The sequence below is a fragment of the Amycolatopsis sp. NBC_01480 genome, from assembly GCF_036227205.1.
Taxonomy (GTDB): Bacteria; Actinomycetota; Actinomycetes; order Mycobacteriales; family Pseudonocardiaceae; genus Amycolatopsis.
Map to the genome: position 1 here is coordinate 55981 of NZ_CP109442.1, position 56132 is coordinate 112112.

At 70.1% G+C, this 56132-nt stretch carries 53 protein-coding genes, 2 tRNA genes and 5 pseudogenes (1 of these 60 running past the window's edge); 32 read left to right on the forward strand and 28 right to left on the reverse strand.

What is annotated here, in order from left to right:
* The 7 genes in view from OG371_RS00285 to tcuA are tightly spaced (at most 50 nt apart) and all read left to right on the forward strand, a layout consistent with a single transcriptional unit that may run on beyond the window.
* On the forward strand, positions 1-461 hold the final stretch of the coding sequence (locus OG371_RS00285) for an MFS transporter (protein WP_329064281.1). 841 nt of this gene lie to the left of the window's left edge; the window shows 461 of its 1302 coding nt (coding positions 842-1302); its start codon lies beyond the left edge, outside the window; its stop codon occupies positions 459-461.
* Positions 458-1447 (forward strand): Ldh family oxidoreductase, encoded by a 990-nt coding sequence (locus OG371_RS00290; RefSeq protein ID WP_329064283.1) that lies wholly within the window; start codon positions 458-460, stop codon positions 1445-1447. The genes OG371_RS00285 and OG371_RS00290 overlap by 4 nt, the downstream gene beginning before the upstream one ends.
* The gene (locus OG371_RS00295) at positions 1440-1913 is read left to right on the forward strand and encodes a PaaI family thioesterase (RefSeq protein ID WP_329064285.1); all 474 of its coding nucleotides are present in this window, start codon (positions 1440-1442) and stop codon (positions 1911-1913) included. Before OG371_RS00290 ends, OG371_RS00295 begins: the two co-directional genes overlap by 8 nt.
* A 10-nt stretch (positions 1914-1923) precedes the next feature.
* Positions 1924-2946 (forward strand): LLM class flavin-dependent oxidoreductase, encoded by a 1023-nt coding sequence (locus tag OG371_RS00300; RefSeq protein WP_329064288.1) that lies wholly within the window; start codon positions 1924-1926, stop codon positions 2944-2946.
* Positions 2943-4559 carry an AMP-binding protein gene (locus OG371_RS00305; RefSeq protein ID WP_329064290.1) on the forward strand — a complete coding sequence of 539 codons (1617 nt, stop codon included), beginning with the start codon at positions 2943-2945 and terminating at the stop codon, positions 4557-4559. The genes OG371_RS00300 and OG371_RS00305 overlap by 4 nt, the downstream gene beginning before the upstream one ends.
* Positions 4552-5481, forward strand: a complete 930-nt coding sequence (locus OG371_RS00310; protein WP_329064291.1) for a pyruvate carboxyltransferase — start codon at positions 4552-4554, stop codon at positions 5479-5481. The genes OG371_RS00305 and OG371_RS00310 overlap by 8 nt, the downstream gene beginning before the upstream one ends.
* Positions 5482-5531: 50 nt before the next feature.
* Positions 5532-6980 (forward strand): FAD-dependent tricarballylate dehydrogenase TcuA, encoded by a 1449-nt coding sequence (tcuA, locus tag OG371_RS00315; RefSeq protein ID WP_329064292.1) that lies wholly within the window; start codon positions 5532-5534, stop codon positions 6978-6980.
* Positions 6981-7047: 67 nt separating this feature from the next.
* Here the strand turns inward: tcuA and OG371_RS47300 are convergent.
* Both OG371_RS47300 and OG371_RS47305 read right to left on the reverse strand, forming a co-directional pair.
* Positions 7048-7848, reverse strand: a pseudogene (locus tag OG371_RS47300) (MmgE/PrpD family protein); the annotation flags it as partial.
* Positions 7832-8323, reverse strand: a pseudogene (locus tag OG371_RS47305) (MmgE/PrpD family protein); the annotation flags it as partial. The pseudogenes OG371_RS47305 and OG371_RS47300, both read right to left, overlap by 17 nt.
* A 37-nt stretch (positions 8324-8360) precedes the next feature.
* Between OG371_RS47305 and OG371_RS00320 the strand changes: the two are divergent.
* Positions 8361-8975 (forward strand): NIPSNAP family protein, encoded by a 615-nt coding sequence (locus OG371_RS00320; RefSeq protein ID WP_329064293.1) that lies wholly within the window; start codon positions 8361-8363, stop codon positions 8973-8975.
* Between the two features lie 300 nt (positions 8976-9275).
* Here the strand turns inward: OG371_RS00320 and OG371_RS00325 are convergent.
* Both OG371_RS00325 and OG371_RS00330 read right to left on the reverse strand, forming a co-directional pair.
* Positions 9276-9488: pseudogene (locus tag OG371_RS00325) on the reverse strand (IS3 family transposase); the annotation flags it as partial.
* Positions 9489-10041: 553 nt separating this feature from the next.
* Positions 10042-11130 (reverse strand): hypothetical protein, encoded by a 1089-nt coding sequence (locus OG371_RS00330; RefSeq protein WP_329064296.1) that lies wholly within the window; start codon positions 11128-11130, stop codon positions 10042-10044.
* Between the two features lie 1246 nt (positions 11131-12376).
* On the opposite strand from OG371_RS00330, the gene OG371_RS00335 reads away from it, so the two are divergent.
* Positions 12377-12859 (forward strand): hypothetical protein, encoded by a 483-nt coding sequence (locus OG371_RS00335; RefSeq protein WP_329064298.1) that lies wholly within the window; start codon positions 12377-12379, stop codon positions 12857-12859.
* Between the two features lie 28 nt (positions 12860-12887).
* Here the strand turns inward: OG371_RS00335 and OG371_RS00340 are convergent, their stop codons facing one another.
* Positions 12888-15620, reverse strand: a complete 2733-nt coding sequence (locus tag OG371_RS00340; RefSeq protein WP_329064300.1) for an AfsR/SARP family transcriptional regulator — start codon at positions 15618-15620, stop codon at positions 12888-12890.
* A 341-nt stretch (positions 15621-15961) separates the two neighbouring features.
* Between OG371_RS00340 and OG371_RS00345 the strand changes: the two genes are divergently transcribed.
* Positions 15962-16104, forward strand: a tRNA-OTHER gene (locus OG371_RS00345).
* 102 nt (positions 16105-16206) lie between these two features.
* Positions 16207-17208 carry a tyrosine-type recombinase/integrase gene (locus OG371_RS00350; RefSeq protein ID WP_329064302.1) on the forward strand — a complete coding sequence of 334 codons (1002 nt, stop codon included), beginning with the start codon at positions 16207-16209 and terminating at the stop codon, positions 17206-17208.
* A 330-nt stretch (positions 17209-17538) separates the two neighbouring features.
* Here the strand turns inward: OG371_RS00350 and OG371_RS00355 are convergent, their stop codons facing one another.
* Positions 17539-17967 (reverse strand): IS630 family transposase, encoded by a 429-nt coding sequence (locus OG371_RS00355; protein ID WP_329072857.1) that lies wholly within the window; start codon positions 17965-17967, stop codon positions 17539-17541.
* Here OG371_RS00355 and OG371_RS00360 point away from each other — a divergent pair.
* Together OG371_RS00360 and OG371_RS00365 are read left to right on the forward strand one after the other, a co-directional pair.
* Positions 17903-18748 carry an alkylmercury lyase family protein gene (locus OG371_RS00360; RefSeq protein ID WP_329064304.1) on the forward strand — a complete coding sequence of 282 codons (846 nt, stop codon included), beginning with the start codon at positions 17903-17905 and terminating at the stop codon, positions 18746-18748. The genes OG371_RS00355 and OG371_RS00360 overlap by 65 nt on opposite strands.
* Positions 18749-18831: 83 nt before the next feature.
* A pseudogene (locus OG371_RS00365) lies at positions 18832-19354 on the forward strand (phosphoenolpyruvate carboxykinase domain-containing protein); the annotation flags it as partial.
* 238 nt (positions 19355-19592) lie between these two features.
* Here the strand turns inward: OG371_RS00365 and OG371_RS00370 are convergent.
* The 6 genes from OG371_RS00370 to OG371_RS00395 all read right to left on the reverse strand — a co-directional run bounded on the left by OG371_RS00370 (position 19593) and on the right by OG371_RS00395 (position 23085).
* Positions 19593-19967, reverse strand: a complete 375-nt coding sequence (locus tag OG371_RS00370) for an STAS domain-containing protein (RefSeq protein WP_329064306.1) — start codon at positions 19965-19967, stop codon at positions 19593-19595.
* Between the two features lie 171 nt (positions 19968-20138).
* Entirely contained in the window at positions 20139-20411 is a 273-nt protein-coding gene (locus tag OG371_RS00375; protein ID WP_442876136.1) for a 2Fe-2S iron-sulfur cluster-binding protein, read from the reverse strand.
* A gap of 165 nt (positions 20412-20576) precedes the next feature.
* Positions 20577-21083, reverse strand: coding sequence for a DUF4383 domain-containing protein (locus OG371_RS00380; protein WP_329064310.1), 507 nt, complete (start codon positions 21081-21083; stop codon positions 20577-20579).
* 111 nt (positions 21084-21194) lie between these two features.
* The gene (locus OG371_RS00385; RefSeq protein WP_329064312.1) at positions 21195-21662 is read right to left on the reverse strand and encodes an SRPBCC family protein; all 468 of its coding nucleotides are present in this window, start codon (positions 21660-21662) and stop codon (positions 21195-21197) included.
* Between the two features lie 597 nt (positions 21663-22259).
* Positions 22260-22481 (reverse strand): SDR family oxidoreductase, encoded by a 222-nt coding sequence (locus tag OG371_RS00390; RefSeq protein ID WP_329064313.1) that lies wholly within the window; start codon positions 22479-22481, stop codon positions 22260-22262.
* Positions 22411-23085: an SDR family oxidoreductase gene (locus OG371_RS00395; RefSeq protein ID WP_329064315.1), complete on the reverse strand. Its 675-nt coding sequence runs from the start codon at positions 23083-23085 to the stop codon at positions 22411-22413. The genes OG371_RS00390 and OG371_RS00395 overlap by 71 nt, the downstream gene beginning before the upstream one ends.
* A 484-nt stretch (positions 23086-23569) precedes the next feature.
* Between OG371_RS00395 and OG371_RS00400 the strand changes: the two are divergent.
* Positions 23570-23986, forward strand: a pseudogene (locus OG371_RS00400) (glycosyltransferase family 1 protein); the annotation flags it as partial.
* A gap of 27 nt (positions 23987-24013) precedes the next feature.
* On the opposite strand, the gene OG371_RS00405 reads toward OG371_RS00400, so the two are convergent.
* Together OG371_RS00405 and OG371_RS00410 are read right to left on the reverse strand one after the other, a co-directional pair.
* Positions 24014-25135, reverse strand: a complete 1122-nt coding sequence (locus tag OG371_RS00405) for a carboxylate-amine ligase (RefSeq protein ID WP_329064317.1) — start codon at positions 25133-25135, stop codon at positions 24014-24016.
* Positions 25136-25140: 5 nt separating this feature from the next.
* Positions 25141-26115 (reverse strand): TIGR03557 family F420-dependent LLM class oxidoreductase, encoded by a 975-nt coding sequence (locus OG371_RS00410; RefSeq protein ID WP_329064319.1) that lies wholly within the window; start codon positions 26113-26115, stop codon positions 25141-25143.
* 563 nt (positions 26116-26678) lie between these two features.
* Between OG371_RS00410 and OG371_RS00415 the strand changes: the two genes are divergently transcribed.
* Both OG371_RS00415 and OG371_RS00420 read left to right on the forward strand, forming a co-directional pair.
* Positions 26679-26891 carry a hypothetical protein gene (locus tag OG371_RS00415; protein ID WP_329064321.1) on the forward strand — a complete coding sequence of 71 codons (213 nt, stop codon included), beginning with the start codon at positions 26679-26681 and terminating at the stop codon, positions 26889-26891.
* A gap of 476 nt (positions 26892-27367) precedes the next feature.
* Positions 27368-27631 carry a helix-turn-helix domain-containing protein gene (locus tag OG371_RS00420; RefSeq protein WP_329064322.1) on the forward strand — a complete coding sequence of 88 codons (264 nt, stop codon included), beginning with the start codon at positions 27368-27370 and terminating at the stop codon, positions 27629-27631.
* A 288-nt stretch (positions 27632-27919) separates the two neighbouring features.
* Here OG371_RS00420 and OG371_RS00425 read toward each other — a convergent pair whose 3' ends face one another.
* Complete coding sequence (locus tag OG371_RS00425; RefSeq protein ID WP_329064324.1) at positions 27920-28423, reverse strand: sensor histidine kinase; 504 nt, start codon at positions 28421-28423, stop codon at positions 27920-27922.
* 12 nt (positions 28424-28435) lie between these two features.
* Here OG371_RS00425 and OG371_RS00430 point away from each other — a divergent pair, with 12 nt between their 5' ends.
* The 3 genes from OG371_RS00430 (at position 28436) to OG371_RS00440 (ending at position 31022) form a co-directional block, all read left to right on the forward strand.
* Positions 28436-28717 carry a hypothetical protein gene (locus OG371_RS00430; RefSeq protein ID WP_329072859.1) on the forward strand — a complete coding sequence of 94 codons (282 nt, stop codon included), beginning with the start codon at positions 28436-28438 and terminating at the stop codon, positions 28715-28717.
* Between the two features lie 491 nt (positions 28718-29208).
* On the forward strand, positions 29209-30357 hold the full coding sequence (locus OG371_RS00435; protein WP_329064326.1) for a sensor histidine kinase: 1149 nt from the start codon (positions 29209-29211) through the stop codon (positions 30355-30357).
* Complete coding sequence (locus OG371_RS00440; protein WP_329064328.1) at positions 30324-31022, forward strand: response regulator transcription factor; 699 nt, start codon at positions 30324-30326, stop codon at positions 31020-31022. Before OG371_RS00435 ends, OG371_RS00440 begins: the two co-directional genes overlap by 34 nt.
* Here OG371_RS00440 and OG371_RS00445 read toward each other — a convergent pair.
* From OG371_RS00445 to OG371_RS00465, 5 genes are all read right to left on the reverse strand, one after another.
* A complete protein-coding gene (locus OG371_RS00445; protein WP_329064330.1) occupies positions 31013-31855 on the reverse strand; it encodes a CPBP family intramembrane glutamic endopeptidase in 843 nt (280 codons plus the stop codon). The two genes, OG371_RS00440 and OG371_RS00445, sit on opposite strands and share 10 nt — an antisense overlap.
* Positions 31856-31938: 83 nt before the next feature.
* The gene (locus OG371_RS00450) at positions 31939-32607 is read right to left on the reverse strand and encodes a hypothetical protein (protein WP_329064332.1); all 669 of its coding nucleotides are present in this window, start codon (positions 32605-32607) and stop codon (positions 31939-31941) included.
* Between the two features lie 196 nt (positions 32608-32803).
* A complete protein-coding gene (locus tag OG371_RS00455; protein ID WP_329064334.1) occupies positions 32804-33193 on the reverse strand; it encodes a hypothetical protein in 390 nt (129 codons plus the stop codon).
* Positions 33194-33629: 436 nt separating this feature from the next.
* On the reverse strand, positions 33630-34586 hold the full coding sequence (locus OG371_RS00460; RefSeq protein WP_329064336.1) for a PDZ domain-containing protein: 957 nt from the start codon (positions 34584-34586) through the stop codon (positions 33630-33632).
* Between the two features lie 212 nt (positions 34587-34798).
* Positions 34799-34872 (reverse strand) — tRNA-Ile (locus tag OG371_RS00465).
* A 161-nt stretch (positions 34873-35033) separates the two neighbouring features.
* Between OG371_RS00465 and lexA the strand changes: the two genes are divergently transcribed.
* Together lexA and OG371_RS00475 are read left to right on the forward strand one after the other, a co-directional pair.
* A complete protein-coding gene (gene lexA, locus OG371_RS00470; RefSeq protein ID WP_329064338.1) occupies positions 35034-35690 on the forward strand; it encodes a transcriptional repressor LexA in 657 nt (218 codons plus the stop codon).
* A 27-nt stretch (positions 35691-35717) separates the two neighbouring features.
* Positions 35718-36632: an alpha/beta hydrolase fold domain-containing protein gene (locus OG371_RS00475; RefSeq protein WP_329064340.1), complete on the forward strand. Its 915-nt coding sequence runs from the start codon at positions 35718-35720 to the stop codon at positions 36630-36632.
* 19 nt (positions 36633-36651) lie between these two features.
* Here OG371_RS00475 and OG371_RS00480 read toward each other — a convergent pair whose 3' ends face one another.
* Positions 36652-37236, reverse strand: coding sequence for a TetR/AcrR family transcriptional regulator (locus OG371_RS00480; RefSeq protein ID WP_329064342.1), 585 nt, complete (start codon positions 37234-37236; stop codon positions 36652-36654).
* A gap of 121 nt (positions 37237-37357) precedes the next feature.
* Between OG371_RS00480 and OG371_RS00485 the strand changes: the two genes are divergently transcribed.
* From OG371_RS00485 to OG371_RS00505, 5 genes are all read left to right on the forward strand, one after another.
* Positions 37358-38296 carry an alpha/beta hydrolase gene (locus tag OG371_RS00485; protein ID WP_329064344.1) on the forward strand — a complete coding sequence of 313 codons (939 nt, stop codon included), beginning with the start codon at positions 37358-37360 and terminating at the stop codon, positions 38294-38296.
* A gap of 28 nt (positions 38297-38324) precedes the next feature.
* The gene (locus OG371_RS00490) at positions 38325-38792 is read left to right on the forward strand and encodes a cupin domain-containing protein (RefSeq protein WP_329064345.1); all 468 of its coding nucleotides are present in this window, start codon (positions 38325-38327) and stop codon (positions 38790-38792) included.
* Between the two features lie 63 nt (positions 38793-38855).
* Positions 38856-39905 (forward strand): amidohydrolase family protein, encoded by a 1050-nt coding sequence (locus OG371_RS00495; protein WP_329064346.1) that lies wholly within the window; start codon positions 38856-38858, stop codon positions 39903-39905.
* A 180-nt stretch (positions 39906-40085) separates the two neighbouring features.
* Complete coding sequence (locus tag OG371_RS00500) at positions 40086-40982, forward strand: NAD(P)H-binding protein (protein ID WP_329064348.1); 897 nt, start codon at positions 40086-40088, stop codon at positions 40980-40982.
* Between the two features lie 43 nt (positions 40983-41025).
* A complete protein-coding gene (locus OG371_RS00505; RefSeq protein ID WP_329064350.1) occupies positions 41026-41925 on the forward strand; it encodes an NmrA family NAD(P)-binding protein in 900 nt (299 codons plus the stop codon).
* Here the strand turns inward: OG371_RS00505 and OG371_RS00510 are convergent, their stop codons facing one another.
* Positions 41926-42492, reverse strand: coding sequence for a TetR/AcrR family transcriptional regulator (locus OG371_RS00510; protein ID WP_329064352.1), 567 nt, complete (start codon positions 42490-42492; stop codon positions 41926-41928).
* Between the two features lie 124 nt (positions 42493-42616).
* Here OG371_RS00510 and OG371_RS00515 point away from each other — a divergent pair, with 124 nt between their 5' ends.
* From OG371_RS00515 to OG371_RS00525, 3 genes are all read left to right on the forward strand, one after another.
* A complete protein-coding gene (locus OG371_RS00515; RefSeq protein WP_329064354.1) occupies positions 42617-43762 on the forward strand; it encodes a serine hydrolase domain-containing protein in 1146 nt (381 codons plus the stop codon).
* 99 nt (positions 43763-43861) lie between these two features.
* Positions 43862-45673 (forward strand): APC family permease, encoded by a 1812-nt coding sequence (locus OG371_RS00520; RefSeq protein ID WP_329064356.1) that lies wholly within the window; start codon positions 43862-43864, stop codon positions 45671-45673.
* A gap of 234 nt (positions 45674-45907) precedes the next feature.
* Positions 45908-46399 carry a MarR family winged helix-turn-helix transcriptional regulator gene (locus OG371_RS00525; protein ID WP_329064358.1) on the forward strand — a complete coding sequence of 164 codons (492 nt, stop codon included), beginning with the start codon at positions 45908-45910 and terminating at the stop codon, positions 46397-46399.
* 72 nt (positions 46400-46471) lie between these two features.
* Here the strand turns inward: OG371_RS00525 and OG371_RS00530 are convergent, their stop codons facing one another.
* The 4 genes from OG371_RS00530 to OG371_RS00545 form a co-directional block, all read right to left on the reverse strand.
* The gene (locus OG371_RS00530) at positions 46472-48232 is read right to left on the reverse strand and encodes a chloride channel protein (protein WP_329064360.1); all 1761 of its coding nucleotides are present in this window, start codon (positions 48230-48232) and stop codon (positions 46472-46474) included.
* 62 nt (positions 48233-48294) lie between these two features.
* The gene (locus OG371_RS00535) at positions 48295-48477 is read right to left on the reverse strand and encodes a hypothetical protein (RefSeq protein WP_329064362.1); all 183 of its coding nucleotides are present in this window, start codon (positions 48475-48477) and stop codon (positions 48295-48297) included.
* 28 nt (positions 48478-48505) lie between these two features.
* Positions 48506-49090 carry a nuclear transport factor 2 family protein gene (locus tag OG371_RS00540; protein ID WP_329064364.1) on the reverse strand — a complete coding sequence of 195 codons (585 nt, stop codon included), beginning with the start codon at positions 49088-49090 and terminating at the stop codon, positions 48506-48508.
* A 27-nt stretch (positions 49091-49117) separates the two neighbouring features.
* On the reverse strand, positions 49118-50185 hold the full coding sequence (locus OG371_RS00545; RefSeq protein WP_329064366.1) for an amidohydrolase family protein: 1068 nt from the start codon (positions 50183-50185) through the stop codon (positions 49118-49120).
* 88 nt (positions 50186-50273) lie between these two features.
* Between OG371_RS00545 and OG371_RS00550 the strand changes: the two genes are divergently transcribed.
* A complete protein-coding gene (locus OG371_RS00550) occupies positions 50274-50891 on the forward strand; it encodes a TetR/AcrR family transcriptional regulator (RefSeq protein ID WP_329064368.1) in 618 nt (205 codons plus the stop codon).
* Positions 50892-50964: 73 nt separating this feature from the next.
* Positions 50965-51312, forward strand: coding sequence for a VOC family protein (locus tag OG371_RS00555; RefSeq protein WP_329064370.1), 348 nt, complete (start codon positions 50965-50967; stop codon positions 51310-51312).
* A gap of 7 nt (positions 51313-51319) precedes the next feature.
* Here the strand turns inward: OG371_RS00555 and OG371_RS00560 are convergent, their stop codons facing one another.
* Entirely contained in the window at positions 51320-52288 is a 969-nt protein-coding gene (locus OG371_RS00560) for an Lrp/AsnC family transcriptional regulator (RefSeq protein ID WP_329064372.1), read from the reverse strand.
* 110 nt (positions 52289-52398) lie between these two features.
* Here OG371_RS00560 and OG371_RS00565 point away from each other — a divergent pair, with 110 nt between their 5' ends.
* Entirely contained in the window at positions 52399-53811 is a 1413-nt protein-coding gene (locus tag OG371_RS00565) for a carboxylesterase/lipase family protein (protein ID WP_329064374.1), read from the forward strand.
* 123 nt (positions 53812-53934) lie between these two features.
* On the opposite strand, the gene OG371_RS00570 is transcribed toward OG371_RS00565, so the two are convergent.
* Positions 53935-56085: a hypothetical protein gene (locus OG371_RS00570; protein ID WP_329064376.1), complete on the reverse strand. Its 2151-nt coding sequence runs from the start codon at positions 56083-56085 to the stop codon at positions 53935-53937.
* Positions 56086-56132: the final 47 nt, after the last annotated feature.

Here is a 56132-nt window from a genome sequence, read left to right on the forward strand (position 1 = left end):
TCGTGCTCGCGGGCGGCCGCGCCGCGGACTGGCAAGGCCGTCCGAAAGTGCTGCTGGCGTCCTCGCTAGCGGTGCTCGTCGTGAGCTACCCGTTGTTCGCCGCGCTGGCCAGCGCCCCTCCCCTGTGGCTGATCATCGTGTGCACGGTGGCGCTGTCGGCCGGCCCGGCGTTCTACTCGGGCGTCGCACCGGTCACCTACGTCCAGCTCGTTCCGGTGCGCCGGCGCGGCAGCCTCGTCGGCATCTCCTACAACGTGACTGTCGGCATCCTCGGCGGTTCGGCGGTGTTCATCTGCCAGGCGCTGGTCGAGCTGACCGGCGACCGCCGCTCCCCCGCGTACCTGCTGCTGGCCGCGGCCTCCGCCAGCGCGCTCGCCGCGTTCGCGCTCACCCGCCGCGCGGCCCGCACCCGCGCGGCTTCCTCGTCCGCCCTTCCCCTGACCGCGGAGTCCGGCTCATGACCACCTTGCCCCTGAACGACGCCCACCGCCTCGTCCTGGCCGCCACGACCCAGGCCGGGCACACCCCGGACGAGGCCGCCGTCATCGCCGAACACCTGCTCGACTGCGAACTGCGCGGGCTGACGTTCGGCGGGCTCGCCCGCGCACTGTCCATTGTGGAAAGGATGCGCGCCGCCGCCGGGGCTCCGCAGCCGATCCGGGTGCTCGAGGAGACCCCGGTTTCGGCCACCCTCGACGGCGGCGACCAGGTGGGTTACCTCGTCGGCATGCGGGCGCTGGACCTGGCGGTGGAAAAGGCCCGCGCGCACGGAATGGCCGTCGTCGGCGCCCGCAACACCTGGTACACCGGTATGTTCTCCTACTACCTGGAGAAGGCCGCCGCCGCCGGGCTCGCCGGTATGATCGCGGGCAGCGGGCCCGCCGTCGTCGCCCCGCAGGGCGGCACCGAGGGCAGGTTCGGCACCAACCCGATCGCGTTCGGATTCCCCGCTTCGCCGACGCCGGTCATCTGGGACATCGGCACCTCCGCGGTGATGTACGGCGACGTGGTGCTGAAAGCGCGGCTCGGCGAGCAACTCGAGGAGGACCAGGCGTTCGACGCTTCCGGGGCGCCCACCCTCGACGCGGCAGCGGCCCTGGGCGGCGCGTTCGGCGTGTGGGGCGGGCACAAGGGTTCCGGGCTGGCCATGGTGGTGCAGCTGCTCGGCATGATGAGCGGCGCGGCCGCGGCCCCGCCGGGCATCTCCGACTGCGGGTTCTTCGTGCTGCTGGTCGATCCGGCCACGCTCACCGACCCGGACGACTACCGCCGCCGCGTCAGCGAGTACGCCGCGTCGATCCGGGCGACCCGGCCCGTGGAAGGGGGCCCCGCCGTCCGCGTGCCGTTCGACCGGTCCGCCGCTTGCCGCGAAGAGGCGTTGCGGCGCGGCACGATCGACGTTCCGGACACGGTGGTCGCGGCCCTGCGGAAGACCGCGAATGAGTGACCGCGCGGGCGACTTCCGGATCGGCCCGTCGTCGTCGGGACGGCTGCTGTGCGGCGGCTGCGCCCCGGACGACCGGTGCCGCCTCGGCATCGAGGTCGCGCACGCCGGGGAAGTCGCGACGACGTTCGACGTCGTCTGCCCTCGGCACTGGTGCGGTGGTCCCGAGGTCGCCCACGGCGGCTGGACCGCGGCGGTGTTCGACGACGTGCTGAACACAGTCGCCCTGCGCCGCGAAGCCCGGCTGGTCACGAAATCGCTCCATATCTCCTACCACCGCCCGGTTCCGGTCGAACGGCCGCTGACGGTGACGGCGCGGATCGACAGTCACGCGGGCCGTCGCTGGGACGTCTCCGCACAGATGACCCTCGCGCACGGCACCGTCGCATTGGCCGCCGCCAGCGCGGAACTCCGCACCCGGCGGCCTGATCACTTCGCCAGGCATCAGGCCTGGCTGGCACACGATTAAGGAGGACCTGATGGTCGAATTCTTCACCGGGCTGCAGCCCCTCGAAGCGGGCGAAACCACCCCGGACGCCCTGCTCGCGCGAGTCCGGGAGCTGGACCGTTCCGAGGTGATCGACCGCGTTCTGGTCGGGTATTCCTCGACCTGGCCGCACAATCACGCGACCGCGCCGTTCGCCCTCGCGCTCACCGAGAAGTTCTCGCCGATCGTCGCGCACCGCCCGGGCGTCATGCCGCCGGCGGCCGCCGCGCGCTACTTCGCCACGCTCGACGTGCTAGCCCGCGGGAGGCTCGCGATCAACGTGGTCGTCGGCGGTTCCGACAAGGACCTGCGCCGCGAATCCGACGATCTCCCCAAGGCCGAGCGCTACCGGCGCGCGGTCGAATACCTCGACGTCGTCCGGCGCACCTGGACCTCGCCCGAACAGTTCGATCACCACGGCGAGTACTACACGGCCGAGGCGGTGAAGATCCTGACCAAGCCGGTGCAGGGACAGGTGCCGATCTTCATGGGCGGCGAGAGCGACGACGCGGTCGACTTCGGTGCCCGCCACGCCGACCTGTACATGCTGTGGGGCGAGCCGTTCGCGGGCACGAAGGAACGCATCGACCGCATCCGCGCCGCCGCCGAGCGGTACGGCCGGAAGATGCGGTTCTCCTTGAGCCTGCGCCTGTTCCTCGGCGACACCGACGACGACGCCTGGGCCCAAGCTCGCGCGGCGGAGCGGCAGATCGCCGAAGCCTCCGGGAAGTTCCTGCGCTCGTCGTCCACCGACACCTCGGTCGGCAGGCAGCGGGCGCTCGCGCTGACCGACGAGGAACTGCACGACGACTGCTTCTGGACCGGGCTGACCAAACTGCTGGGCGGTTTCGCCAACTCGCAGGCACTGGTCGGCACCCAGGAGCGCATCCTGAACACGTTGGGCCCCTATCGTGACCTCGGGGTCGACGCGTTCCTCGTGACCACCGGCGCCGAAGCGGCCTGGGACCCGGCCCTGGAGGGATTCCTCGCCCGGGCGAAGAAGGAGCTGGCATGACGCGTTCGGTCCCTCGATCCGAAGACCTCGAGGCGGAGACCGTCAGCGGGCTGATCGCCGAGCGGGCACGGCAGCACCCGGACCAACCCGCGCTCGTGGTCGACGGAGCCGAGCTGACCTACGGCGAGCTGGACCTGGCGGTCTCGCAGGTCGCACGCGGTCTGCTCGCCACCGGCGCCGCGCCGGGCGACTCGGTCGGCATTCTCCTGCCCAACCGCGCCGAATATCTGCTCGCCTGGTTCGGCGCCGCCCGCGCCGGGCTCGTCGAGGTCCCGGTCAACACCGCCTACAAAGGACAGTTCCTCGACCACGCGCTGCGCAGCACCGACGTCCGGATCCTGGTCACCGAGCCCGCGCTGCTCGGCCTCGTCGCCGACCTCCCGGAACTGCCGGACGCGCTGACCACCGTCGTCGTGCTCGACGAAGCCGCGCCCGGCCGCACGCCGCCGGGAGTGCGGGTGCTGGGCTGGCCCGAATTGCTCGCCTCCGGCGACCCAACCCGCGAGCTTCCCGCAGTCGGCCCGGCTGATCCGGTCGCGGTCATGCTCACCTCGGGCACCACCGGACGCAGCAAGGGAGTCGTCTACCCGAACCGCATGCAGGTCGTCGCGGCCAAGGAATGCACGCAGCAGATGGGCACCACCGCCGATGAGCGGCTGTACACCTGCCTTCCGCTGTTTCACGGCGCGGCCCAGGTCAACATCACCCTGCACGGGCTGTTCGCCGGTGCCACCGTGGTGCTCGGCCGCCGGTTCTCCGCGAGCCGGTTCTGGGACGAGATCCGGGCCGGCGGAGTAACCCAGTTCAACGCGCTCGGCTCGATCCTGCCGGTGCTGCTGGCCCAGCCCCCGTCCGAACGCGACCGCGACCACCGGGTCAAGCGAGTGTTCGCCGCGCCCGCTCCGCCGCAGGTGCTGGAGCCGTTCGAGGAACGGTTCGGAATCCACCTCGTGGAAGGCTACGGGCTCACCGAAATCAAGAACGTCCTCTACAACCCGTTGGCCGCGCGCAAGATCGGCTCGATCGGCGTGGCCACGGCGTCGTCGATCCTCGAAGTCCACGACGAGTCCGGGAACCGCGCGGCGCCCGGGCAAGCCGGGGAGATCGTGTACCGGCCGCGCGAGGCGAACATCATGTTCTCCGGCTACCGCGGCGAACCCGAGGCCACCCTCGCGACGATGAACGACCTCTGGTGGCACACCGGCGACCTCGGCTACACCGACGAGGACGGGTACTTCTACTTCATCGACCGCAAGAAGGACGCCCTGCGCCGGCGCGGCGAGAACATCTCCTCGCACGAGGTCGAATCGGTCCTGCTCGCCTACCCGGGCGTGGTCGCGGCGGCGGCGGTCGCCACGCCGTCGGAGCTGGGCGAGGACGAGGTCCTCGCCGTGCTGCAGCTGGAATCCGGGCGGAGGCCGGACTTCGCGGAGCTGTTCGCGCACTGCGACCGGGCCCTGCCGCACTTCATGGTCCCCCGCTACTACCGCGCGCTCGACCAGTTGCCCGTCACCCCGACCGGCAAGGTCCGCAAGACCGACCTGCGCGGCCAAGGCCGGGGCGAGGCGTGGGACGCACAGGCCGCCGGACTCGCCCCGACCCGCCATGTCTGAGCGGAAGGCGGTGCGCATCCGCGAAATCGCGCCACGCCTGACGTTCCAGGACCACATTGTGCCGACCGAGGTCAAGGTCGAGCTTGTGCAGCGGCTCGTCGACGCCGGGGTCCGCGCGTTCGAGCTGTCTTCGTTCGTGCGTCCCGACCTGATCAAGGGACTCGCCGACGCCGAGGAAGTTTTCGCGGCTGTGCTTCGCACCCCAGGCCTGCATCTCGGCTGCTGCGTCGGCAACGTCCGAGGCCTGGCCCGCGCGGTCGACGCGGGCGCGGACAGCGCGTCGTTCCTTCTTTCGGCAGACGAAGATTTCGCCCGCGCCAACATCGGACACTCCACAATAGACTCTCTGACCGAACTCCAACGCCTGGCCGCTTACGCCGCCGACCACCGCATCCAGCTCGGCACCTACGTGATCTTCGCCTGGGGCGGCCCGACCGGACCCGCCCGCGGCGCGGACGAACTGGAACCGCTGGCCCGCCGGCTTCTCGACCTCGGCGTGGACCGGTGGATTCTCGCCGACTCGTCCGGTTACGCGGCCCCGCCGCAGATCCGCAACCTCGTTTCCGCCGCACTCGCGCACATACCGGCGGAAAACCTCACCGTGCAGATCCACGACGCCCGCGGCATGGGCCTGGCCGCCCTGCTGCCCCTGCTCGACCTCGGCGTGCGAAACATCGACACCGCGCTCGCCGGCAGCGGCGGGCACCCGGCCATGCCGGGCGCGCAGGGCGGTGGGATCTGCACCGAGGACGCCGTCCAGCTGCTCGAATTGTCCGATGTGGACACCGGCATCGACCTGCCGCGCCTGATCGCGGCCGCGAACTGGCTCGTGGACGAATTAGGCGTGCCCGGCAAAGGTTCCGTCCGGCGCACCGGACCGGTGCCGGACCGCCCCGGGCAGCCGCTCGCCTTCCGCTGGTGAACCGGGATCTTCTCCCGCAACCGATCATCGCAACCGGTCAAGGAGGACCAGTGCCGAACATTGTCGTCGCCGGAGCGGGCCTGACGGGGCTCGCCGCCGCGATCTCCGCCCGCGAAGCCGGAGCGGACGTCGTCCTGCTGGAGAAGGGCAGCCGTGCCGACGTAGGCGGGAACGCCGCGTTTTCCGGCGGGCTGTTCCTGTTCTGCTACGACGGCGCGGAAGACCTCACCTCGATCACCCAGGATTTCGAACCCGGCATGCACGCCGAGGAAATCGTCGCACCGCCCTACACCCGCGAGGCCTACGCAGCCGAACTGACGGCGATGAGCGACGGCCAGGCCGACCCGAAACTGGTGGCAGCGCTCGCGGAACGCTCGCTGGACACCGTGCGGTGGCTGTCTGAGAAAGGAGTGCGCTTCACCTTCAACCGGACAGTCGGCGCACAGGTACGGGACGGCGTGCTGCACATCCCGCCCGGGCAGATCCTGACCAGCACGGGCGAAGGGATGTCGCGCGGGTTCGAGGTGATCAAGCCGCTGTTGCGGTACGCCGAGCAGATCGTCGTCGAACTGCGCTGGTCCACCCCGCTCGTCGACGTCGTCCGCGAAGGCGAGCGAGTCACCGGCGCGCGGACCCCCGATGGAGTGCTTCCGGCGGACGCGGTGGTGATCGCCAGCGGCGGATTCCAGGCCAGCCGCGAGTCGCGGCTCCGGCATCTGGGTCCGCAATGGGAGGAGGTGAAACTGCGCGGCACCCGCCAGGCGACCGGCGACGGGATCGCGGCGGCGTTGCGGGCCGGGGCCGGTCCGGCCGGAGTGTGGTCGAGCTGTCACTCCGCCGCCGTGGACCCGACCATGCCCGCCCCGGAGCGCAGCGAGGCGTCGCCACCGTTCCCACTGCACGGGTTCTGGCTCGGGGTGCTCGTCAACCGGGACGGCGAGCGGTTCGTCGACGAGGGGCCCGGCCCGTGGGTGAAGAACTATTCGAAGATGGGCAAGGCGATCATGGGCCAGCCCGGCCGCGAAGCGTACGAGATCTTCGACCAGCGTACTGCGGCGCGCGTGGCGGACGAGTTCGCCGGGGCCGCGGTCCCGGTCAGCGCGCCGACGCTGCCCGCGCTCGCCGAGTGCATCGGCGTGCCCGCCGAGGCGCTGGTCCGCGCGGTAGAGGAATTCAACCGCGCCTGCCGGGAAGACGGGAGCACGCACGGTATCGAGCCGGCCAAATCGCACTGGGCCGTCCCGCTGGACCGGCCGCCGTTCGTCGCCTACCACGCGGTGGCCGGGCTGACGTTCACGTTCGGCGGCGTGCAAATCGACCCCGACGGACGCGCTTTGGCTTCCGACGGCGCGCCCGTGCCCGGGCTGTACGCGGCGGGCGAGGCCACTGGCGGCCTGTTCTACGGCGACTATCCCGGCGGCGCCGCACTGATGCGGGCGGCGGTGTTCGGCCGTTCGGCAGGCCGCACTGCCGTGACCGAGGCTCTTCAGCGCGGCTGAAGAGCGCGCAGCAGGCCGGACGCGGACGGAGTCCGGTCGAGCCGATCGACGACACGAGGATCGCCTCGCTGCCAGCCCGGCCGTAAACCCGGTCCGCGGCCGCATGAAACCGCCGGACCATCTCGGCGACGGTCATCGACGGGAAGGTGTCCTGTTCGGCGACGAGCACTCGTCCGTCGTCGAGCAGGACACGCACCCAGGACCCGTTGCGGGCCGGAAATCGCGCCGTCAGCCCGGGGTCCGCGACCAGCCGGGAGTGGGCAGCGAGCCATTTCGCCTGGGGATCGGCCGGGTTTCGCCAGTTCCGGTCGAGAATTCCGCCGGACGCCAGCACCGACGCCACGCTGAACTGCACGCTCAGCTGCGCGGCCACGACATCGGAGATCGGCCCGCTGTTGTCGCAGCCGGGATACCGGACTGCCCGCTCAGCGAGCCCGATGCGGACGGATTCGACGCGGGCCGGATCGGGACGGTGCCGCCGCCCGATCTCCTCGGCGAGCTGGCAGGGCCCCTGCACGTAGATGCAGGCTGGCACGGGCTTGTGCACGATGTCGCGGATCGCGAAGCCAGGTCCGCCGGCGAGCCGGTGCGCCCGGTCCCGGGCGCCGAAAGCAGCGAGCAGTCCCGCCTCCCCGTCGACCGCCCCGCCGGACGCGGTCAACCCGGCGGCCGCCAGCAAAGCCGACTCGACTCCGGTCCGCGCAGCCATCGCCGAATGCAGCACATGCTCCTGCGTGGCGGCCCGCGCCCAGTGGTTGAGGCCGCACGCCGCGTTGGCCGCCATGCCGAGCGCTGCCCGGGTCGCGGCCTCGTCGAGAGCGAGCAGGTGGGCGCACGCGGGCGCCAGCCGCGACGGGGCCGAGCACACCGGTGGGCCGGAAGGTCGCGGCCACTTCGGACGTGCTCATCGCCGAGCCGACGCGGCACATCACCTCGTAACCGACCACCGCCGCGGGCAGCACACGCCCGCCGGACACCTCGTGCTGCCCGGCCAAGGCCAGCAGCGCGGGGAAGATCACCATGCCGGGATGCGACGAACTCTCGACGTGCGTGTCGGTCCGGCCAGTCGCCGCCGCGGGCATGCTGTCGAGGTACGCCGCCGTCGGGGCGGGCGCGCTGGCCGCGGCACCGAGGACGAGCGCGGTGCCAGCGTGCGGTTTTCCCAGTGCGCACAAGGCAATGCGGCTCTCGTCGGAAGGCACCAGAGCCGCGGACAGGAAGTCCGTCAGACACAGCTTGGCTTTGTCGAGGACGTCCACCGGCACCAGTGATGTGGTGGTCCCCACGCAGACATCCGCAAGTTCTCCCGCAAGGTCGTCGCCCATGGTTGATAGCATAAGCATGCTTACGCTTGAAACGCATGCTTATGGAGGTTCCGCGATGCTCTACGAACTGACCCATCTCGCGCTGAAGCTCTACACGGTCCCCAAAGCACTGCCCGCCCTGGAGGATTACGCCACGAACGCGGCGGCGCGCGGCAGGCTGCTCGGCTGCTGGGAGACCGAACACGGAGAGATCGTCGGCCGTGTGCTGCTGCTCCGGGAATTCGAGGACGCGGGCGCACTCGCCGAAGAACGGCAACGGATCCTCACCAGCGCCAATCCGTTCGGGGTCGGCGAGCACCTGGATTCGTTCACCGTCAGCAGCTACGCGCCGTTCCCGTTCCTCCCGCTCGTGCAGACCGGACACTTCGGCGATGTCTATGAATTCCGCACCTACGAACTCAAAGTCGGCGGCCTGCCGCCCACGATGGCCGGCTGGGAGGCCGCGCTTCCCGAACGCACCAAGCTTTTTCCGCTCACCACAGCGATGTACGGCCTGGACGGAATCCCGCGCATCACGCACATCTGGCCGTTCCCCAGCCTCGACGGCCGCCTCGCCATCCGCCGCGAGTCCTACGAGCGGGGAATCTGGCCGCCGGAGAACGGTCCGGAGAACATCGCCCGGGCGACTTCGAGCATCGCCATCCCGACGGCTTTCTCACCGCTGCACTGAACGGCCGGCGGGCGCGGTTCGCGGTCTCGAGGTGCTTCGGCCGCGGGCCGGTCCGCTGGGCCTCGACGCTGACCGGCACCAGGAACACGCCACCTTCCTGATCGAACAGGATTGCTCATCGCCGACTCCCTTCTCGTGGTCGCGCTGTCTCTCGGAAGGGCCGCGAGTTCCCGAGAAAGAAGGAGGCATTGCTGGGCATGGCCGAGGAGAGGCGCTGAGCGCACGAGGCCCCGGCCCGACGTGCGGCGTGGAGATCAGCGTCGGCGACGACGTGGTGACTGTCCTCCGGGACGCCGCCATGAAGAAGCCGTCACAGAAAACGCGCGCGTCCTCCAGTGACCCGAACCGCTCAGGGAAGTCGTGCATATATTTCAGGTTTTTGAACTGAGCCTCTGAATACGGGTTGTCATTCGAGGTGCGCGGGCGGGAATAGGACCGGATGACACCGAGATCGACAAGCAGTTCCGACACCGGTTCCGACACCATCGCGCCACCACAGTCAGCGTGGATGGTATGCGGCTGACTGCCATTGCGATTCATGGCGTCATCGAGGAAATCCTTAGCAACGACCGCGTCCTCCGCGGCGGCGTGCCCCTTCGTGACCGTCGCCCGGCACCTGCCGAGCCGGTGAGCTCGTGGTCACGGCACACCTGGATCGAGTGGTGCCACGGCCGCCGTCCAGAGGGAAGCGGCCGTGGCACATCCCCCTCCAGCCGGCCGCCTCCCTCACCCTTTGCCCTTCCGTCTGAAAGCCGGTGCCATGACCCACGACCCGCCGGCGCCGCGGCATTCCGCCCTTAACTGTCCCGTGCACTGCAAGATCGGTGGCGCGAAGACGGCGCCGCGTTCGACCTTGGCGCGACGCTACGGCGGGGCGATCAGCTTCACCTGCTGCAGAGCGCACCGCCGCGCGAGCCTACTGGTGAAAGTGCACGTCACCGGTGCAAGACGGCACGAACACCCTTGCCGTGGGCGGAGCGCAGCTGGCCAGTATTCCGCGGGAGCGGACGATTCCGGACGGGTGAAAATCCAGCCTGCCAGCGCGGGTCCCTACGGTGAACTGGCGTCAGCGCGCGCCGCCCTCCAGATCGAGCAGCTGGCGATCGGACGACTGGAAGATCAGCACGTTGTTGATGTTCACCGTCCACTCGTTGACGAACTTGTCCGGATGGAAGTAGGACAGCCGGGTCTCCTGCATCCTCGCGGCGAGCATGTCGCTGGCGACGCCGGTGAACGCCGGCTGGCCGGGCCACACCTCGAGCGGTACCTCGTCCGCCAGGACCAGCCCGGGCCGCAACGACACGATCAGCGTGGGCGACACGGGAAAGTCCGACCGGACAAGCACTTCCACTTCGAATCCGGGCGGCCGGGCCGGCATTTCGTACTCTGATGGCCGGAGCTGCGCCTGCGCGAGCTTGGCGGCGACCACGGCCGCGGCACCGGGCTGCTCTGGCGCGGCCGGCGACGGCCGGCCCGGAGCCGGCTTGATCTCGCCGAAGGCGACCGTCAACGGGCCGAACCGCAGCGGCCCGGGCGCGGTCGGCCGGACGACCACCTGTGCGGTCCTGGCCAGCCGCTCGTCGTCTTCGTATCCCGCGGGCAGGAGCAGGTCCACGTCGGTTTCCGGCCCGAGGTCCTGACCGAGCCCGCGCGCGAGGGCCTCGGATTCGGCAAGCAGGTTGAGAGAAAGGTCCACCACGCCGTCGACCGCGTCGACGAGGTCGCTGCCCAGCTCGTCAATCCGCTCCTCGCGCCGGCCCCTCAGCCCCAGGCGGCTCGACCGGGGGAGCTGGTTCCGGGCCTTCTCATAGGCTTTGGGGCCAAAGAGCGGAAGCGCCTCGGTCAGCGCCCGGAACGCCGCATCGTTCAACGCGCTCAGCGCCGCGGGGACGGCGTCGGGACGGCCAGCGGAGAGGGAGCACAGCGCCACGTACCGCTCGGCCACCGCGATCTGCAGCGGGGACTTGGCTGAAGCGGCCGCGGCGGCCTCGCGGAACAAGTCACGCGCGCGGGTCAGCTCGGCGGCCCGCGAGTTCGGCTCTGGCGCCGTGCTCGCGTCGCGCAGCGCCCGCTGCCCTGCACCCAACGCGATCGTGTATCGCTGGTCTAGCAACTCTTCGAGCTGACGGCCGATCCCGGCCAGCTGCTCGCTCACGCGATCTTCGCTGGCCACCACTGCGCCCAGAAGCTCCGAGGCCAGCCCGCTGAGCTCGTCGTTCCCGGTCAGCGCCCGGATCAGCTGGGAAGCGCCGTACTTCGCGGCGATCGTGGCGATCGCTGTCAGTGGCTCCATTGTCTCACCTTAAGCCCATGACAGTCCGGGCCAACCCGGCCTAAAACCTACGACCAGAACCCCGCCGCCGATGATACGGAAGCACACGCGTCCACGGCGAGCGGAGCACCCCGATCAAGCAGATCGCGCGGTGGGGCCGGACGACGGCCTGGGAAGAGTTTCGCCCCGCCACGACCCTCAGCTCGGTTGCTCTGAAGAGCCCGAGGCAAGGAACCACCGTAGTCGCCACAGCCGCTTCAGGACCGTGATCAGTTCCAGCGCGGCGCTGAGCGTGTCCACCACCCGGCGCGGCCGGGCAGCTGGCAGCGATCAGCTGGGTTACGTGGCCGCCAGAACGCAGCGGGTGCAGCAGCAGCTGCATCCCCCAGCCCTCACAACGGGCCACTTCCGCTCGGACAGCGGGCACGGCTCCCCGGGCGCCGCGCAAGGCGCGGCCATGACTCAGCGAGAAACGGAGAAACGCCATCAGGATCGCCCGGCAGATCCGGGACCGTCCTCCCGCACCGATGCCCGCGTGATCGGGGCACGGTGCGCGCCACCCGCGGAACGGCCGCGGGTGCGCTCACGCACCCGATCTGCCTGCCGGGGGCGCGACGCCTCCATCGTGACAACGCCCGGATCGAGGACTCCCGGCCATCACCCAGAACCTGTCCTTCCCGCACAGACAACCAGCCGGCGATCGGGCCTTGTCCCGCCGGCACCGTACTCGGCCGCCAACTCGCGGCCACACCCCGCTCCGTCGCCCTGCACCGCAACCCGTCCAGCACGGGACCGGGTGACCCCGGCCCAAGCACTCGCCACGACCAGCATGGTGTCCCATCAAGCCGACGACGACCGATCCCTTTTAGCCAGGCCAAATCCACCCGACTTTCGCCGAGGGCAAACAAACGGCGCGAGGTTCAGTAGAATCGACTCCGCCCTGACGACAACACGTGGACCGAGCAGGGAGCGCGGTCACCCGAGTCCGGTGCCCTCCGCAATGAGGGCTTGGTCCCGCGAATTTCCAGCTCTGCGCAGCCGATTGCGTTTTCCCACAAGGAATCCGCAAGCCCCCCGTCGCAGGCTGGGCCGACGCGGCGACCGCCGCGTGGAGAGGTGGGACAGTCGCATGATCAGGAAAGTTCTCGCGACCCTGGGGGTAGCGGGCACGGCGCTACTGGGAGTGGTGGCGCCAGCCACGGCGCAGACGCAGGCCGCGCCGGACTGCCAGTACACCGGCGGCTACGGCACAATTGTGAAGACCGCGCCCGTGACGGCGCTGACGGGCGGCACCCGGGTCGCCACCGTCGAACTGTGCCGCGACAGCGCCTACAACTACTGGGCGTTCGCGATCTACAGCAGCCCTATGACAGCCAGTGAGTACGCGCAGGCTTACCTGCAGACCTACCGCGACGGGTCGTGGGTCAGCGACGTCACGTGCGACGACAAAGCCGGTGGCGGCAACGGCCACGTGGCGTACACCCAGACCCGGTGCTGGACGGCGAAGGTGAACGGGGTCAGCGGGCACTACACATTCCGCGCCCGGTCGGACAAGTTCAGCAGCCACACCAACAACCTGCTGGCCTCCGGCTCTACCGTCACCGCCCGCTGACGGACCGATCTCGCCCGGGCCGCCGGAGTCACCGCTCCGGCGGCCCGGACCGGTCCAGGGCCGCCAAGTCCCGCCGGATCCTCTTGGCGTCGTCGTGACGACCCTGGTCCCGGTACTGTTCCGCCGCCTGCTGCCACACGGAGCGGGCCGAGTCGCCCCGCCCCAGCGCTCGGTACGAGTTCCCGAGGGCGGCCAGGGTGTCGGCCTCCTGGTATGCCTCGCCCAGACCGCGGAACAGGTGTACCGCCTGCTCGTAGTGCTCGACCGCGGTTGCCGGCCGGCCGGCATGGTGGGCGATGTAGCCCAGACTGTCCAGGGTGTGGGCCTCGGCTTCGGGGTCGTCGAGGGCCCGGTGCAAGGCCAGCGCCGCCTCACAGTGCGCCCGGGCCTGTTCGTAGTCGCCGAACCGGGCGCTGTACCAGCCGACCTGGTTGAGCGAACGCGCTTCCCAGACCGCGTCGCCGATCACGCGGTGCAGTCGCAGCGCGTGCTTCGCGTGCTTCACCGCCTTCGCGTCGCCTTGCTGCTGTTCCCACGCCCGCGCCAACTCGAAGTGCGCGCGGGCCTGGTTGAGGTCGTCCCCGTGGCGTTCGGCGAGTGCGACGGCCCGATCCAGGTGCTCGATGGCTTTGTCGTGCCGCTGCAGGTTCGTGTAGGCGCGGCCCAGGAACCGGTGGGTGCGGCTGGCGATCGAGCGATCGCCGAGGTGCTCGGCGGCGGCCAGACCGGCCAGCCACACCGCGAGCCGCTTGTGGATGTGCCCGCGGCGTTGCTGGTACGTCGTCAACGTCCACGCGAGGTTCCACGTCGCCCGGTGCCACCCGCGTGCGGCGGTTGTCCCCTGCGCCGCGATCAGGCAAGCGTGCTCGGTGTCGAACCAAGCCAGCGCCGCCGCCGCGTCCGGCAGGGCCAAGGGTTCGACCTCGGACGGGTCGAGTGCGACGCCAGGGCGATGGGGATTCAGCCACTGGTCGGCGCCGTGGGCGGTGTGCAGCAGGAAGTCCACCACCCGGCGCACCGCGGCGTCGCGGACGTCCTCGGGCAGCTCGTGCGCGAGGTCGGCGGCGTGGCGGCGGACGAGGTCGTGCATCCGGTACCGTCCCGTGGCGTCCTCGACCACCAGCGACGCTCCGGTCAGTCGGGCCAGGGCCGCCGCCGCAGCGCCCGGGGATAGCCCTGTGAGGCAGGCGGCCGCTGGCAAGCCGATGTCGGGGCCGGGCGCGATGCCGAGCAACGCGAACGCCGTGACCTCCGCCGGGGCAAAGGAGCGGTATGACCACGAGAGCACTGCCGGCAGGCTCGCGCTCGGGTCGTCGTCGGCGAGCGCGGCCAGTCCGCGGTCGGCCAGTTCGTCGGCCAGGACGGCCAGCGGTAGCCCGGGGCGAGTGCAGGCGTTGGCCGCGGTCAACGCCAGGGCCAGCGGAAACCCGCCGCACAGGGCGATCAGCTGGTCCACGGCCGGCATTTCGGCCGCCACCCGCGCGGCCCCGAGCCGGTCGATGAGCAGGGCGCGGGCCTCGGCGCCGGACAGCGCGTCCAGTGGCAGGTGCCGGGCGGCGTGCCGGGCGAGCAGCCCCGGCAGCTGGTTGCGGCTGGTCACCAGGACCGTGCACGTGCCACCGCCCGGCAGCAACGGCCGGACCTGGCCGGTGTCGAGGGCGTTGTCCAGCATCAGCAGCAAGCGCTTGCCCGCGACCAGGCTGCGGAACAGCGCCGCCCGGCTGTGCGTGGCGGCTGGCATGCGGCGCGGTTCGACGCCCAGGTCTTCGAGGAAGCCGCGGACGACCTCGGCCGGGTCCAGCGGCTCCTCGTCGGGCGCGAACCCGCGCAGGTCGACGAACAGCTGCCCGTCGGGGAACCGACCGGCGTTGCGGGCAGCCCAGCGCAGCGCCAGCCAGGTCTTGCCGATGCCGCCGGCCCCGGCGATCGCGGTGACGGCTCCGGCGGTGTCGAGCTCGGCGAGTTCGCGGTCGCGGCCGACGAAAGACGCGGGGGTGGCGGGCAGCTGGCGGAGCACCGCCGCCGGTCGGGGCGTGGGGTCCGGCGCGGCCAGCAGGCGCCGGTGGATGCCCTGGAGGGCGTCGCCGGGTTCGGTGCCCAGTTCGTCGATCAGCCGGGCGCGGACGCGGCGGTAGTGGTCGAGCGCGTCGGGGCCTCGGCCGGCCTGGTCGAGGGCGAGCAGGTATTGGCCGGCGACGCGCTCGTCGAGCGGGTGCTCGGCGGCCCGCGCGGCGAGCTCCGGCACCAGCTCCCGGCCGTGGCCCAGGCGCAACCGGACCTCGGCCAGTTCGTGTTCGGCGGCCAGCCGCTCCCGCCCGAGCCGTTCGCGCTCGGTTTCGGCCCAGCCCCCGGTCAGGCCAGCCAGGGCTTCGCCGCGCCAGAGCGCGAGTGCTTCGGTCAGGAGCCGCGCAGCCTCGGCGTCGCCGGTCTCGCCGCGGCCACGGGCGGCGAGCTCCCGGAAGAGGCGCAGGTCGACGTCGACGGTCGGGCTCGTCTCCAGGACGTGACCGCCGGTCCGTCGTGTGAGGCTCACGCCGGCGCCGGAGAGGGCTTGCCGCAGCCGGGAGACATAGCTGTGCACGGCGGCCCGGGCTCGCGGCGGCGGCTCGGCGCCCCACACCCGCTCGGCTAACCGCTCCAGCGGCACCAGCCGGTCCGCGTCGACGGCGAGGGCAGCGAAGACACACCGCTGCCTAGCCGGTCCGAGGTCCAGGAACCGGCCGTCGCCGTCCGCGCTCACCTCACCCAGCAGCCGCAACACAACCCCACCCCCTCCAACCAGGGCAATGCGGACACCGGCAAGCAAAGCACACGCCGGCTGGCCACGATGGCGTTCGACAGAGAAGAGGCCCGGCTTCCGACAGGTAGGGCGGGCTGAGCGCACGAGGGGGAGGATGCGGCCAAGCCCGCGCGGCCAAGCCCGCGCGGTCGAGCGTAGCGGCCCGAAGCCGCATTCCGGGTGAGCGTCGTCCCACGCTGTCTCGCCCTGCGGCGCAGTCGGCGGCACAGGCTGCGGTCGTACAGGTCCACCGAGCCGGAGATCATGCCGCCTCCGTGCAGGTCGACCGTTGCCGGCCCCGCCGTGTCAGGGTCGCATCCCCGCGGGGTGTACCAGCGGAGCGGCACCTGCGCTCCGTCGTAGGAATGAGCGGTGTGTCGCGCGCGGATCACGTCGTCGAGGACCGGCAGTTGCGAGCTCCCGCTCCAGGAGCGGAGGGTCGCAGGTTCAAATCCTGTCATCCCGACGGCAAGGGCTGGACCTGCGGGTTCAGCCCTTTTTCGTGCCGCCGGACGCGGCCCGGGAGCTAGCACAGCGCTCAGTGACACTTCGCTTTGAGAGTGAGCACATGAGGACGCAGCCAGCCGCAACCCCCGCCCCAGCCTGGGCACAGGCCCTCATCGACGAGTGGTCGATGACACTGGAATCCGAGAACAAGAGCCCCAAGACGATCCGGTGCTACACCGACGTCGCCCGGAAGTTCCACGGATGGCTCGCCGAGCCCATCGCACCACCCGAGGTCGTCGATCGTCGGGCGTGGCTCGACCGCCTACCTGCTTCACCGACGGCCCCCGAGCACTACCGTGACGGGCACGTCAAGGCCTGGATCGCGTATCGCCTGGCGACGACCAGCCCCGGCAACGCCAACAACAACTACCGGGCGCTACAGACCTACTTCAAGTGGCTCCTCGATGAGGATGAGATCGAAACACACCCCATGGCGAGGATGAAGCCGCCGCATGTCCCCGACCAACCGGCGCCCATCACGTCAGTCGATTTCATCAAGAAGGTGCTCGCCGGATGCGCAGGCAAGGATTTCGTCAACAGGCGCGACGAGGCGATCATCCGACTGATCTGGGATACCGGCGGTCGTCTCTCTGAGATCGCGAACATCGACATGGAACGCGACCTTGACCTGCAACGGCGGGTGGTGAACGTTCTGGGCAAGGGCGGGAAGTGGCGAGCCCTTCCGTTCACTCCACTCACCGGCAAGGCCATCGCCCGCTACGTCCGCGTCCGATCTCGGCACCCCCATGCCGATATGACCACGCGACTGTGGCTCGGCGAGTATCGACGTCGCACTCCATTGTCGGATAACGGCATCAAGATCATGCTGCGACGCCGGGGCCGCGCTGCCGGCGCGCAGGAAGAACTTGGCCGCGACCTCCACGCACACCTTGGCCGTCACTTCCAATCGCATCACTTCCTGAAGGCCGGCGGCAGCGAGGGCGACCTGATGCTGCTGAACGGCTGGACCACCCCGCAGATGGCGCGCCGATACGGGAAGAGCGCCGCAACCGACCGGGCACACGAGGCTGCGCAGCGTATTCGCGTCGGCGAACTGCTGTAGCAGCCTGCTGCAGCTGTCACGCAAATTGGAAGGTAGCCCGCAAACTAGGCTTGCTCCTTTGAAGTGTCACTCCGACTTGTCCACCTCCAAAGGAGCAAGTCGTCCGGGAACCTCGTCCCTGGAGCATTCCCATTGCCGCGGCCAAGGTCGCAGCAAAGCCCTGGTTGCAAATCCGCGCAGACCTAGTGTCTCGTAAATCTGAGGGGTTTACTTGGCGTTGTTGTCGACAAGCTTCTTGATGTTGGTCTGTACGAGCCTGACCTTGGCCAAGATCTCTTCGGCCGTGGCGGTCCAGGCGAAGGGCGCGGCGGTGGCGTTCCAGTGCGCGATCTAGTCGCGGATCTGGGCGATGAGGACCTTCACCGAGCTGAACGTGCCTCGCCGGATGGACTGGCGAGTGATGATCCCGAACCACGTCTCGATCTGGTTGATCCACGAGGAACCCTTGGGAGTGAAATGAAACCGCACCCGAGGGTTGGCCTCCAGCCAGGCCATCACCTCCGGCGTGGTGTGCGTCGAGAGGTTGTCCAGCACGACATGGACATCCTTGCCCTGGTGGGGTTTCACTGCTTTCTTGAGGAACGCCAGAAAATACGCGCCATCACGGGCCGGCGTGCACTCGCCCAGAACTTCACCGGTGCCCACGTTCAACGCGGCGAACAGGTTCGTAATACCATGCCGAACGTAGTCGTGGGTGCGCTGCTCGGTCGCCTCGAACGTGATCGGCAGCAGCGGCTGGGTGCGGTCCAGGGCTTGGATTTGCGTTTTCTCCTGCCGCCTCTACCGCGACGCCGACAACCACGTCTCGGGCGCCCCGACAGTCGGTGCCCTGCGCCGCGAGCTCCTGGACCACGCCGAGACCGCGGCCTGCTGCCCGCCCGTCGGCGACCGGGCCCGGCCGCCGACGTCCTTGCCGGACTGGCGTGCCCGCACCACCCCGACCGACCCCGCCGAACGGGCCATCCACCAAGCCATCCTGCGCAGCTTCGCCACCACCGGCGCCCCGCCACCGCCGACCCTGCTGGATCAGACCGCCGCGGCGTTCAGGACCTCAGCAGGCGTGGTGCTGCAACGCCTGCACGAACGCGACGTCATCCGACTCGACTCCGCCGCCCGGATCCGGGCGGCGTACCCCTTCTCCGCCGTCCCCGCCGGGCACCGCGTCCAGCTCGCCGGAGGCCCCACCGTCGAGGCGATGTGCGTGATCGACGCTCTCGGCATCCCGGCCATGCTCGAGACCGACGTCGTCATCACAACCACCGCGCCCGGCGGCGACCACACCATCACCGTGACCGTCACCGGTGGCCAGGCAACGTGGGATCCGCCGACAGCGGTGGCCTTCCTCAGTGCGCAGGCCGGCGACGGCCCGTCAGCCGATACCTGCTGCAACTACCTCAACGCCTTCCCCGATCACAACGCCGGCCAGGCGTGGACCGTCGCCCACCCCGACGTCCCCGGCGAACTCGTCACGCCCGGGCAAGCCGAACAACTCGGGCGGCACATCTTCGAACAGGCGCTCGCTGTCGATAACAAGCCCTGACGACACCGACGCTGTGGACTGCCCCGCGCAGCGAAGGCGACGTGCTGGACGGCGAAGCGGGTGTCAGCAGCGGTCGGCGTCAGAGCTACGGTTCCGGCTACGGCGACAACTCGTTGCTGGGCAAGAAAAGCTACGCGCTGCGGATCGCGTCGGTCATGGCCCATGACGAAGGCTGGCTCGGCGAGCACATGCTCGTCCTCAAACTCACCTCTCCGGCGGGCGCGGTCCACTACCTCGCCGCCGCGTTCCCCAGCGCCTGCGGCAAAACGAACCTCGGCATGCTGCAACCGACCCTGCCCGGCTGGAAAGCTGAAACCCTCGGCGACGACATCGCGTGGATGCGCTTCGGGCCCGACGGCGGCCTCTACGCCGCGAACCCCGAATTCGGGTTCTTCGGCGTCGCCCCCGGCACCGGCTACCGCACCAACCCGGTCGCCATGGACATGGTCGAAAAGGGCAACACGATCTTCACCGACGTCGCGCTCACCGACACGGGCGACGTCTGGTGGGAGGGCATGACTGACCAGACGTCGGAACACCTCACCGACTGGCAGGGCCACGACTGGCACCCCCGGCGCAGCCGGGCCCGCGGCGCACCCCAACTCCGGCGTGCTGTCCGGCGACGCCACCACCTGTCTGAATTCCAGCGGCATCCGCGACGTCGTCCTCACCGACACCCTCCCCGTCCCGGCCGAGAAGCACGTCACCCAGCTCAGCGTCCAGTCCACCGCACCTCTGCTGGCCCGCGCCATCAACGAAATCTTCACTGACGGATCAGTCACCAGCCTCTTCACCACCGGCACGTGACCGACCGACGCGGCGGCCGTCAGCGCATTGAGCCGGTTTATGAAGGTGCGCCTGAAACGGGCCGAGCCAGCACGGCCAGCAGCAGGGCACCAAGATCGTCACTGTCGGCGAGCATGTCCAGGGTGCCGGTGGCCCGCAGGACGTAGCGGGCCTGGCCGCTGGCATGCAGAACGCGGTAGGACGTGCCGTAGTCGATTGCGGTGGCGTAGCCGGTGAGCAGCGCGTGCATTCCGGCGATGCTCAGGGCGGTGACGTCGTGAAGGTTGATTACGAGCGTATCGGGACGCTCGAGGAGGATCACCTCGGTGATCAGCAGTTGCAGGTCGATGGCCGCGGCACCCAGCACGCAGCCCGCCACGTCCACCCGCATGTCCGTATCGCTGTCGTGGTGGATAGCCACGGAGAAAGTCACCGCTGCGGCCCCCTGCCACTCGAAGACTGCGCGGCGGGGCCCGGGCCGACAATCGAAGGGCCAAGGCTACTCCCGTCGATCTCGAAGGGGGGCGGTCGGTGTGCGCCGTCTCGCCGCCGAGCCCGCCGCGTCCGCTGCGGCAGCACCAACGCGAGAAGGATGAAACTTCGGTCACGGTGACCTCGTGGTGGAGGCGTGATAAGTCCACGACGAGCCGGGGGCTGCGGGAGTGGGAGACGCAGGGTAGATCAGGTCGGTGCGGTCGCGTCGGGCGTGGGGAAGGATGTCGTCGCGATGGTCGGGGGTGCCGTTCAGGACGTGGAGTTCGCAGGTGCCGCAGAATCCTTGTTCGCAGGAGGAGGGTGCGGTGGGCACGACGTCGCGGATCACGGCGAGGAGGCTGCGGTCGGCCGGGACCGTCAGCACCCGGCCGCTGCCCGCCAGCTCGACCTCGAACCCCGAACCGCGGCGCGAGCAACAGAGCGGTGGTGATCCCGGCGATTCCCGCGCCGATCACGGTGACCTCGGCCCGGTGCGCACCGGTCAGGGGCGGGTACGAGGGTACGGCGGGGACGGTGCTGAGCCAGAGGGACTGTTCCGCGGTGGTGGTCATCGGCGGCTGTCGGGGGCGGAAGGGCCGGCCACCCGGGTGGCGCGCGCGGTGACCAGGCCGAGCACGATCATGGCGGCGGCGAGGCCGAGGTGCAGCCAGTCGTCCGCGGTGTTGAGCGGCACGAAGTTCGCGGCCGAGTCGTGGTCGATCACCAGGCCGTAGATCCACAACACCAGGTAGATCACGCCGCCGCCGACCAGGAAGCCACGGGCTGAGCCGGGGGTGCGGGCCAGTGCCAGGCCGGCGATGCCGAAGAGCAGGTGCACGATGTTGTGCAGGACCGACACCGTGAACAGTCCGAGCAGCATCGCCATCGAGTGGTGCCCGGCGAAACTGAGCTGGTCGAAGTTCGTGGTGAGCCCGGGGATGAATCCGGCTATGCCGACGACCAGGAACACCACGCCGAATACGCCCGCGACGGGTTGCGCCGGAGTGCGGCTGACGCCGCCGGGAGTGACGTCCTGAGCGGAACGGCCGGCCTGGGGATCAAGCGGGGTAGCCATGACGACGACCTCTCTTCCATCGTGACTGCTTCTGGTTGTGGAAACGGGCCAGGCGGCACCAGGCGACCGGGTGCGCTGCCGCCATCCGTTCGTGCGACAGGCGAATCCGTCCTAGTGCTGGGCAGGCCGGTCGACGTCGCCGCGCCACGCCCCGGTCTCCTGGCCGCCGCGATCCTCGATGAACGCCTTGAACCGCTCCATGTCGCCCTTGACCTTGCGGTCGAGGACGCCGGTCTTGTCCGCGACGTTCTCCCCGAATCCCTCCGGGTCGATCTCGATCTGCGCGGTCACCCTGGTGGTGGTGTCGTCTATGCGGTGGAACGTGATCACCCCGGCGTGGGTGGGCCCGGCGTCCGACGTCCAGGCGACGCGCTCGTCCGGATGCTGCTCGGTGATCGTCGCGTCGAACTCCCTGATCACCCCCGCGACCTTGACCTTCCAATGGGTGTGGGTGGCGTCGGTCTGCTTGATCTCCTCGACGCCGTCCATGAACCGCGGGAACGACTCGAACTGGGTCCACTGGTTGTAGGCGGTGGAGACGGTGACCTTCACGTCAACGGACTCGGTGATGGTGCTCATCGGGAAACCCCTCCTAATGCCGCGAGAATGCGTCGTCCAGTTGCGGACGGTTCGGGCATACCCGTCCGCCTCGGGCCTAAACGGTGCCTACAGCGGCCGGTATCCAGGGCGCGCCAAGCCGATTCCGGGTCGCGCCGCGCGAAAGTTCGGCTACGACGCGAACGGGTATCCAGACCGCGACCGCGAATATCGCGGGAAGCGCGTCCGACGCGCAGCAGTTCCTGTCCGCTGTCGCATCGCGCACCGCGCCCGGGCCTTTCACCGGCGGCGGTGGTGTTGGTCAACTACTCAGCAGTGAGCGAAGCCCGGCTGAGCACCGAAAACCTGAACCCGGCCGGAGGACGGACCTCGATGGCCCCGGCTCTTCCTCGCGCTCCGAGTACACGACCGGCCTGATCGACGCACAAGGCGGCTGGGGCGCAGTCAAGGCACTGCGCGGCTACTTCGACCTCTTCGGCGCGGCGAACCCGTTCAGCCAGAACCAGCTCGGCGCCACCCTGATGGACGGCCGGTACCTCAATGCCCTGGCGCGGTACTCACCCGGCATGCGGATGACCGCCGAACCATCGCTTACGCCGGTGCCGATCAGCCCGGTCCTCAGGGGCGCCGCCAGCTGTCGTCCGGGAAGGCGGTGCCGGCTTGCGCGCCCATTTGGGTGAGGCCGCCGTCGACCAGGAGCGAAGCGCCGGTGATGTAGCCCGCCGCCGGAGTGGCGAGGAAAGCGATCGCCGCCGCCACCTCGGGGGCGTCACCGGTCCGGCCGAGCGGAATGCCCGGCCGGTGCTGCTCGCGCGGGTCGGCGTCGGTCTGCCCCGTCATCGGGGTGGAGATCTCCCCCCGGTGCGACCGAATTCACGGTGATGGCGTACTCGGCCAACTCCAGTGCCAGGACTTTGGTGAGGGCACCCGCACCGGCCTTCGCGGCGCAGTACGGCGCGGCACCGACCCGCGGCACGTGCTCGTGCACGCTGGTCACCGTGATGATCCGGCCGCCGCGTCCCGCGTCGATCATGTGCCGGGCGGCGCGCTGGCAGCACAGGAACACACCGTGCAGATCAACATCGACGACTTCGCGCCAGCGGTCGAAGTCCAGGTCCATGACGCGTTCGGCGGTACCCGTCCCGGCACAGTTCACCAACACGTCGATGCCGTTCAGCTCCTCGGCGAGCTCGTCGATCACGTCCACCGCCCCGGGCAGGTTCGTGAGGTCGAGTTTGCGGAGGTGGGTCACGGCCCCGGATTCCCGTGCCTCGGCGGCAGTGGCCTCGGCACCTTCGGAGTCGGCATGGTAAGTGATGCCGACGTCGAGCCCGCCTCCCGCGAGCGCGACTGCCACGGCGCGGCCGATTCCCGAGTCGGCTCCGGTGACGACAGCGGTTCGCGGGCCGTCGAGGTCTCCCGGCAGTGGGGCGGGGTTCGCCATGATCTGCTCCTTCCCTTCCGGCTTCCCGGCTACCCTGACAACGCACCGGTAAACAGCTGTGCGGCCAGGGCTCGCACCGCCGGGCCGACCTCGCTACTGTCGGCCGGCCGCGGGTGTCGCCGCCTGCAACGCCGGCCAACACGGCGACTTCGCCGGCCCGGTGCACTGACCCGGTTACCTGGGTGTCCGCCGGCTTTCCGGAACCACACCCTGCCGAACCGGCGGCCCGGATTCCTCGACGAAGCCGGCTGATCCCGCTGGAGATCTTCGTGCCCGAAGCCGGCGTGGTGCACCAGCGATCACCACTACCGCGATGCGCTTGTGCCGTCCCCTGCGGGCCAAGCGCAGGCGAACGCAGAGAGGCAAAGAGCCTTCCCGGCTCCGCCCGCAGTAGCTCGGCATCGTCGTCCGGCTCGATCCGAGGAACGGGAATACCCGCTGGGGAGCCACGTTTAACGTCGTTTTCCGCGGCTATCTGTTGACCATGCGCATTCTGCTCTGGCACGTCCACGGTTCGTGGACCGACGCCTTCGTTCGCGGCGGCCACCGGTACTTTCTGCCGGTGTCGCGCGAAGGCGGCTCCGGGGGTCTCGGCTTGGCGGGGCGCGACTGGCCTTCGGCCGCGGAAGTACCGCTCGACCGGCTCGCCGACGCGGAACCGGACGTGGTGGTCTTGCAACGCCCCGAAGAGCTGGAGACCGTCCGGGCCCAGCTCGGAGACAGCGTGCCCACCGTCTACGTGGAACACAACGCGCCTCGTGAAGGCGCGGCCACGAGCCGTCATCCGCTGGCCGGGCAGGACACCATTCCGATCGCGCACGTCACGCATTTCAACGCGCTGATGTGGGATTGCGGCCGCGCGTCGACCGTCGTCATCCCCCACGGCATTCCGGATCCCGGCGCCGGCCGGTGACCTCCTTGCTCTCCGTTATTCTTGGGCTGGGTCGACGGCAAGCAGACCGACTACGTCATGCAAGTTCCGGCGGCGGTCGAACGCGGCCCGTTGTCGCCGGGCACCGCCACCGTTCTCCCGAAGCCTGGCGAAGCCTCGTTCGACGAACTCGTCGTCGCCGTACTCCTTGAGCGCCGGTTTGATCAGCTCGACAGTCTCCGCCCACTGGTCCGCCACCGGCGTGAGACAGCCGGTCTTCGGATGCAGGATCCGCCCGGTGAACCCGTCACGGGCAGCGCGCCACAGGTTCGCGCGCAACGCCTCCGACGACAGTGCCGGAGCGGGGTGCCCGTCGCTGATCTCCTCGAGCGCGGTACGGACGAGCCCGCGGACGACGACGGCGAGCAAGGCCGCTTCGTCGACCTGTGCGGCGACGTCGCCGATCCGGAATTCGAGGGTGGGCTGGTCGTCGGAGAGCCGGATGTCCCAATACACCATGCCGCGATCGATGATCGCACCCGACCGGAGCATCGTGTCCACTGCGGACTCGTAGTGGTCCACCGAGCCGAAAACGGGTGGCGGCCCGGCCGAGGGCCAACGCGACCAGAGCGGGTAACGCCAACTGCAGTAGCCGCTGTCGCTGCCGTCCGCGAACACGGAGTTCGCTGTGACCGTGAGCAGCAAGGGCAGCCACGGTCGGAGATGGTCGCTGAGCCGCACCCCCGTCTCCTTGTCCGGTATGGCCACGTGGACGTGACAACCACACGTGGCCGCCACCCGTGCGGTGGCCCCGAATTCCGCCGCGGCGCGCTGATAGCGCGGATTCGGCGTGATCTCCGGCGAACGATTCTCGGCGAACACGGGACAGCCGACGGGCAACAGCCTCAGCTGACGACCAGCCGCAGTGCGGGCAAGTCGCCCTCGAAGCTCGCCGAGCTGGCCGGCCACCTCGTCGACGGTCAAGCAGACACCCGTGGCCGACTCGACCTGGCACCGCGTCAGTTCCTGCTGGAGTTCGCCGTCCGGCGAATCGGTGCGCTCCGCCACGACCGGGCCCTGCCTCGACAACCGACCGTCCGCATCGACCAGCAGGAACTCCTCCTCGACGCCCAAGGTCAGCCGGGCCGGGCCGTCACGGCGGCTGGTCTCGGCACTCACCGGGTTCAGTTCCCCCATTCCTGCCGGAGGGCGGGAAGCAGTTCGGCTTCGGCGAACTCGAGGAACCCGTCCTGGTGCTCACCGCCGATCTGGACCAGAGCCACATCGGTGAACCCGGCGTCCGCGAACTCACGCAGGCTTTTCAGGATCGGACCGACCTCCGGCCCACACGGGATGGACTGGCTGACATCGCTTTCGGTGACGAACTGGGTGGCGCCGGCGAAACCGCTCGGGCCAGGCAACTCGGCGTTCACCTTCCAGCCACCGCCGAACCAGCGGAACTGCTCGTGCGCACGCCGCGAAGCGGCCGCGCTGTCCCGGTCCCACGACACCGGAAGCTGCCCGATCTTCCTGTCCCCCGCTCCCCCGCCGGCCTTGTCCCATTCCCGGCACAACGAAGCTTTCGGCTCGACCGCCACCATCGCATCGGCCAACGGCGCGAACCGGGTGACCGACTGAGCCCCGGACACCGCCACGGCGATCGGCGTCCGCTGCCCGGGCAGGTCCCACAGCTTGGCGGAGTCCACCCGGAAGTGCTCACCCGCGTAGCTGAAATACCCGCCGTCGAACAGGCCGCCGATGATGTGGAGCGCTTCTTCGAGCATCTCGTGCCGGACGTTCACCGCGGGCCAGCCCCGCCCCACCACATGCTCGTTGAGATTCTCACCCGCTCCCAGGCCCAGCGTGAACCGGCCGTCGGACAGCAGTTGCATCGTGCTCGCCTTCTGCGCCACCACCGCCGGGTGGTACCGCATGATCGGGCACGTCACGTAAGTCATCAGTTCCACCCGCTCGGTGCACTGCGCCACCGCTCCCAGCACACTCCACGCATACGGAGCGTGCCCCTGCTCTGCGAGCCAGGGCGAGAAGTGATCACTGCTGACCTCGAAATCGAACCCGGCCCGTTCAGCCGCGGCCGCATACCGCACCAGCGCCTTCGGGCCTGCCTGCTCCGTCATGAGCGTATAGCCAAAACGCATCTCGCCTCCCTTGCCATCGACCCCGGAATACCCCCGGCAGAAATCACGAAACACCCTAGGATTCCGGCGCCTCGCGGGCGTCAACGAGCACGAGAGAGTGTCCTGTGCAGGCATCACCCTGATTCGCCGGCGCCCGGGGTGATGACGACGAACGCTGGATACCGATAGGCGAGAAACCGACACACTCCGCCAGCGTGGTACTCATCGCGGCGCCGCGCGACGCCCTGCTGTGGATCAACAGCTACGGTCCCCGCCCGCCCACACGCACCGGCGCCGGTTCCTCCGGCGGTGACCAGCGGCGCCCGAACGGCCCCGGCGAGAGCGAACAGCCTTACACTCGCCTTTCGCTCGTCGGCCCAGCCCTCGCCGGATACCCGCCTACCGACAGAGGCTGACACTGACGTTCTCCACGACCATCCACCACGACAGCACCACAAAGATCCACTTGGACGTGCGGGGCCGGGTGCTCGGTCCCGCAGCCCTGCGTCTCCGGCTGCTGATCACCGAGGCCATCGTGGTGCAGCGTCTCGATAGCCTCGTGGTCAACCTGCACCGGGTCACCCGTGCTCAACCTCAGCGGCGTTCACGCTCTGATCGCGGGCTATGCCGCCGCGATCGACTACGGCACGTCTTACCACGTCCGGCACGCCCCAGGCCCAGTCCGGCACGTCCTGCAGGCCACCGGAACGATGGACCTGCTGTCCGACAGCGACGACCTCGGCGCCCTCGTGTTGGCCGTGCTCACCCTGCCCGAACCCGGCCTACCAGTCTCATAGACGGGTCCCCCAATGCCTCAGCGACGCAATCATGTCTCCGCTATGTCCAAAAGAACTTTGCCGACCACTCCTCGTTCGACCGCGTCCTGCGCCACCGCAGCTTCCGCGAGGGAGAAGTGATCAATCGGGAGCCCAGAGTCCTCACCGATACGGAAGCCACTTGCCGTCCTGCTTGGTGAGCAGGCTCAACGGGGGTAGCCATCCACCGGAGGTCTGATCTTTCTCCGCCGCATGACCCACTATTCGGTCAATGCCTGGTCGCCGGGAACCCGGCCGCCACGTGCGCGTCGTCGAGGACCTCGACCCGCACCAGCGAGCCGAGGGGGACAACCGCAACACCAGGTCGTCCCCGTCAACGACAAGCTCGGCCATCGCGGCCTCCTCGCTCGTATTTCCGCTCCTACGAATATTATCAATTCTGTGAATATTCAGTTCACACTGACCACGTCGCAACCGCCGATCTGCTGCTGCACCCGGTGCGGCTGCGCATCCTCAGGGCGTTCCTCGGCGACCGCGCGCTCACCACCGCCCAGCTCGCCGCCGAACTCGACGACGTCCCCTCCGGCAGCGTCGACCGGCGCGCCGGCCTGCTCACGAAAGCCGGAGTCCTGCACGTGGTCGCGGAACGGCGCGTGCGCGGCACGGTCGAGCGCACCGCACTCTGCGCCTCGCCTTCCCCGGCGAGGCGCCCAGCGCCCCCGAGGAGTACCTGCAACCACACCATGTCGACGACGCGGTGATCGCGGACATCGCCGAGTGGATCCACACCCTGCGCTGAGACCCACCCCTTGTCGCGAGGCCAGATCCGGCTCAACCTCGTCACGACGGTGCCGCCGCTGGCGTTCGTCGGCGTGCTGCTGCTGGTGCTCGCCGCCCGTTCGTGGTGGCACGCCGGTCTCCAGGTCGTCGGGCTGGTCGCGGCGCTGGCGACCGCCGAACGCTGGACCGCGGGCGACTACCTCCGCGTCGCGCGGCGTCGTGGACGACCGGGTGGTCGTCCACGATCACGATCCTGGTCGGGGTGCGGGTCAGCACGGCAACCGGGCTCGCCAGATCGTGCCACCGTCCGGATCGGACACCACCCGGACGGAACCGCCCAGCCGGCCGAGCGCTTGGGCGGTGCTGGTGAGGCCGAGCCCCGGTGCGTGGTCCGGGCCGAGGCCCACGCCGTCGTCGTGCACGGCAATCGTGAGCCACGGAGCGCTTCGCCGCACCGATACCGTGACCGAACTGGCGTGGGCGTGTTTTTCAACGTTCAGCAAGGCTTCGCGGACCGCGGTGAGGAGAACGTCCGCTCTGGACGGCGGGAGTTCGGGCGGGTCGTCGTCGAGGATCGCGAGTTCCGCGGGCAGGCCGGTGCGATCGGCGAAAGCCGCGCAGTCGGCGCGCAGGGCAACTCCCAGCGCGAGTGCCGCGGGCGAGGAACGCAGTGTGCGAAACGACTCGCGCAACGCCGTGGTCGCGTCCGCGGCCTGCCTCTGCAGTCGCTCGAGCCGGGCACGCAGTTCGGGATGCGGGTCGCCCACGAACACGGCATCCCGCCGATGCGCCCGCTCTTCGTCGACTTCCCGGACGACAGCGTCGCCTGGACCGTCGAAGACCAGTTCCTGCTCGGGCCGGACCTGCTGATCGCCCCGATCCTGGCCCCGGGCATCGCCGCCCGGACGGTCTACCTGCCGAGCGGTACCTCCTGGGCCGATGCCGCCCCCGGAGCGGTCCACGCCGGCGGTTCCGAAGTCCGTGTCTCCGCTCCGCCCGACCGGATTCCGGTGTTCGTGCGGGAGGGCGCGGACAACCCGGTCCGCCCGGACGAACCCACCCGCTGACGCGATCCGGCGGTCCGTGAGGGCCGCCGCCGCTACCGTTCGACGCCGGCTTCCGCCATCACTCGACTCGGCGGGCCTCGTCGCCCTCCTGGCGGTCCACGCGTACGGGGCGGCGCGCCGGAAACCGCTGCGCATCGCCGTGGACTCCAACAGCCCGTCATCCGCCCCATCGAAGTCACCGGCCTCGACTTCGTGCTGTTGCTCTACCACACCGTCGGCGAAGCCCTCGACGCCGGAAAACGGCCCGATCACGCCGGCCAACCTCCGGACGCATAACTTCGCGCCCCGCCAACCGCAACCGTGTCGCACCGCCCCAGCCCCGGCCGGCAGCACCGCGCCAAGCCAGGCAGCACCTCACACTGCCGCGCGATGAATTCCTCCGGAGATCGCCTATCTGTCGCGGCGACGGTCGATCCCCGAAGCCGCCGCCCTGTGGTAGAGATCGGTTGACGTGGCGAAATCCAGCAGAACCGCCAGGCTAGACTGCCTCCATGTCGAAGCGCCGGGTGCGCGGGTTCACGGGCCCAGTGGCCGACCCGGTGCTGGCCGTCGTGTTCACCGTTCTCGGGTTCCTGCCGTTCACGGCTGTGCTCGGGGCGAGTTTCGGGGATCTGCCGAAACGGCCGCCCGACGTGTTCGCCGTCCTGCTCACGCTGGGGATGGCGGTGCCGCTCGCGGGCCGCCGGCGGTGGCCCGCCGCGTCGTTCGCGGTGATCGCGACATGTTTTGCGGTGCACGAGGTGGTTGCGTACCCCGCCACGGCAAGCACATTGGGGCTGCTGGCCGCGCTGTACTCGGTCGGTGCTCTGCAGGAGAGGCACCGCTGGGCCGTCGCGATCGCCAGCACCGCCGGGTATCTCGGATTCTGCCTGGCCTTGGTCCTGCGGCGGTCGCCGGAGGGGATCGCGGACTTCGTGGTGTTCTACGCGGCGTTGGTGGTGTGCGTGGGGATCGGCGCGTTGGTACGGGCGCGGCGCGCGGAAGAGCTGGCGCGGCGCCGGCTGGAAGCCGAGGCCGCGAAGGCGGCGGAGCGGGCACACATCGCGCGTGAGTTGCACGATGTGGTGACCCACCACGTAACCGCGATCGTCGTGCAGGCTGACGCGACGAAGTACCTGACGGGCCCGCCGGAGCGCGTGAAGGAGTCGCTGGACACGATCGGTATGACGGGGCGGCGCGCCCTGAAGGAGTTACGGTCGCTGCTGAGCGTGCTGGAGGCCACGGGTGAGCGGGCCCAGGCGAGTGAGGTGGCCGGATTGGACGATGTCGTGGAGTTGGTGGCTCTGACGAAGAGCGGTGGGCAGCCGGTGCAATTGGTGGTGGAGGGGACCGCGAGGGTAGTGCCGGATAACGTGGAGCTGGCGGGATATCGAGTGGTGCAGGAAGCACTCACCAATGCGGTGAAGTACGCCGCGGGGTGTCCGACGGACGTGCGGATCGGTTACACGGTGACGGCCGTGGAGATCGAGGTGGCTAACGCAGGCGGGACAACGATGCCGGCACGGGAGCTTTCGGGTGGGCGGGGGTTGAGCGGTTTGCGGGAGCGAGTGGAGGGCTTAGGGGGCGAGTTGGTAACGGGCCCTGACGGTGATGGGGGGTTCCGGGTATGGGCGAGGATTCCGATGAAGAGCGCGGCATGATCCGGGTACTGATCTGCGAGGACCAAGCACTGATCCGTGCCGGTTACGCGACGATCTTCAACTCGCAGCCCGACCTGGATGTTGTCGGTGAAGCGGCGGACGGGCCGGCCGGGCTCGAGGCGGCGCTGCGGCTCGAGCCGGACGTCATCGTGATGGACATCCAGATGCCGCTGATGGATGGGATCGAGGTGACGACGCGGCTGGCGGGCGCGGGGGTCACGAACCCGGCGAAGATTCTTGTCGTCACCAATTTCAACGTCGACGAGTACGTCTACGCGGCGCTCAAGGCCGGCGCCAGCGGATTCCTCCTGAAGGATTCACCGCCGGAGGAACTGATCAACGGCGTTCGCACGATCGCCAGAGGCGAGTCGTTGCTGGCACCGGTTGTCACGCGCACGCTGATCGGCCGGTTCGCCGAACGCATCCGCCCCGCCGAACAGGCCCCGCGTCGACAGGCGCTGGAGGCCCTGGCACCCCGCGAGCTGGAGGTGCTGGGGCTGGTCGCGCAGGGCCTGTCGAACGCAGAGATCGCGGCGGAGCTGGTGATCGGCGCGGAGACGGTGAAGACGTACATGTCGCGGATCCTGACGAAGCTCAACCTGCGTGACCGGGTTCAGGCTGTGGTGCTGGCGTACCAGTCGGGGCTGGTCGCGGTTCAGGACTGAGCTGCCGATCGCCGGACGATCAAGTTGTCGCGCTTGATCTTGCGGAGGAAGTACGCGATGGGCGCCACACAGACGAGCACCGCGATGAGGCTCGCTTCGGGGCCGAAGGAGGCCCCGGTGAGAAGCGCAGGACCCGACAGCGTGGTCGTGAGCAGTCCGTGCGCGGTGCCCGTAGCTCCGGAGACGGTGGTGCCGAAAACTCCGGACTCGAAAAGGTTCCAGGCGAAGTGGAAGCCGATCGGCAGCCACAGTGAGCGGGTGGCGGCGTAGCAGAGCGCGAGCGTGACGCCGGCTTCGATGGCGATCGCGAACGCGCCCCACAGCGTCGCTCCGGTGTTGAGCAGGTGCGACCCGCCGAACAGGACCGCCGACAGCGTCACCGCGATCCACGTGCCGAACCGGTCCTGGGTGATTCGGAAGATCACGCCGCGGAAGAGCAACTCTTCGTTGACTGCGGCGCTGGCCATCACGCCCACACTGGTCAAAAACCCCCAGAACGAGCCGCTGGCGAAACGGTCCCAGCCGCCGAACAACCCGATGAACAGCATCGTCGTGACGAAGGCGCCGGTGCCGATCGCGGCTCCGCGCAGGAGCCCTGGCAGTGCCTCGGCCCGGGCCAGCTCGGGGACGCTGTCGCGGCGTTCGAGCCGCCGGGACAGGCGGGTGTACACGAAGAGCCCGGCCGCCGCGGTGGCGATACCGCCGGCGACCGAGAGGGGACCGAGGCCGGACAGGCCCGCGTTGATGAGACTCGCGATCGCCACCACGGCGAGCATCGCGATAAACAGGATCGGGAAACGGAACTTGCTGGGTGTATCCGCCTTCGCTTTCATGCCAGGAAAGCTAGCCTTCCTCGGGCATTCAGGAATCCCCGTGGTGAGAACATTCGGTTGTAGCTCTCACGGGGGACAAAGCATCAGGCGACAAGCTCAGCAGCTCGATCTGCCGCGCCGAGCCGTTCGAGTCCGACATCGACGACCGGTTCATCGTTTTCGATCTGCTGCACCTGAGCGGCCAGTCCCTGCTCGACACGCCCGATGACAAGCGTCGCGTTCAGCTGGCGGTGCCTGACCCGTACCTGGTGGCAGTGGTGCGGGCATTCACCTTCACCGAACCGGACGCGGACCGCCGCACTCCCCGCAGACCTACTCGGCAACGCCGTCGCCTCTGGCGACGAGGGACTGGTCGCAGATCTCCGAACCGGCGCCGACCAGCCCGCTCGCCCTGCGCCCGGCCGTGGCGGCGAACTCCCCGCGCGGCCGGCCCGGAGATCGTCTACCGATCCGGCGGCGAACTGGACACCCTCGACGAGGGCGTGCAGCTGATGACCTACCGCATCGTCCAGGAAACGCTCACGAACCCGCTCAACCACGCCGGTCCCCGCACCCGGACCGACGTCCTGATCACCGCCGACGACCGGGAGCGGCGCATCCGCGTCCGGGACAGCGGGCGCGGTGACGGCCCGGCGCACCCCGCCGACCCGTCGGAAACGGGAAAACGGGCTGGCCGGGATGCGGGAGCGCGCCGCCCTGTACGGCGGCACGGTCGACGCGGGCCCCACACCAGGCGGCGGGTGGGTCGTCATGGCCCTTCTCTACCTCGCACCACTGCCCGGTTCACGAGGCGGGACACCTTGATGTGCCGGCGCACCGCCGCCGGGTCGCTGAAGTCCGCCAGGTGATCCGCACGTTCGGCGCTCTTGTCACCCGACAACGCGAAGTCGGCCAAGACCGCCGCGGGCAACTCCTCCTTGCCCGCGAAGTGGTTATATTATAGCATCCCTAAGAATCACCAAGCAGATTCTTCAGCGCCATCGACAGGCCGACGCCCTTTGTGTCGAACTTGAGCTTACGCCGATCAGGAACGTTCATATTCTCGATTATCTCGGACCCATCAGCGCGGTGAAAATAACCGGACTCATAGTCAAAGAGCTGCACGTCATCATCATTCATTTCGCGCGTGCCCGGATCATGGGAATCCTCCGAGTATGTGATACCCGGACCTAAGATCTCCTCATGTCCTTCAACCAGAACAAACAATGATCCATCCACCCCCAAACAATAAGAAACATTGTTGACGATCGTATTCTCAATCTTCCCGTGCGTCTTCTTCTTGTACAGGCGCCTGTCTAGGACCCAGTTGTCAGGACATACCTTCACGGGAACTGCCACCGTGTAATATTCGGTTCGCCTGGAAAAGCAAAATAGCCCAGCGCGCACCTCTCGGTTACGTGACTCTTGCCGTTCGAATGTGCCCGATTGTCGAGGCTGCTTGGTCTCGCGAGCCACCCTGGCCGCATAGCGCCGAAGTCGCTCCCAATCAATCTGACTCTGATTATACTTCGTGCTTCGCGAAGAAGTCACAGACCCCACCCGGCCATCTACTATCCGCTACAACGCTCGAAAGTCGGAGTAGCTGTGTTCCGTGTTACGCCGACGGAAGAACCGACCGTCAAAACGTCACTCTGTTGCGACAAGTGTGCAACGTCGCCCCTACGAAATTGTTCTCTTGCGAGAACGCCGCCATATACACGCGATTCCGACGAAGTCGCGGGCAAGCCGGGGCGGCATAGCGTCGCGTGCCCGCTCGCAGCGCCTGTCGAAGGTGCTACATCTCAGCGGCAACAAGGCCACCAGTCGAATCACCACCCCGAACCGCCTGCGGCGTCGCCGAGAGGGTCACGAGACTGCCATCGGTGCGCACGACCCGCAGCGCGACGCTGCGGCCAGCTTGGCCCATGAGAGCGGTCTGCAGGTCGACCAGCGACGTCACAGCCACTGGTCCCGCAGCGATGATCACGTCGCCGGTCATCAACCCAGCCCGGGCCCCGGCACCGCCGCTTTCGACCTGTCCCACCAGCGCGCCGGATGGGCTGCCTGCTGGCGCCTCCTGCGCCCGGACGCCGAGCAGTCCAGCCATCGGTGGCGTGGCCGACGAGTGCGCGGGAATATCGCGTGAGGCCAGGGTGACGGCGAACGTCATCGGCTGGCCGTGTCGTCTGACCTGAAGGGTGACGTGATCGCTCGGTCGATGGACGGCGACCTGGTCGACCACGGCTGGTTGATAGGTATCGCCGTTCGGAAGCGTCGTGTCGGCAACACCGACGAGCTCGTCGCCGACTCTCAGGACCGACGACGCTGGCGAATTGTCAGCGGTGCCGACCACGATTGCCGGCCCTTCAGGATGGTCAGACGCAGTCGCATACCAAGCCCCCAGCCAGGGTCGATCGTCCTCGATCACCCCAATGTCTCGAGGAGCCGTGTGATCGTTGGCGATAGACCCGATGACTTGGGTGTATCGGCGGACTGGGCAGCAGGCGGGATCGATCGGGGTGGCAAATGCGGCGCTGACTGTGAGCTGCTGCGGTCCTCCGGCAGTGCTCAGGGTCGGGCGGCTCATGTCCACGGCGGTGTCGACGTAGCTGACGGTGGCGCTTCCACTGCTGAAATCCAGCACGGCGAATGTGCCGGCCGGATGGTTGCTGGCGTCGTCGAGGCCGTAGATGACGAGATAGGGAACCCCTGACGCGAGCTGCGCCGTCTGCGCCGTCGTATCGGTGATCATGTCGGCTTGCGCAAACAACGGCTGCGGTCCTGTAGTGGTCGGGCCGGTGGCGCATTCACCGAGATACACACGGCCCCGAACCGCCGATCCACCAGCGGCCCGGCCACCGTCCACAACACAGGAGCACAGGATGAGCACTGCCCCTACTAACAACCAGACAACAAGACGATAGAAGCGTTAAGAAACCGCAGGTCAGAGCGCAGATTGAAGAGTGGGGCGGGTCGGGCTCGAACCGACGGCCAAGGGATTATGAGTCCCCTGCTCTAACCAACTGAGCTACCGCCCCGTTGACCGGCGCCCGTTTGCATTAGCGAAGAAGCCCCAGTTCGTTCAAAACTATCACAGGGCGCCGGCGGCGTTCGCCGGGAGCGCGGCACTCAGCGTGCGCGCCGGCAACCGGGCGTGCCGCTGCCGGGATTCCGGCCGGCGGGCTCTACCATTTCGCGGGTGACCACCTACGACGACACCTTCGACCACCTGGACGCAGCCGCGCTGCCCGAACGCCAGCAGCGCATCCTGGTGACGATCCGTGACTGGGTGGTCCGCCACGGGTACTCGCCCAGCACCCGCGAAATCGGCGACGCGGTCGGGCTGCGGTCGTCGTCCTCGGTGTCGAAGCACCTGGCCAGCCTGGAGGACAAGGGATTCCTGCGGCGCGGCACCTCGATGTCCCGGCCGATCGACGTGCGGCTGTTCCTCGACGGGGCCCCGGAGCGGGACCAGTCCGGCGACTCCGTGCCGGTGCCCGTGGTCGGCCACATCGCCGCGGGCACGCCGATCTCGGCCGAGGAGCACGTCGACGACGTCCTCACCCTCCCGCGCGGGCTCACCGGGCGGGGCAACGTCTTCGGGCTGCGCGTGCGCGGCGATTCGATGGTTGACGCGGCGATCTGCGACGGCGACATCGTCGTGGTGCGCCAGCAGTCCGAGGCGCACTCGGGCCAGATCGTCGCCGCGATGATCGACGAGGAGGCCACCGTCAAGGTGTACCGGCGCCGCGGCGGCCACGTGTACCTCGAACCGCGCAACCCGGCCTACGACGTGATCGACGGCGACCGCGCCGTGGTCCTCGGCACCGTGGTCTCGGTGCTGCGCAGCGTCTGACCACCGCGGTCGACGGACGCCAGCCGCATGTCCCTCCTGGCCCGGCCCGCGGTGGCCGCACTGGCCGCGAAAGCCATCCAGCGCTTGACTTCCCTGGCCGGCGCACGCATCGCGGCCACCGCGCGCGGCACCTTCCCGGAGTTCCCGCGCGACACCCTCGAGCTGACGGTGCCGACCTCGATCGCCCCGGCGCGCGTCGTCGTCTACCGGCCGCCGGGCGTGGACCCGAGCCCGCCGGTGCACGTCAACTTCCACGGCGGCGGTTACGTCATGGCCGACCCGGAGGTGGACGACCCGCTCTGCCGGCACCTCGCCGCGACGGCGGGCGTCGTGGTGGCCAATGTGGACTACGTTGTCGCCCCGCAGCACCGTTTCCCGGCCCCGCCGCGGCAGGCGTACGAGGTCGTCCGCTGGATTTCCGGGCACGGCACGGAGCACGGCTGGGACGGCGCGCGGCTCACCGTCGGCGGGCAGAGCGCCGGGGGCGGCCTCGCGGCGGCGGTCGCGCGGCTGGCGCTGGAGGAGCACGGCCCGGCGATCGCGCTCCAGGTCCTGCACTACCCGCCGCTGGACCTCTCGGTCGCCGCCGCCGGCAAGAAAGCGTTGAGCGCCAAGCCGATGCTGCGGCCGTGGATGGCGGACATCTTCGACTCCGCGTACGTGCCGGACCCGCGCGAACGGGCCGACCGCCTGGCCTCCCCCGCCGGCGCCGCGGACACCGCCGACTTCACCGGCATCGCACCCGCACTCGTGATCACCGCCGAACTGGACCTCCTGCGAGCAGAGGGAATCCGCTACGCCGAACGACTCCGGCAGGCCGGCGCACTGATCGAACACCACGACGTCACCGGAGCCGACCACGGCTACGACGTCAAGGACACCGCCAAGGCCCGCGAGGTCTACACCCTGATCGCCCGCCACATCCGGGAAGCGACAAGCTGATCCCGTCCATTATGGACCGTCAAACTGCGGCAAGACCTGCCACGTAGATGTCCGCCTGGCGGTGCGCGACCGTTTCCCAGTCTTCGACGTGCGGCAGGCGCTGGGCCAGGAGCGCGCCGAACACGACCAGGTCCGCGGTGCTGACGCCGGGGCGGATCGTGCCGTCGCGGTGGCCCCGTTCCAGCATCGAGGCCAGCAGGCGGTGGACCTCGTCGCGCAGGGCGACCGCGGCGTCGTCGATCTTGGGCGGACCGCCGTGCAGGGGCAGCACGAGATCCGGGCCGTGCTCGATGGTGCGGCCGAGGAACGAGCGGATCGCCTCGATGGCCGACGCGTCGAGGCTCGCGGCGCGGCGGGCGGCATCGAGCACCAGCCGGAACGACCGGAGGGTCAACGCGCCGAGCAGCACCTCGCGCGAGGGGTAGTGGCGGTAAACGGTGCCGACGCCGACCCCGGCGTCCGCCGCGATGGTCGCCATCGGGACCGCGGCGCCTTCCCGGCGCACCGCGGCGGCGGCCGCGGCCAGCACCCGGTCGCGGTTGTCGGCCGCGTCCCGCCGCAGCATCCGGTGGCGGACGGCGCCGTCGCCGCTCTCCTCGCTCATGGCTCTGATGATGACAGCCGCCCCGCCTTCCGTTGACATCGCGCTTAGACGGACGATATCGTCCGCTTATTCCAGAGCCCCGCCCGGCTCGCCGGACTCCGCCGAGAGAGCAGGACCCACCGTGACGTTCACCGTCGATCCCCAGCTCAGCACGATCCTGGCGCCGATGGCCGGAATCCCCCAGCCCGCGGCCGGCGACGTCGAGGGCCGCCGCGCCGTGTTGGAGGCGATGATGGCGCAGACGGCCGCCCTCCAGCCCACGCCCGGCGACGTCGTCACCACCGATTTCCATGCGGTGGCCGAGGACGGCGCGAAAATCCTGCTGCGCTGGTACGCGAAAACCGGCGCCGCGCCCGGGCCCGCCGCGCTGTACCTGCACGGCGGCGGGATGATCCTGGGCAGCGTCGCGCTCTACGACGGGCCGATCGCCCGGTACGTGTCCGCGACCGGCGTGCCGATGCTGGCCGCCGACTACCGGCTCGCCCCCGAGCACCCCCATCCCGCACCGGTCGAAGACGCCTACCTCGGCTTGCTGTGGCTGCACGAGCACGCGGCCGAGCTGGGCGTCGACCCGGCCCGGATCGCCGTGATGGGCGACAGCGCGGGCGGCGGGCTGGCCGCGGCGGTCGCGTTGCTGGCCCGGGATCGGCGCGGCCCCGCATTGGCGCGGCAGATCCTCGTTTTCCCCATGCTCGACGACCGGACGACGGCCCCTGATCCGGAACTGGCCCCGTTCGTCGCCTGGAGCTACGAGGACAACTTGACCGCGTGGACGGCGCTGCTCGGCGACCGCATCGGCGGCCCCGACGTCTCGCCGTACGCCGCCCCGGCCCGTGCCACCGATCTCGCCGGACTGCCTCCGGCCTACGTCGAGGTCGGCCAGCTGGACGTCTTCCGCGACGAGGATCTCGCGTACGCGCAACGCTTGAGCGCGGCCGGGGTCGACGTCGAATTCCACCTGCATCCCGGGGCCCCGCACGAGTTCGACACCTACGGCTGGGACACCGCCGTCGCCCGCCGGGCGCTGGCCGATCGCCACCGCGTGCTCGGCTCGTTCTGACCCACCGCCCGACCGAACGGAGCCGCAGATGAGCATGGCCTACCTCGCCCAGCCCGAGCAGCAGCAGAAACTCGAGTGGCTCGACGGCGGCACGCTGTCGCTGCTGCTCGACGGCGCGGCCACCGACGGCCAGCTGATGATCGGCCGCTTCGACGTCAGCCGGGGCGAGGCGCCGCCGTTCCACAAGCACACGCGCGAGGACGAGATCTTCATGCTCATCGGCGGCACCGCGCTCGTCTGGGTCGGCGAGGAGGAGCACGAGCTGAAGGAGGGCGGCATTGTGTTCCTGCCCAAGAACATCCCGCACGCCTACCGGATCACGTCCGCGAAGGCGGACCTGCTGATGATCAACACCCCGGCCGGCATCGAGGGCATGTTCCGCTACGCCGGGCGCGACCGGGCGACCCCGCGGCCGGACGGCTTCGAGATCTCCCCCGAGCGGATGGCCGAGGCCGCGGAGCAGTTCGGGAACGTCATCCTCGGCCCGCCCCGGTGAAATCCGGCTGACCCGCCGCGGGAATCCGGTACGTTCGAGCCGGACGACACGGGGGGGTCAGTCATGGTGTTACGGATCCGGGGCCACGCCCTGCCGCACGGCGAGTACGTCGACCTGTACGCCGACGGCGACCGCTGGACCACCGATCCCGTGCCGAACGCCGAGCTGGTGGCCGAAGGCTGGCTGCTGCCGGGACTGGTCGACGCGCACACCCATCCCGGCGCCACGGAGCCCGGCGACCCGCTGGACGACGTGGTGTTGCGCGAGGACCTGCACCGGCACGTCGACGCCGGGGTCACGCTGATCCGCTCGCCCGGGCTCGCGGGCGACCCGCCGGCGTGGTTCGGCGAGGACCCGGACGTGCCGCGCGCCGTGCACGCCGGCCCGTGGCTCGCGCAGCGCGGCCAGTTCTTCGACGGCTGGGGCAACCGCGTGGACCACGCCGAGCTGCCGTCGGTCGCGGCGGCGCAGGCCGCGCGCAGCGGGTGGGCCAAGATCATCGCCGACTGGGGACCGGAAGACGAGGCCGTCCCCATCGACGTCCTCAAAGCCGCGGCCGACGCAGTGCACGCGGCCGGCGGCCGGCTCGCCGTGCACACCCAGCATGCCGCCGGCAGCACGGCGGCGGTCGCGGCCGGCGTCGATTCGGTGGAGCACGGCATGTGGCTGGACTCCGGCCTGCTGCCGGAAATGGCCCGGCAGGGCATGGCGCTGACCCCGACTTTGTCGGGTTTCCAAGGGATGCTGACGACCTTGCGCGACCGCCCGGACGGCCCGCGCAAGGACTGGCTCCTGGGCGGCACCGAAGCACTCGGGCCGTTGGTGGCAGCCGCGTTCGAGGCCGGCGTCCGCGTCCTGGCCGGCACGGACTCCCACCCGCACGGGATGATCGCCGACGAGATCCGGGCGCTGGCGGGCACCGGGATCCGGACGCATGATGCCCTCGGCGCGGCTTCCTGGTCGGCCCGGGAGTACCTCGGGTTGGGCGGGCTGGAACCCGGCGCGCCGGCCGATGCTGTTGTGTATGCGAAAGATCCACGGACCGACCTGGGGCAGCTGGCTGCTCCGTTGGCCGTGATCCTGCGCGGACGACGCGTCCGTCCACACGCCTGAGTTCTTGCGCGGCCGAAAGCGGACTCCCACCCGCGCGGACTGATCGCTGACGAGATCCGCGCGGGCGCGGGCGTCCACACGCCTGGATCTTCACCCTTCTCATCCGGCCTTCTTGCATGCCCAAAAAGTAAACGGTACGGTTGAGTCTACTTCCTCCTCAACCTCCACCGGAGCGCAGCCATGATCGTCATCACCACGCCCACCGGAAACATCGGCAGCCGCGTGCTCGCGCACGTCCTCGAAGGCGACCAGCCAGTCCGGGTTGTCGCAAGGGACCCGGAAAAACTGCCCGCGAGAGTGCGCGACCAGGTCGAGGTCATCCATGGCTCGCATGGTGACGCGGACATTGTGACCCGCGCACTCAAAGGCGCCGACGCCCTGTTCTGGTTGTGCCCGCCCCACCGTCAGGCCTCGAACGCCGTGACGGCCTTCGCCGGGTTCACCCGGCCCGCCGCGGAAGTCCTGCGCAGTCAAGGGGTCCAGCGCGTCGTGACCATCAGCAGCCTAGGCCGCCACACGCCGTACGCCGACCGGGCCGGACTTGGGACCGGGGTGCTGGCCATGGACGACCTGATCGCCGAGACCGGGGTGGCGCTGCGGGCGCTGACCATGCCCGGGTTCATGGACAACATGTTGCGGCAGAAGGAAAGTATCAAAGAGCAGGGCATCTTCTCCGGCGCCTTCTCCAGCGATCGCCGACGTCCGACGGTCGCAGTTCAGGACATTGCCGCCGTTGCCGCGAGGCTGCTGCTCGACTCGGCGTGGACCGGGCAGGAGGAGGTCCCGCCGATCGGGCCCGAGGATCTGTCCAATGAGGACATGGCCGCGATCGCCGCCGAGGTGCTCGGCCGGCCCGTGCGGTACCGGCAGGTTCCGACGCCCGACTACCGCGAACGACTCGTCGGCCTCGGGCTGTCCGAGGGCATGGCCCAGAGCATGGTCGACCTGATCACGGCCAATGAGAACGGCCTCTACCAAGGCGTCACCCGCACCCCGCAGCACGCGATCGACACCCCCACCACCTTCCGGCAGTGGTGCGAGGACACGCTCGCGCCCGCCATCAGCAGTTATCAGTGATAACAATCTCTTGCTTCCAGTGCCTTATCGTCGGTAACGTGGATTGAGTACCACTGATACCACGAAGGGTTACCAGCAGATGATCGTCATCACCGGCGCGACGGGCCGGCTCGGCTCGCAGGTCGTCGAACGACTGCTCACCAAAGTGCCGGCCGGGCAGATCGGCGTCAGCGTGCGCGACGCGGGCAAGGCGGCGGGGCTCGCCGCGCGCGGGGTGCGGGTCCGGGAGGGCAACTTCTCCGACCCCGCCTCGCTCGCCCTCGCCTTCGAAGGGGCCGAGCGGGTCCTCGTCGTCTCGTCCAACGACTCGGGCGCGGACGCCGAAACCCAGCACAAGGCCGCCATCAACGCGGCTCGCGCCGCCGGAGCCGAGCGCGTCTTCTACACGAGCCACCAGGCGTGCGCGGCGGATTCGGAGTTCATTCCGATGCTCGACCACGCCGCCACCGAACGGTACTTGGCCGCGGAGGGCGGAAAATTCACGTCACTGCGCAACGGCTTCTACGCGAGCACCGTCCCGATGCTGATCGGCCAGGCGCTCGAGACGGGCACCATCGTCGCGCCCGCCGACGGACCGGTTTCGTGGACCGCGCACGCGGACCTCGCCGAAGCCGCGGCAATCCTCCTGACGAGCGAGAACCCGTTCGACGGCGCCACCCCGCCGCTGACCGCGCCGGACGCGCTCGACCTCAAAGCCGTCGCCGAAATCCTGTCCGAACTGACCGGGCGGACCATCACCCGCGTCGTCGCCGAGGACGACGAATGGCGGGCTGCCCAGGTCGGACAAGGCCGATCCGAGTTCGAGGCCGAGTTCACCCTCGGCTTGTTCCGGGCGTCACGCCGGGGCGAGTTCGCCGCGACGGACCCGGCCCTCGGCAAGCTGCTCGGGCGTCCGGCGACGCCGCTGCGCTCGTTGCTGGAAGAGGTGGTCGCGGGCCGGTGACTACGGTTCGCGGGCCGGGAGCCCCCGCAGGAGCGCGTCGAGGAAGAGGTCGAACCGCGGGGCGCCCGGGCCGAGCTCGAGGCGGTTTTCCTGGAACGCCAGCCAGCCGACGATCGAAGTGATGAAGATGTACCAGCTCTGCTCGGCCATTCCGGCACTGATCCCGGCCTCGCGGAACGCCGTGACGACCGCGTGCCGGAGCCGGCCGATCGCGTCGGCGTTGTGCGTGTGCGGCCGGGACAGGCGGGTGGCGTAACCCGGGAGCGCGAGGAATTCCTCGTGCATGGCCCACGCGATCCGCGTCAGCCGCGGCCGCCAGTCCGGGCCAGTCTCCGGCTCAGGGGAAAGAATCCGGTCGACGAGGACTTCGCCGATCAGGTCGAACAGCTCGTCGCGGTTCTTGACCCAGCGGTAGAGCGCGCCGTGGCTGACGTCGAGGCGGCCGGCCAGCTCCCGCATGGTCAGCGTGTCCAGGTTCCCGCCCGAGGACGCGGCCTCGACGATCCGGTCACGGCTGATGCGCGCCGGCCGGCCGGGCGCGCGGCGCGGCCCCGCCGAATCCGTCATGCCCGGCACCGTACGACACCGGCGGCCGGCGCGCGGCGAGACGCGCCTCACTGATTTAGTGACCACTGGTTACTAACGAGCTAAGGTGGTGGTGTCCAAGGAGGTCCGACGTTCAGGGGCAGTCATGACGGGGCACGGGGTGCAGGGCACGGTGGCGGCGGGTTTCGAGCCCGTGCGCGAGGAATTCGCGGCCGTGCTGGCGGCCGAGGGAGCCGATCTGGACGCGCAGGTCGCGGCCTATCACCACGGCGAGCTGGTGGTCGACCTGTGGGCCGGGGCGGACACCACGCGCGATTCGCTGCTGGGGATCTACTCCGCGAGCAAGGGGGTGGCCCACCTGGTCGTCGCGCTGCTCGTCCAGGACGGGACGCTGGACCTGGACCAGCGGGTCAGCCACTACTGGCCCGAGTTCGCGGTGCGGGGCAAGGGCGAGGTCCGGCTGCGTGAGCTGCTTTCGCACCAGGCCGGGCTGGCCGGGGCGGACGCCGGGTTCAGCATGGCGGAGCTGGCCGACGACCGGGTCGTCGCCGAACGGCTCGGCGCGCAACGCCCGTTCTGGCGGCCGGGAACCGCGTCCGGTTACCACGCCCTGGTGGTCGCAGCGCTGAGCGGCGAAGTGGTGCGCCGCGCGACCGGGGAGACGGTGCAGAGCCTGTTCGCCTCACGCCTGCGTGAGCCTTACAAGCTGGACCTGCACCTCGGGCTGCCGGCCGATCAGGAGCACCGGTTCCTGCCCGCCCAGCCCATGGTCGCCACCCCCGAGCGGCTCCGCGATCTCGCTGCGGCCGCCACCGGCCCGAACAGCCTCGACGGCATCGCCTTCAACCGCCACCACCCCGGCAACCGCGAAGTGTGGGAACTGCCGAACCTCCCCGTCGTCCGGGAGAAGGGCCCGGCCTCGTTCGGCGGCATCGGCACCGCCCGCAGCCTGGCCAAGCTCTATGCGGCGGCGATCAGCCCCACCGACAGCGCGGCGCCGCTGCTCACTCCGGACACCGCCGCCGCGTTCGCGCAGATCCAGTCCGCCGGCTGGGATCTTGTGCTGCGCCAGCACAAAGCCTGGGCCGTCGGCTTCCACGCCGCGGCCGAGATCTACCCCGTCCTCGGCCAGGGCGCCTTCGGGCACAGCGGAGCGGGTGGGCAGCAGGCGCTGGCCGACCCGCGCAACGGGCTGTCCTACGCGTTCCTGCGCCGCCGGTTCCTCCCTCCCCCGCAGGCCGACGCCGATCACCAGCGCATCCTGGGCGCGCTGCGCGCCGCGGCCCGTTGACGGGGGCGGATCAGGTTCCCGTTCACTCGCGGAGACCCGGCGTCAAGGAACCGTCAACAGCGGTCAAGCCGGGCCGGAACGGCTCCCAGGCTGAGCAGTGTGACCACCACGCTTTCGCCCAGCGACACCAGCGAAACCACCGGCCGGGGCGAGCGGCACCGGCTGTCCGTCGTCGGCGGGCTGGCCGCACTTTCCCTCGACGCGATGGCGTCGGTGGCGTACGGGCCCGAGGCCATCGTGATCGTGCTGGCCGTCGCGGGCGGCACGGGGCTGGGGTTCACGCTGCCGGTCACCCTGGCGATCGCGGTGCTGCTGGGCGTGCTGACGCTGTCGTACCGGCAGGTGATCGCCGCGTTCCCGGACGGCGGCGGCGCGTACGGGGTCAGCCGCGCGCACCTCGGGGCCCGGGCCTCGCTCGTCGCCGCGGCCTCGCTGATCGTCGACTACGTGCTGAACGTCGCGGTTTCGGTGGCCGCCGGGGTCGCGGCGCTGACGTCGGCGTTCCCCGCGCTGCTGCCGTACACCCTGTGGCTGTGCCTCGGCGTGCTGGCGCTGGTGACCGCGGTGAACCTGCGCGGCATCGCGGAAAGCGCGCGGGCGTTCATCGTGCCCACCGCGATCTTCGTCGGCGCGATCCTGACCGTGATCGTGGCCGGCCTGATCCGCTCCGGCCCGGCCGCGGCGATGGCCGCGCCGCAGCAGGCCACCAGCCTGCAGACGGTCGGGATTCTGTTGCTGCTCAAGGCTTTCGCGAACGGGTGCGCCGCGCTCACCGGGGTGGAGGCGATCGCCAACGCCGTGCCGTCGTTCCGCCGTCCCCGGGTGCGCCGCGCCCAGCGGGCCGAGATCGCGCTGGGCGGGATGCTCGCGGTGATGCTGATCGGGATCGCGGTGCTGATCGGGAAGTTCTCGATCCACCCGGTCGACGGCGTCACCGTGCTCTCCCAGGTCACCACCGCGTCGATCGGCGGCGGTTTCGGTTACTACGTCGTGCAGTTCTCGACGGTCGTGCTGCTCGCGCTGGCCGCCAACACCTCGTTCGGCGGGCTGCCCGTGCTGGCGCAGTTGCTCGCGAAGCACAACAACCTGCCGCACGTCTTCGCGTTGCGCGCCGAACGCCAGGTTTACCGTTACGGCGTCGGGTTCCTGGCCGTCACCTCGGCGCTGCTGCTGGTCGTTTCGGGCGGCGACATGAACACGCTGGTGCCGCTGTTCGCGATCGGGGTGTTCGTCGGGTTCACCCTTTCGCAGAGCGGCATGGTCCGGCACTGGTTCCGGAACCGGCCCCGCGGCTGGCGGGGCAAGGCGGCGCTCAACGGCCTCGGCGCGCTCCTGACCGGCATCGCCGCGGTGGTCGTCGCCGCGACGAAATTCGGCGAGGGCGGGTGGCTGATCATCGTCGCGCTGCCCGTGCTGGTGCTGGGCATGGAGTGGGTGAACCGGAGCTACCGCCGCATCGGCGCCCGGCTGGAACTCGGCCGCACGCCGGCCCCGCCGCGGCCGAACCGGTCGCTCGTCGTGGTCCCGGTCCACACGGTTTCGCGGCTGACCCGCGACGCGCTCGCCGCGGCCCTGTCCCTCGGCGACCAGGTCGAGGCCGTCCACGTCACCCACCCCGACGAGGAACCGGCGACGCGGGAGTTCGTCGAGTCCTGGGAACGCTGGCATCCCGGCGTCACCCTCGTCCAGCTGTACGACGACCGGCGACGGCTCGGCGAACCACTCGTCGAGCACCTGCGCAAGCACGCTGGCTGCCACGTTTTTGTCCTCATCGCGGAGGTCGAGCCGGAGCACCCGTGGCAACGCATCCTGCAGAACCGCCGCGGCGCCGTCCTCGCCCGAGCCCTCAGACGCCGGTCTGACGCGGTGGTCTGCCGGATGCGGTTCCGGCTCGCCACAACGGAGCTTTGAAGCCCGGAACCATCGATTGTGGACGTTCGCCGTCGAGGAGGAGGTCAGCGCGGGCCAGCAGACCCCTCCACCGGTGCCCTCCACCATGGGCAAGGTGGGCACCGCGGTCCTCGCGCCGGGCGAGCGGCACCCGGACACTGTTGGCCAACGCAACAGTGTCCGGGGCCGAGTGCCGGGGCGGCCCCGGAACCGGCCTTGTGGGCGCGGTCCGGCGCCGCGCGGCACACTGGAGGCATGTCTCGCCCTTCGACCACCGCGGCCGGCACCGACGTCGACGCGGTCACCGACGCCGTGCTCACCGCGTCCCGGCTGCTGGTGGCCGTCTCCGCCCGCTCCATCACCGCGGCCGGCGACCTCGTCACGCTGCCGCAGTTCCGGCTGCTGGTGATCCTGCACTCCCGCGGGCCGCTGAAGCACGCGGCGCTGGCCGAACTGCTCGGGGTCACCCCGTCGACCGCCAGCCGCATGGTCGACCGGCTGGTCACCGCCGGCCTCGTGGCCCGGCAGGACAACCCGGCCTCACGCCGGGAGATCGTGATCGAGCTGACCGCTGAGGGCGCACGGGTCGTGCGGCTGGTCACCAACCGCCGCCGCCGCGAGATCGCCAAGATCGTGGCCAAGATGCCCGAGCACGCGCGCCACGGCCTGGTCGAGGTCCTCTCCGCGTTCGCCGAGGCCGGTGGCGAGCCCCCGGCCGGCACCGCCGCCGAAGCCGTCTGGGCCTGACGAGCCCGCCCGAGAGCACCCCGGAAACGGCGGTGTGGAGCCAAGACCACTCAGCCGCGGGTATGCGCCCGCCTAACGGGCGGTGACCGGCTCGAGGGCGGTGAGCACGGCCTGGTGGGTGACCCAGCCGCTCAGCCGGCCTTCCCCGGCCAGCACCGGCAGGCCCGTGCCGGGTGCGTTCGTCAACGCCGTCAACGCGTCGGCCAGGCTGCTCTCGGCCGTCACCAGCGGCGGCAGTTCCGCGAGGTCGCCGACCACGCCTTCGTGCTGATCGGCCAGGGCCTCCGCGACCGCGCGCGCCGTGACACAGCCCTGGTAACCCCCGTCCGCCCCGATCACCGGCAGGATCCCGTGCCCGGACACGGCCAGCGCGTGCGCGGCCCGGTCCAGCGGGAGGTCCTCGGCCAGCGGTTCCGGCAGCGCCTCGGCCACCGCCTCGACGCGGGTGCCGGCCAGCCTGCGCACCCCGGGGCTCCGGTCGAGGTCCACGCCGCGGCGGCGCAGCTTGAGCGTGTAGATCGTGTCCTTGCTCAACGCCCGGCTGGTCGCGGTGGCGATCACGATCGCGGTCAGCATCGGCAGGATGATCGTGTACTGGCCAGTCAGCTCGAACAGCACGATCACCGCGGTGATCGGTGCCCGGGCCGCGCCGGCGAACGCCGCGCCCATGCCGATCAGCCCGTAGACGCCGGGCGACGCGGTCACCCCAGGCAGCCACGTGTGCACGACGATGCCGAACGCGGTCCCGGCCATCGCGCCGATGAAGAGCGAAGGCGCGAACACCCCGCCCGAGCCGCCGATCCCGATCGTCAGGCTGGTCGCCACGACCTTGCCCACCATCAACAACAGCAGGAAACCGAGGACGTACTTGCCCTCCACCGCGTTCTGCAGCACCGGATACCCCACGCCGTACATCTGCGGCAGCAGCAACAACAGCCCGCCCAGGAACACCCCGCCGACCGCCGGGCGCAGCCACTCCGGACCGCGCCACAACCAGTCGCACAGGTCCTCGACCAGGTACAGCACCCGGGTGAACAACACCCCGCACGCCCCGACCACCAAACCCAGCACGATGAACAGCAGATACTCCACCGGATTGCGCAAGGTGAACGGCGGCAGGGCGAGGAACGGCACGTCGCCGAACACCGCCCGCCCGACCACGCTCGCCGTCACGCTGGCCAGCACCACCGCGCCGAACGACTCCGCCGCGAAGTCGCGCAAGATCAGTTCCATCGCGAAGAACGGCCCGGCCAGCGGCGCGTTGAAGGTGGCCGCGATCCCGCCCGCCGCACCGCACGCCACCAGGACCCGCAGCCGCGACTCCGGCAGCTTGGCCACCCGCCCCAGGGTCGACCCGAGCGCCGAGCCGATCTGCACGATCGGCCCCTCCCGGCCCACCGACCCGCCCGAGCCGATCGTCAGCGCCGAAGCGAGCGCCTTGACCGCGCTGACCTGCGCCGGGATCCGGCCGCCTCGTTCCGCGACCGCGTACATGACTTCGGGCACGCCGTGCCCGCGGGCTTCCCGCGCGAACTTGTACACCAGCGGCCCGTAAACCAGCCCGGCGACCACCGGGGCCAGCAGCAGGAACCACGGCCCCAGCGCCGGGAACCACGGATGTGCCACCCGTCCCGCGGCGGAGTAGTCCGCCTGCCCGGAGAACAGGTGGGTGAACGTGGTGATCAGCCACCGGAAGACCACCGCGCCCAGCCCGGCGCCCGCGCCGATCACCAGAGCCAGGCCGATCAGCCCGCTCGTGCTCTCCCGCAGCCATCGCCCGAACGGCGGCCGCGCGGGCGCCGCCGGCCGTTTCCCGGTCACACCATCACCCATGGACACCATTGCAGTATGCAACACTTGTCGTGGGTGACGGCGAGGGATAGCTCACACCGTGCTCACAACACGAAGTAGCGCAGCCGGAGGTAGGGCGCCGCCACCACGACCAACATGGTGATGCCGGGCATCGCGGCCCGCTCGGGCTCACCGATCTCGCACTGGCGCCGACCGCGGTCATGTTTCCTTACCTGGCAACGATGAGCCCGCTCGTCCGCGGCCAGGCGGGCGAGGAGGTCGATCACGCCGGTCTTGACCAGCGCCCGGCCCGGGTTACGCGCCGAGCCAGGCGCGGGCGGCGTCGTAGAAGGCGGTGGACTGGTCGGGGCGATCGTCTCCGTAGAGGTCGTCGCCGATGGGGTAGCCGCGGCGGGACAGCACGTAGGAGAGGAATCGGCAGGACGGCCGGTACGCGGTCAGGTCCGCCGGGCCGACGTCCAGCCGGACGCCGGGATGGGCGGCGGCCAGGGAATCCCGTTCGTAGACGGGGTCGAAGGAAACCACCAGCCAGCGGCCGTCGCGGCGTTCGACGCGGTAGTTGAGGCGGGCGGCGGAGGCGAGGTCGGCCTCGATGCCGTCGAGGACGGTGCGCATCTCGATGACGGCAGGCAGCTCGACCAGTGCGCGGTCGCCGTGGTGGTGGACCACGGGCGGGCTGAGCCGGTGGACGGCGGTGTCGCCGCGGGCGGCCATCTTCTCCGACTCGGCGACGAAACCGGCGCCGCTGCCGCGGAACCAGCTCAGGCGGACGGTCGCGTCTTCGCTGAAACAAGACCGCATCTGCGCCCACCAGCCGCGGTCACGGCCCTGTCGTTCGCGCAGGACGAGCTGGGTGATCTCGGTGACGTCGCTGGTCACGTTTTTCCTTTCGGTGGACGCATCGAGTCAAGCAGTGGTGACCTGCTCCCCAGCACACCAGACGCCGCGGATTTCGCGCGTGGCGGTGATGTCCGCGGTCGGGTCGCCGTCTACCAGGACGAGGTCGGCACGCAGGCCCGGTTCGATGGCGCCGCGGTCGGCCAGGCCGAAAGCGCGGGCCGGCAAGACCGTCGCCGAGCGCAGGATCTCCACCGGGGTCAGGCCGGCGCGGGACAGCAGCTCGAATTCGTGGTGGAGGCTTTCGCCGTGGGCGACGGCGCGGGGCACGCCGGGGACGGCATTGGCGTCCGTGCCCGCCAGCACCTCGATGCCGGCGCGGTGCAGACTTGCCACGCTGGCCAGCAGGCCGTCCACCGGTGCCCGGCCCGCGACGGCGCCTTCCATCATGATCAGGGTGGGCACCGCGATCTGGTGGCCGGCTTGCATGGTGGCGATGTCCTCGGGCCGGATGACGCCATTCACCGGCACGTGCGTGACGAAATCCGCGCCCAAGCCGACAGCCAGCTCGTAAGCCCCGACAGTGACCGCGTGGACGACGGCCTTCAGGCCGTGCGCGTGGGCAGCGTCGACCAGGGCCTGGAGCGCCTCGACGGTGGGGCCGCCGTCACCGGGCGCCTCCGCGACGCCCTTGATGTAGTCGACGCCCTCGGCGACCCGCGCCTCGACGTGTCGGCGGGCATCTTCGGGCGTGAGGATGACCGCCTCGGGCGGCATGCCCGGGATCCGGACGTGATTCCCGGCGGGCCCGATCGCGGGCAGGCCGGCGGTGCGGAAGTCGGCGGTGCCGGTGCGCCCGCGCAGCGACGTGACCAGTTCGTGGGGCCAGCACGCCATGTCCAGCCCGGTCGTGACGCCCCAGCGGGCCAGCGCGTCGAGGGTTTCCGGGCCGTGCAGGTGGACGTGGGCGTCGATCAGGCCAGGCAGCAGCACCGCTCCGGCCGCGTCGACCTCCCGCGCGCCGGCCGGATCGGTGCCGATCACCGGGCCGTCGATCACCACGGTGCGGGGCTCGGTGAGCCCGTCGCCGTCGAAGACCCGGACGTTGACCAGCGCAGTCTTCCCGAGTGCGGCCAAGGGAACCTCCTCGAATAGGGGACAGTTTTGTCCACTAATGTGACTGTACCCCTCGACGCCTGCCCGGGCGCCAGCTATAACCGGACAGGTGCCCGCCAGTTCCCGCGCTTCCACCGAGCCCGCCGCCGTACGACGACGCGGCGCGGAGCTGACCCGCGCGATTTACCAGGCCACCCTGGAAGAACTGGCCCGCACCAGCTTCGAGGAACTCGCGTTCGACAAGATCGCCCCGCTCGCGGGCACCGGGAAGTCGGCGCTCTACCGCCGCTGGTCCACCCCCGAGCAGCTGGTCCTCGCCGCGCTGACCGACCCGTCCACCGGCTTCGGCGAGCCTGCCGCCCCCGGCACCGGCTCGCTGCGCAAAGACCTCACCACCGTCCTCGGCGGGTTCGCCCGCGTGCTGGACGAGCCGCGCGGCCGCGCCCTGCGGCCCCTGCTGATCCAGCGCGCCCGCCATCCCGAGCTGTTCGACGAGGTCCGCCGCCTGGTCGTCCTCCCGCACCAGCGCCTGCTGCTGGCGATCCTGCAGGCCGCCGTCGACCGCGGCGAGGCCGACGCCCGGTGCGTCACCCCGCTGGTCGCGTCCGTGGGCCCGCGCCTGGTCATCGCCGACTCCCTGGAGCGGGGAACCGTCCGCCCGGCGCGGGTGCGGGCCATCGTCGACGAGGTGCTGCTGCCCCTGGCCGCACCACGAACCGCCGATTAGCCCGCGACGTGACCATGCTCTGCCTGGCAGAGTTCGCAGTGGCTGATTCCCACCGCAGGAAAGGACCGACCTGGTGCTCGAGCTGAAGAACCTCCTGGTCACCGCGCCCGAGATGGACGCGCAGCTGGCCGACTTCGCCACCTTCGCCGCCGAGCCCCGGTTCCGGGACGGCGATCGCTACGCCGTGCTCGATCCGGCGACCGCGCAGGTGGGGATCGCGCTGGCCGCGCCGGAGGACCACCCGGCGCCCGGTGAGCTGGTCCTGACCGCGAAGACCGACCACGTCCAAGCCGCCGCGGACCAGCTCGTCGCGGCCGGCGCGGAGCTGGTCAAGCCGGTGCACGAGGGCGGGCACGAGGTGCGCGCGCTCGTCAAGCTCGGCGGTGGGCTGCTGGTGATGATCTACGGGCCGGAAGCCTGACCGACGATCAGAGGCTGCCCGGGCGGACCAGGCCGGTTCGCTTGACCCCGGCCAGGATCGGCGTGACCTCCGCGGTGACCACGCGGTCCAGCGCACCCAGCGTGTCGTTCAGGAAGTGGTACAGCGCGTCAAGATCGGCCGCGGCGGCGGCGACCAGCAGGTTGGCCGGGCCGGTGGTCGCGGCGGTGAAGCGGACCTGGGGGTGACGGCTGAGCCGTCGTCCCGCTTCCTCCAGGCCGCCGGGGGCGACCGTGATCCACAGCAGGGCCTCGGCGCGGATGCCGAGGCGGGCCAGGTCGACCTCGGTGGCCAGCCGGATCACGCCGCCGGTCAACGATTCCAGCCGGCGGCGGGCGGTCAGCGGCGTGGTGCCGGCGCGGCGGGCGAGGTCGGCGTAGGACGCCCGGCCGTCCTCGGTCAGCGCGGCGATCAGCTCGTGGTCGATCGGCAGCAGCGCCGGGCGGGCGGGGGCCGGCGGGCGCAGGCCGGACAGTTCGGCGTCGGTCAGCAGGCCGCCGCTCCAGTCGAACGCGGCCGGGAAGACCCGCAGCAGGACGTGCGAGGTCCAGGATTCGACCTCGGGCGTCGCCGGGAGATCCCGCAGCAGCAACGTGTTCCGGGCGTCCGGCCCGTCCAGGAACAGGATGACGCTGATCTCGTCGCCGCCGCCGAGGACGTCGACCCAGACCGTGTCCGGGCGGCGGGCCAGGGTGGCGGCGATGGCGCGGATCCGGCTCGGCCGGCAGCGGATGCGCAGGGCCAGCGGGATCAGGCCGGGAAACCACACCGGGTGGCGCACGACGGTGGCCCGCAGCGTGCCGTCGTGGAACAGCGGCGCCGCGCGGCGCACCACAGTGCGCTCGGACAGGCCCAGCACCTGGCTGACCGTGCGCCACGAAGCCCGCGGCGAGGCCATCAGCGCCGCGGCGATCCGGCGGTCCGTCTCGTCCAGCTCCAGATGGCGTACTTTCTCCATATCCGAAGATCATATGTCCGGCATCCGCGTTCGGCGGCCGAGTTCCTGGCCCGGATCACCACCCCGGGGCTAGAACCAGGAGGTATCCGAAAACGAACGAGGTGAGCACGATGATCGCGGACACGGTCAGCGGCAAGGTCAACGGCGTCGGCCAGGGCGGGGTGGCCTCCTTCCGCGGCATCCCGTACGCCGCTTCCCCGATCGGCGAGCTGCGTTTCGCGCCGCCCGCGCCGCATCCGGGCTGGGCCGGGGTGCGCGAGGCCACACAGGCCGGACCGGCCGTCCCGCAGCCGGCTTCCCGGCTCGAACGCGTGATGGGGACCCGCGTGCCGGACTGGGACGAGGACGGCTGCCTGACCGTGAACGTGCACGCCCCGCGGCACGCGTTCGACGGCGACGCGCCCCGGCCGGTCCTGCTTTGGTGGCACGGCGGCGGTTTCAGCAGCGGCTCCGGTGGCTGGGACTGGTACGACGGCGCCCGGCTCGCCGAGCTGGGCGACATCGTGGTGGTGACGGCGAACTACCGGCTCGGCCCGCTCGGCTACCTCTACCTGCCGGAGCTCGGCGCCGCCAACCTCGGCGCGCAGGACCAGGCCGCCGTGCTGCGCTGGGTGCGGGACAACATCGCGTCGTTCGGCGGGGACCCGCGGACGGTGACCGTCGGCGGGCAGTCGGCCGGCGCGTTTTCGTCCCTGTCGCTGGCGCTCGATCCGGAGACCTCGGGCCTGGTCACCCGGGTGCTGCTGGAGAGCGGCCCGTTCGGCCTGCCGCCGCGGGATCCGGCGAACGCGGCCGAGACCGCGGCGGAATTCCTGCGGCTGCTCGACGTTCCGGCCGACGCGAACGTGTTGCGCGCGCTGCCCGTGGAACAACTGCTGTCCGCGTACGGCCGGCTCTCGCGCCCGGGCCGGGTCGACCCGCCGATGTTCCCGGTGCTCGGTGGCCCCGGGGTCCCCCGCCCCTGGGCGCAGGCGCTCGCCGACGGTGCCCTGGAAGGAAAATCCCTGATGCTGGGCACGACCCGGGACGAGGTGACGGCTTTCCTGGCCTTCGACCCGGACATCCGGGACCTCACCGCCGCCCGCGCGATCGACCTCCTGACCGGCCAGCTGGGCGACCGCGCCCACGACGTCTACCGGGAGCACGCCGCACGTCTCCCCCAGGCGACGCCGGGGCAGGTCTTCACCGCGATCCAGACCGACGCGCTGTTCCGCGACGGCACCCTGAGCCTGGCCGACCACCACGCGGCCGGCGCGAACCCGACGTACGTCTACCAGTTCGACTTCCAGCCGGCCGAGGACGAGCTCGGGCTGGGCGCCACCCACTGTGCCGAATTGCCGTTCCTGTTCACCACTTTCGACGCCTACCCGGACAGTCCGATGCTGGGCCGGCCCACCGCCGCCGACCGCGAGTTGGGCCGCGCCTTCGCCACCGCCGTCGCCGAGTTCGTCAGCACCGGCTCGGTGCAGGACTGGCTGCCGTACGCACCCAAGACTCCTGCCCGCGTCCGGCATTTCGGCTGACGCCTACCGCCCCGAAGCGCCCCAATGTGGCGTTGGTTGCTCCAGCCCTGCCCCACCACCGCCCTCAACGGAGGCGCTCCGCGCCCAGCCTCGATTCCACGCGCCGAACGCCACATTGGGGCGCTATCGGCTGAGCTGCACCTGTGCCTTCTGACCGGGCCCGGGGGTGACCGCGACGGTGAACAGGTGGGTGGCCGCGTCGTAGCTCACCGGGCCGGCCGTGCCGCTGGTGACCGTCACCTTCGGGGCCGCCGGGGCGTAGCCGTGCAGCTGGACCGAACGCTCGCCGGTACCGAACTGGACGGCCGCCTGCACCTTGCCCTGATCGGACAGCCGGCTGATCCGCTTGCTGCCCGCGGAGACGAACTTCCCGGCGTCGCCAAGGAAAGCGATGCCGGACTGGCCGACCGGCGACACCACGTAGTACGAGCCGTCGCTCACCGTGCCGGTGAACCGGCCGCCCGCGGGGACCAGCTGGCCCTTACCGCTGAAGTAGTCGTACACGTACGCGGCGCCGTTCACCCCGAGTTCCGCCGGGCTGAAGCCGATCGACTGCGAGCCGCCGTTGCGGGCGTAGGCGAACACGTACGCGTCGCGCAGTCCATTGTGGTCACTGTGGGTGGCGGCGACCATCGGGGCCTGCGCGTCCTTGGCGATCGCGAGGTACGTGCTGTCCAGCGGGACGATCGGGCTGTCCGGCTTGACCAGCACGCCGTCGCCGCGGACGGTCTGGTTGAGGTTCGTGGTGCTCAGGTCGCCGATCTTGTCACCGACGCCGACCATGCCGCCTGACAGCAGCGACAGCAGCAGGTTGTCCGTCTCCTTGCTCATGAAGACGTCGCTCCACGGCTGTTCGCCGAGCGAGCCGGCCAGATGGGAGTCGAACAGGTACTCGTCCCACTTGCCGCGCTCGAACCGGTCGTTGCTGACCCGGGTGGTCTGGAGGTTCTGGTATTTGGTGCTCTGCAGGTAGTTCCACGGCAGCGGCATGCAGTACTGGAGGTCGATGCCCTTGGCCGCGGCCGAGTGCGCCATGTTGTCGACAAAGGCATTGGGGTCAGTCAGGTTGTACTGCGCCTGCGCCCCGTCCGAAAGCCAGTCCTGCTCGTAGCCGACCACGCCGGAGTCGGCGAGGTAGCGCATGGTGCCCTCCCAGAACCGCGGGTCGGTCACCACGTTGCCGGACATCGTGTACTGGCCGTGGTACGGGCTGGCCGGGTCGATCCAGCGGGCGTGCGTGATCAGCGGCAGCCCCACCTGGTCGCGGAAGGCCGCGAGGCCCTGCTGGAACAGGTCCGGGGCGGCGCGATAGGTGTACTCGCCGCCGCGCAGGTTTCCGTTGCCCTGCCAGGTGTTCGACGAGCCCTTGGGATACCACCAGCTGTCGAGCTGCAGGTACCCGAGCGGGATGCCGTGATCGGCGAAGTCCTTGGCCGCGGCCAGCAGGGTGCCGGTGTAGCCGAGGCTCTCGTCGTACTTGTAGTAGTACTCGGCCCCGTTGTCGGTCCAGTAGCCCAGCTTGTCCAGCGTGTCGTTCGCGTCGTTCGGGACGCGGTGCTTGCCGCCCAGCGCCATCAGGGCCGAGCCCCAGGTGCCGTACGTGCTGCCGATCCCCTTGCCCAGCGCCAGCATCGACTGGTGGGTGAACCCGGCCGGCAAGGTCGTCACGCTCGCCGCGATGCCCTCGGACAGCGTGTTGCCCGCGCCCACGGCCAGCTTCGCCACCGGGAAGTTGTCGGCCGCGGAGAACAGGAAACCGTTCGCCTGATCGTCGAACGAGAGCAGCGGGCTGTCCGGCGCGGGCGTGCCGCCGAACTTGTAGGTGGAGAACGCCCGGTCCTGGAAGGACTCCTGGTGCGGCAGCACCGGCGCCTTCAGGCTCGGGAACGGCACGCCGGACGCCGGCACGTTCGGCGAGGCGGCCCCGGTGGTCGAGCCGAACAGCACCGCGGGGGTGTTCTGGTACACCCGGATGCTCGCCGTCCGGCTCACCGTGTCGGTGTATCCGAAGTCGATTTCCCGGTAGGAACCGATCGAATCCTGTCCGGTTCTTGTCCGGTTATCGGTGACTTTCGCGCCGACGGAACCGGTGAAAGTCCACGCCGCCGGTTGTTGCGCCCGCACCTCGTAGGTGCCGTCCTGATGCACGGCCGCGGTGATTCCGGCGGCCGTCACCGAGGTGGAAGAGGGTTGTGCGCCAACGGCTCCGGCGTTCACCGTGGATCCGGCGGCGAAGACGACCACGATCACTGCCACGCGAAACTTGTGCGCCATAACGCACGAGTATCCGCACGGCAACGCGTCGCTACAATCCGTCTTCC

Excerpts from the sequence above, each read along its gene's own strand:
- OG371_RS00385 (WP_329064312.1), bottom strand. The coding sequence starts at position 21,662 with ATGAGCACCATCACCGAGTCCGTTGACGTGAAGGTCACCGTCTCCACC.
- OG371_RS00435 (WP_329064326.1), top strand. The coding sequence starts at position 29,209 with ATGTCGAAGCGCCGGGTGCGCGGGTTCACGGGCCCAGTGGCCGACCCG.
- OG371_RS00380 (WP_329064310.1), bottom strand. The coding sequence starts at position 21,083 with ATGGCTACCCCGCTTGATCCCCAGGCCGGCCGTTCCGCTCAGGACGTC.
- OG371_RS00410 (WP_329064319.1), bottom strand. The coding sequence starts at position 26,115 with ATGCGTTTTGGCTATACGCTCATGACGGAGCAGGCAGGCCCGAAGGCG.
- OG371_RS00495 (WP_329064346.1), top strand. The coding sequence starts at position 38,856 with ATGGTGTTACGGATCCGGGGCCACGCCCTGCCGCACGGCGAGTACGTC.
- OG371_RS00445 (WP_329064330.1), bottom strand. The coding sequence starts at position 31,855 with ATGAAAGCGAAGGCGGATACACCCAGCAAGTTCCGTTTCCCGATCCTG.
- OG371_RS00305 (WP_329064290.1), top strand. The coding sequence starts at position 2,943 with ATGACGCGTTCGGTCCCTCGATCCGAAGACCTCGAGGCGGAGACCGTC.
- OG371_RS00510 (WP_329064352.1), bottom strand. The coding sequence starts at position 42,492 with ATGACGGATTCGGCGGGGCCGCGCCGCGCGCCCGGCCGGCCGGCGCGC.
- OG371_RS00440 (WP_329064328.1), top strand. The coding sequence starts at position 30,324 with ATGGGCGAGGATTCCGATGAAGAGCGCGGCATGATCCGGGTACTGATC.
- OG371_RS00335 (WP_329064298.1), top strand. The coding sequence starts at position 12,377 with ATGATCAGGAAAGTTCTCGCGACCCTGGGGGTAGCGGGCACGGCGCTA.
- OG371_RS00320 (WP_329064293.1), top strand. The coding sequence starts at position 8,361 with ATGCTCTACGAACTGACCCATCTCGCGCTGAAGCTCTACACGGTCCCC.
- OG371_RS00530 (WP_329064360.1), bottom strand. The coding sequence starts at position 48,232 with ATGGGTGATGGTGTGACCGGGAAACGGCCGGCGGCGCCCGCGCGGCCG.
- OG371_RS00430 (WP_329072859.1), top strand. The coding sequence starts at position 28,436 with ATGCGCCCGCTCTTCGTCGACTTCCCGGACGACAGCGTCGCCTGGACC.
- OG371_RS00480 (WP_329064342.1), bottom strand. The coding sequence starts at position 37,236 with ATGAGCGAGGAGAGCGGCGACGGCGCCGTCCGCCACCGGATGCTGCGG.
- OG371_RS00310 (WP_329064291.1), top strand. The coding sequence starts at position 4,552 with ATGTCTGAGCGGAAGGCGGTGCGCATCCGCGAAATCGCGCCACGCCTG.
- OG371_RS00290 (WP_329064283.1), top strand. The coding sequence starts at position 458 with ATGACCACCTTGCCCCTGAACGACGCCCACCGCCTCGTCCTGGCCGCC.
- OG371_RS00390 (WP_329064313.1), bottom strand. The coding sequence starts at position 22,481 with ATGACGGGGCAGACCGACGCCGACCCGCGCGAGCAGCACCGGCCGGGC.
- OG371_RS00395 (WP_329064315.1), bottom strand. The coding sequence starts at position 23,085 with ATGGCGAACCCCGCCCCACTGCCGGGAGACCTCGACGGCCCGCGAACC.
- OG371_RS00525 (WP_329064358.1), top strand. The coding sequence starts at position 45,908 with ATGTCTCGCCCTTCGACCACCGCGGCCGGCACCGACGTCGACGCGGTC.
- OG371_RS00475 (WP_329064340.1), top strand. The coding sequence starts at position 35,718 with ATGTCCCTCCTGGCCCGGCCCGCGGTGGCCGCACTGGCCGCGAAAGCC.
- OG371_RS00570 (WP_329064376.1), bottom strand. The coding sequence starts at position 56,085 with ATGGCGCACAAGTTTCGCGTGGCAGTGATCGTGGTCGTCTTCGCCGCC.
- OG371_RS00560 (WP_329064372.1), bottom strand. The coding sequence starts at position 52,288 with ATGGAGAAAGTACGCCATCTGGAGCTGGACGAGACGGACCGCCGGATC.
- OG371_RS00460 (WP_329064336.1), bottom strand. The coding sequence starts at position 34,586 with ATGATCACCGATACGACGGCGCAGACGGCGCAGCTCGCGTCAGGGGTT.
- OG371_RS00300 (WP_329064288.1), top strand. The coding sequence starts at position 1,924 with ATGGTCGAATTCTTCACCGGGCTGCAGCCCCTCGAAGCGGGCGAAACC.
- OG371_RS00565 (WP_329064374.1), top strand. The coding sequence starts at position 52,399 with ATGATCGCGGACACGGTCAGCGGCAAGGTCAACGGCGTCGGCCAGGGC.
- OG371_RS00515 (WP_329064354.1), top strand. The coding sequence starts at position 42,617 with ATGACGGGGCACGGGGTGCAGGGCACGGTGGCGGCGGGTTTCGAGCCC.
- OG371_RS00450 (WP_329064332.1), bottom strand. The coding sequence starts at position 32,607 with ATGACGACCCACCCGCCGCCTGGTGTGGGGCCCGCGTCGACCGTGCCG.
- OG371_RS00490 (WP_329064345.1), top strand. The coding sequence starts at position 38,325 with ATGAGCATGGCCTACCTCGCCCAGCCCGAGCAGCAGCAGAAACTCGAG.
- OG371_RS00350 (WP_329064302.1), top strand. The coding sequence starts at position 16,207 with ATGAGGACGCAGCCAGCCGCAACCCCCGCCCCAGCCTGGGCACAGGCC.
- OG371_RS00500 (WP_329064348.1), top strand. The coding sequence starts at position 40,086 with ATGATCGTCATCACCACGCCCACCGGAAACATCGGCAGCCGCGTGCTC.
- OG371_RS00295 (WP_329064285.1), top strand. The coding sequence starts at position 1,440 with ATGAGTGACCGCGCGGGCGACTTCCGGATCGGCCCGTCGTCGTCGGGA.